Annotated in this window: 46 protein-coding genes (1 of these 46 running past the window's edge); 32 read left to right on the forward strand and 14 right to left on the reverse strand. The window is 46.3% G+C overall.

The features are described from left to right. The first annotated feature begins 485 nt into the window (after positions 1-485). The 9 genes from FPZ49_RS23070 to FPZ49_RS23110 all read left to right on the forward strand — a co-directional run bounded on the left by FPZ49_RS23070 (position 486) and on the right by FPZ49_RS23110 (position 9,555). Positions 486-1,259, forward strand: coding sequence for a helix-turn-helix domain-containing protein (locus FPZ49_RS23070; protein WP_186446024.1), 774 nt, complete (start codon positions 486-488; stop codon positions 1,257-1,259). A gap of 178 nt (positions 1,260-1,437) precedes the next feature. Then, entirely contained in the window at positions 1,438-2,271 is an 834-nt protein-coding gene (locus FPZ49_RS23075; RefSeq protein WP_144851492.1) for a phytanoyl-CoA dioxygenase family protein, read from the forward strand. A 15-nt stretch (positions 2,272-2,286) separates the two neighbouring features. After that, on the forward strand, positions 2,287-3,408 hold the full coding sequence (locus FPZ49_RS23080) for an amidohydrolase family protein (protein WP_144851494.1): 1,122 nt from the start codon (positions 2,287-2,289) through the stop codon (positions 3,406-3,408). Positions 3,409-3,440: 32 nt separating this feature from the next. After that, on the forward strand, positions 3,441-3,851 hold the full coding sequence (locus FPZ49_RS23085; RefSeq protein WP_144851496.1) for a Rieske (2Fe-2S) protein: 411 nt from the start codon (positions 3,441-3,443) through the stop codon (positions 3,849-3,851). Positions 3,852-3,903: 52 nt separating this feature from the next. Continuing rightward, the gene (locus FPZ49_RS23090) at positions 3,904-4,956 is read left to right on the forward strand and encodes an amidohydrolase family protein (protein ID WP_144851498.1); all 1,053 of its coding nucleotides are present in this window, start codon (positions 3,904-3,906) and stop codon (positions 4,954-4,956) included. A gap of 50 nt (positions 4,957-5,006) precedes the next feature. After that, on the forward strand, positions 5,007-6,041 hold the full coding sequence (locus FPZ49_RS23095; protein ID WP_144851500.1) for an Ldh family oxidoreductase: 1,035 nt from the start codon (positions 5,007-5,009) through the stop codon (positions 6,039-6,041). Positions 6,042-6,054: 13 nt separating this feature from the next. Then, positions 6,055-7,563, forward strand: a complete 1,509-nt coding sequence (locus FPZ49_RS23100; protein WP_186446025.1) for an extracellular solute-binding protein — start codon at positions 6,055-6,057, stop codon at positions 7,561-7,563. Between the two features lie 94 nt (positions 7,564-7,657). Next, a complete protein-coding gene (locus FPZ49_RS23105; protein WP_144851504.1) occupies positions 7,658-8,623 on the forward strand; it encodes an ABC transporter permease in 966 nt (321 codons plus the stop codon). A gap of 53 nt (positions 8,624-8,676) precedes the next feature. After that, positions 8,677-9,555, forward strand: a complete 879-nt coding sequence (locus tag FPZ49_RS23110) for a carbohydrate ABC transporter permease (protein WP_144851506.1) — start codon at positions 8,677-8,679, stop codon at positions 9,553-9,555. Positions 9,556-9,677: 122 nt separating this feature from the next. Here FPZ49_RS23110 and murQ read toward each other — a convergent pair whose 3' ends face one another. The 5 genes from murQ to FPZ49_RS23135 all read right to left on the reverse strand — a co-directional run bounded on the left by murQ (position 9,678) and on the right by FPZ49_RS23135 (position 14,565). Further along, positions 9,678-10,589 (reverse strand): N-acetylmuramic acid 6-phosphate etherase, encoded by a 912-nt coding sequence (gene murQ / locus FPZ49_RS23115; RefSeq protein ID WP_144851508.1) that lies wholly within the window; start codon positions 10,587-10,589, stop codon positions 9,678-9,680. A gap of 18 nt (positions 10,590-10,607) precedes the next feature. Further along, complete coding sequence (locus FPZ49_RS23120) at positions 10,608-11,378, reverse strand: HAD family hydrolase (protein WP_261381557.1); 771 nt, start codon at positions 11,376-11,378, stop codon at positions 10,608-10,610. Then, positions 11,378-12,199 (reverse strand): carbohydrate ABC transporter permease, encoded by an 822-nt coding sequence (locus FPZ49_RS23125; protein WP_144851512.1) that lies wholly within the window; start codon positions 12,197-12,199, stop codon positions 11,378-11,380. The genes FPZ49_RS23120 and FPZ49_RS23125 overlap by 1 nt, the downstream gene beginning before the upstream one ends. Before the next feature lie 41 nt (positions 12,200-12,240). Continuing rightward, positions 12,241-13,176: a carbohydrate ABC transporter permease gene (locus FPZ49_RS23130; protein ID WP_186446026.1), complete on the reverse strand. Its 936-nt coding sequence runs from the start codon at positions 13,174-13,176 to the stop codon at positions 12,241-12,243. Between the two features lie 81 nt (positions 13,177-13,257). After that, positions 13,258-14,565, reverse strand: a complete 1,308-nt coding sequence (locus FPZ49_RS23135; RefSeq protein ID WP_144851514.1) for an ABC transporter substrate-binding protein — start codon at positions 14,563-14,565, stop codon at positions 13,258-13,260. A 352-nt stretch (positions 14,566-14,917) separates the two neighbouring features. Here FPZ49_RS23135 and FPZ49_RS23140 point away from each other — a divergent pair, with 352 nt between their 5' ends. The 10 genes from FPZ49_RS23140 (at position 14,918) to FPZ49_RS23185 (ending at position 25,073) form a co-directional block, all read left to right on the forward strand. After that, complete coding sequence (locus FPZ49_RS23140) at positions 14,918-15,811, forward strand: carbohydrate ABC transporter permease (RefSeq protein ID WP_391563855.1); 894 nt, start codon at positions 14,918-14,920, stop codon at positions 15,809-15,811. Next, positions 15,808-16,632 (forward strand): carbohydrate ABC transporter permease, encoded by an 825-nt coding sequence (locus FPZ49_RS23145; RefSeq protein WP_144851517.1) that lies wholly within the window; start codon positions 15,808-15,810, stop codon positions 16,630-16,632. The genes FPZ49_RS23140 and FPZ49_RS23145 overlap by 4 nt, the downstream gene beginning before the upstream one ends. A 73-nt stretch (positions 16,633-16,705) precedes the next feature. Next, positions 16,706-18,082 carry an ABC transporter substrate-binding protein gene (locus FPZ49_RS23150; RefSeq protein WP_144851519.1) on the forward strand — a complete coding sequence of 459 codons (1,377 nt, stop codon included), beginning with the start codon at positions 16,706-16,708 and terminating at the stop codon, positions 18,080-18,082. Between the two features lie 243 nt (positions 18,083-18,325). Further along, entirely contained in the window at positions 18,326-19,054 is a 729-nt protein-coding gene (locus FPZ49_RS23155; protein WP_144851521.1) for an amino acid ABC transporter ATP-binding protein, read from the forward strand. A 38-nt stretch (positions 19,055-19,092) separates the two neighbouring features. Next, positions 19,093-19,947 carry a transporter substrate-binding domain-containing protein gene (locus tag FPZ49_RS23160; protein WP_144851523.1) on the forward strand — a complete coding sequence of 285 codons (855 nt, stop codon included), beginning with the start codon at positions 19,093-19,095 and terminating at the stop codon, positions 19,945-19,947. Between the two features lie 104 nt (positions 19,948-20,051). Further along, positions 20,052-20,705, forward strand: a complete 654-nt coding sequence (locus FPZ49_RS23165; RefSeq protein WP_144851525.1) for an amino acid ABC transporter permease — start codon at positions 20,052-20,054, stop codon at positions 20,703-20,705. Positions 20,706-20,752: 47 nt separating this feature from the next. Next, entirely contained in the window at positions 20,753-21,403 is a 651-nt protein-coding gene (locus FPZ49_RS23170) for an amino acid ABC transporter permease (RefSeq protein WP_144851527.1), read from the forward strand. 132 nt (positions 21,404-21,535) lie between these two features. Next, positions 21,536-22,855 (forward strand): sensor histidine kinase, encoded by a 1,320-nt coding sequence (locus FPZ49_RS23175; RefSeq protein ID WP_261381558.1) that lies wholly within the window; start codon positions 21,536-21,538, stop codon positions 22,853-22,855. Continuing rightward, positions 22,833-23,732 (forward strand): response regulator, encoded by a 900-nt coding sequence (locus FPZ49_RS23180; RefSeq protein ID WP_186446027.1) that lies wholly within the window; start codon positions 22,833-22,835, stop codon positions 23,730-23,732. The genes FPZ49_RS23175 and FPZ49_RS23180 overlap by 23 nt, the downstream gene beginning before the upstream one ends. A 105-nt stretch (positions 23,733-23,837) precedes the next feature. After that, complete coding sequence (locus tag FPZ49_RS23185; protein ID WP_144851532.1) at positions 23,838-25,073, forward strand: MFS transporter; 1,236 nt, start codon at positions 23,838-23,840, stop codon at positions 25,071-25,073. Between the two features lie 457 nt (positions 25,074-25,530). On the opposite strand, the gene FPZ49_RS23190 is transcribed toward FPZ49_RS23185, so the two are convergent. The 8 genes from FPZ49_RS23190 to FPZ49_RS23225 all read right to left on the reverse strand — a co-directional run bounded on the left by FPZ49_RS23190 (position 25,531) and on the right by FPZ49_RS23225 (position 37,010). Continuing rightward, a complete protein-coding gene (locus tag FPZ49_RS23190; RefSeq protein ID WP_144851533.1) occupies positions 25,531-28,185 on the reverse strand; it encodes a hypothetical protein in 2,655 nt (884 codons plus the stop codon). A 138-nt stretch (positions 28,186-28,323) separates the two neighbouring features. Beyond that, positions 28,324-29,310 carry a Gfo/Idh/MocA family protein gene (locus FPZ49_RS23195; protein ID WP_144851535.1) on the reverse strand — a complete coding sequence of 329 codons (987 nt, stop codon included), beginning with the start codon at positions 29,308-29,310 and terminating at the stop codon, positions 28,324-28,326. A 25-nt stretch (positions 29,311-29,335) separates the two neighbouring features. Beyond that, positions 29,336-30,424 (reverse strand): lactonase family protein, encoded by a 1,089-nt coding sequence (locus FPZ49_RS23200; protein WP_144851537.1) that lies wholly within the window; start codon positions 30,422-30,424, stop codon positions 29,336-29,338. Between the two features lie 13 nt (positions 30,425-30,437). Further along, positions 30,438-31,259, reverse strand: coding sequence for an SDR family NAD(P)-dependent oxidoreductase (locus tag FPZ49_RS23205; protein WP_144851539.1), 822 nt, complete (start codon positions 31,257-31,259; stop codon positions 30,438-30,440). Positions 31,260-31,282: 23 nt separating this feature from the next. After that, positions 31,283-32,836, reverse strand: coding sequence for an extracellular solute-binding protein (locus FPZ49_RS23210; protein ID WP_144851541.1), 1,554 nt, complete (start codon positions 32,834-32,836; stop codon positions 31,283-31,285). A gap of 52 nt (positions 32,837-32,888) precedes the next feature. Then, positions 32,889-33,770: a carbohydrate ABC transporter permease gene (locus FPZ49_RS23215; protein WP_144851617.1), complete on the reverse strand. Its 882-nt coding sequence runs from the start codon at positions 33,768-33,770 to the stop codon at positions 32,889-32,891. Then, a complete protein-coding gene (locus tag FPZ49_RS23220) occupies positions 33,770-34,672 on the reverse strand; it encodes an ABC transporter permease (RefSeq protein ID WP_144851618.1) in 903 nt (300 codons plus the stop codon). The genes FPZ49_RS23215 and FPZ49_RS23220 overlap by 1 nt, the downstream gene beginning before the upstream one ends. A gap of 319 nt (positions 34,673-34,991) precedes the next feature. Further along, entirely contained in the window at positions 34,992-37,010 is a 2,019-nt protein-coding gene (locus FPZ49_RS23225; protein WP_144851543.1) for an AraC family transcriptional regulator, read from the reverse strand. A gap of 196 nt (positions 37,011-37,206) precedes the next feature. Here FPZ49_RS23225 and FPZ49_RS23230 point away from each other — a divergent pair, with 196 nt between their 5' ends. From FPZ49_RS23230 to FPZ49_RS23255, 6 genes are all read left to right on the forward strand, one after another. Next, positions 37,207-39,405, forward strand: a complete 2,199-nt coding sequence (locus FPZ49_RS23230) for a helix-turn-helix domain-containing protein (protein ID WP_144851545.1) — start codon at positions 37,207-37,209, stop codon at positions 39,403-39,405. A 246-nt stretch (positions 39,406-39,651) separates the two neighbouring features. Next, the gene (locus FPZ49_RS23235; protein ID WP_261381561.1) at positions 39,652-40,602 is read left to right on the forward strand and encodes an ABC transporter permease; all 951 of its coding nucleotides are present in this window, start codon (positions 39,652-39,654) and stop codon (positions 40,600-40,602) included. A gap of 18 nt (positions 40,603-40,620) precedes the next feature. Further along, positions 40,621-41,520, forward strand: coding sequence for a carbohydrate ABC transporter permease (locus tag FPZ49_RS23240; RefSeq protein ID WP_144851549.1), 900 nt, complete (start codon positions 40,621-40,623; stop codon positions 41,518-41,520). 115 nt (positions 41,521-41,635) lie between these two features. After that, on the forward strand, positions 41,636-43,309 hold the full coding sequence (locus FPZ49_RS23245) for an ABC transporter substrate-binding protein (RefSeq protein WP_144851551.1): 1,674 nt from the start codon (positions 41,636-41,638) through the stop codon (positions 43,307-43,309). Positions 43,310-43,423: 114 nt separating this feature from the next. Continuing rightward, entirely contained in the window at positions 43,424-45,610 is a 2,187-nt protein-coding gene (locus FPZ49_RS23250; RefSeq protein WP_144851553.1) for a carbohydrate-binding family 6 protein, read from the forward strand. Between the two features lie 434 nt (positions 45,611-46,044). Next, complete coding sequence (locus FPZ49_RS23255; RefSeq protein WP_144851555.1) at positions 46,045-47,142, forward strand: response regulator transcription factor; 1,098 nt, start codon at positions 46,045-46,047, stop codon at positions 47,140-47,142. On the opposite strand, the gene FPZ49_RS23260 is transcribed toward FPZ49_RS23255, so the two are convergent. Continuing rightward, entirely contained in the window at positions 47,123-48,742 is a 1,620-nt protein-coding gene (locus tag FPZ49_RS23260) for a sensor histidine kinase (protein WP_222429953.1), read from the reverse strand. The genes FPZ49_RS23255 and FPZ49_RS23260 overlap by 20 nt on opposite strands. 411 nt (positions 48,743-49,153) lie before the next feature. Between FPZ49_RS23260 and FPZ49_RS23265 the strand changes: the two genes are divergently transcribed. The 7 genes from FPZ49_RS23265 to FPZ49_RS23295 all read left to right on the forward strand — a co-directional run. Beyond that, complete coding sequence (locus FPZ49_RS23265) at positions 49,154-50,752, forward strand: ABC transporter substrate-binding protein (protein ID WP_144851559.1); 1,599 nt, start codon at positions 49,154-49,156, stop codon at positions 50,750-50,752. A gap of 121 nt (positions 50,753-50,873) precedes the next feature. Beyond that, positions 50,874-51,854 carry an ABC transporter permease gene (locus FPZ49_RS23270; RefSeq protein WP_222429954.1) on the forward strand — a complete coding sequence of 327 codons (981 nt, stop codon included), beginning with the start codon at positions 50,874-50,876 and terminating at the stop codon, positions 51,852-51,854. A gap of 36 nt (positions 51,855-51,890) precedes the next feature. Next, a complete protein-coding gene (locus FPZ49_RS23275) occupies positions 51,891-52,793 on the forward strand; it encodes a carbohydrate ABC transporter permease (protein WP_144851561.1) in 903 nt (300 codons plus the stop codon). A gap of 36 nt (positions 52,794-52,829) precedes the next feature. Beyond that, positions 52,830-54,389, forward strand: coding sequence for a carboxylesterase/lipase family protein (locus tag FPZ49_RS23280; protein WP_144851563.1), 1,560 nt, complete (start codon positions 52,830-52,832; stop codon positions 54,387-54,389). Further along, entirely contained in the window at positions 54,370-56,577 is a 2,208-nt protein-coding gene (locus FPZ49_RS23285) for a hypothetical protein (RefSeq protein WP_144851566.1), read from the forward strand. The genes FPZ49_RS23280 and FPZ49_RS23285 overlap by 20 nt, the downstream gene beginning before the upstream one ends. 212 nt (positions 56,578-56,789) lie before the next feature. Next, a complete protein-coding gene (locus FPZ49_RS23290; protein WP_186446030.1) occupies positions 56,790-57,212 on the forward strand; it encodes a MarR family winged helix-turn-helix transcriptional regulator in 423 nt (140 codons plus the stop codon). A 52-nt stretch (positions 57,213-57,264) separates the two neighbouring features. After that, positions 57,265-57,671 carry the 5' portion of a pentapeptide repeat-containing protein gene (locus FPZ49_RS23295; protein WP_144851570.1) on the forward strand. It continues 199 nt past the right edge of the window, so the window shows 407 of its 606 coding nt (coding positions 1-407); the start codon lies at positions 57,265-57,267; its stop codon lies beyond the right edge, outside the window.

The raw sequence follows: 57,671 nt of genomic DNA on the forward strand, positions 1-57,671 counted from the left end.
CCACCAATTCATTGATTTGCCGCAACAAGTTATCCTTCGGCACGATGATGTTGTACAGCTCGGAGTATGGACTTAACATAATTGTCTGCTGTTTTTGAATCACTCGGCTCACCCTATTTCCCCATAATTCATCAGTATACAGGAAAAAAGGTACAGCCTCCTCGGTTTCCTTGAGGAACTATACCTTTTTAAGAGACTTTTTCAGTGGCCTCGTGGGAATCACGGGCTTTTTTTGCTTGTGCTAGTGTACAAAACATAGTAGATAGGCAGCATAAGAATAAGGATCATCAAATAGAATAGCCATGAGAGAGTAGATGATTCATCAGCTTTAGTTTCGGTTAAATGAGATGAAGGACAAGCTGAGCGTTTCCTGGGGGCTCCCTTGACGTCTCTATTCAGTTCATAGGTTTTGATTAAGCGCTTACCTGATCCTGTGAAATGTATCATAACAAGCTGAAAACAATATTTTCAAAGGGTGGATGGAGATGCTGGAGATTCAATCGTGCTATGTGAAAGATCTCGACAGGAATTGGACGTTGAATAATATTTCAAGTCCATACCATTTGCTTGTATTTTTTACTAGTGGTCGCTTAATTTACTGGATTGACAACGAACCGATCCCACTTCAGAAAGGTGAAGTCTTATTTGTTCCAGAAGGCTTGGTCCGCACCGGACGCGCTATTGAATATCATCAAAGATATGCTGCGTTCTTCAAGGTGCAGAATAGTGCACGCTCTATGCTACCCATATTAAATAAAAAGCAAGCCTTCAAATTGAAGGTTCAAAATTTCCCTTACTTTAAACAAAGGTTTTCCTTATTAAACCATCATTGGCTAATGAAGGGGGCCTATTACAATACCATTTGTAACGCAATTCTGCTGGAAATGCTCGGCGTGGTTAATTCTGACTTGGATGAAAAGGAATTTAGCTCGAAGAAAATAAAGCTGGTCATAGAACTCAAAAATTATATTTTAAAGCACTACAATGAGCCGATAAAGCTGAAGGATCTTTCCGAGTACGGCGGGAAAACACCTAATTACATTTCCTCTATTTTTAAGGAGGTAACGGGCTTTACGCCGATTGAATATCTTCATGACGTTAGAATTTCCATGGCCAAGGATATGATGCTGTCCAAAGGAATGTCCATTCGGGAAATCTCAGAGGAAACGGGATTTTGTGATCAAGCCTATTTTAATCGCGTGTTTCGTAAGCTGAGCGGGTGCTCTCCCACTGACTTTCTAAACGAAAAATCCAGCTGATCCGAAAGGCGAAACGGAAAAATGATTAAATATTGTAGGATTATACAAATAGACAGAGATCGTTAATGGTGCAGAGGGGAAAAAGAAATTATGCTAACGATGTAAGGATAAGCCCTTAGCTATTGGGTTCACGAGCCGATCGGGCCCGCAAACACTTTTCTATCGGAGGTATTATCAAATGGACCAAACTTGCCTGCAGTACTCTTTAACCGAGGAAGAACGTAAACAATTTGATGAAACCGGTTATTTGATCCTGGAGAATGCCTTGTCTCCGGAGCATGTTTCAGCGTTGACCAAGGAAGTGGACCGCATATTCGACGAGCACGTTAACGATGGACACGATACAACGAAAGCTTTATTTCATCCAAATTTTATTCCTGACCATCCATTGTTTCTCGATCTGGTTGATTATGAGAAGGTACTGCCTAAGGTATGGGGAATTCTTGGCTGGAATATTTACTTGTATCATGCCCATATGATTGTTACTCCACCTACTGGACAAGAGCCTAGTGACAAAACCTTCGGCTGGCATCAGGATAGCGGCCGTATGAATATCGAAATGGAAACCGATCCAAGACCCCGGATGTCGCTGAAGGTAGCGTATTTCCTGTCGGATTTATCTGAAGCTGGACGCGGTAACTTCTGGATCGTTCCGAACAGCCATCTGAAGAATACGGTGCAGCGTCCTGAGAGTGGGTTCGGGCAGCTGGAAGGAGCCATCCCGGTTTGCGTGAAGCCTGGCACGGCAGTCTTCTTCGATCGGCGTTTGTGGCATACTGCAAGTCCGAACTGGTCAGACATTACGCGCAAGGTCCTCTTCTACGGTTATGGCTACCGCTGGATTCGAACGAAGGACGATATGACGGTTCAGAGCTTATGGGACAAGTCCGATCCGATACGCAGGCAGCTTCTCGGGGCGGGTACGAATTGCAATGGATATTATACGCCTACTGATCAAGATGTTCCCCTTCGCGAATGGCTTAAGGAATATGCCCCAAGTCAGGTGAAATAGGAGGTAGGATCCGGTATGTCGATCAATGAAGACACGGTAATACAAGCTCCATCTATTTTTCAGCCAGGCCAGAAGCGGGTTAAACCGGGCATTATTGATTGTGATGTTCATCCCATTCCGAAGAGCTTGGATCAAATAAAACAATATATGCCGAAATTTTGGAGGGATCGCTTCCGTGGAGGCGGAAGGGGGCTGTTTTACGGCAATCCGTTTCATGGCATGCGTCAGGATGCGAATCCGCCTAATGGCGGTCCGGCAGGCTCCGATCCGGATTTTATCAGGAAGCAGCTGATTGAAGAAAACAACATTAAGACAGCTATTCTGATACCGCGGGAAAACAGCTGCCAATTTCCTGATTTAGATTACGGCAACGCCATTGCCTCCGCTTACAATGAGTGGATTGCGGATACATGGATTGGACCGGATAATCCGGACGGAGTATTCAAGTCCTCCATTGTGATCAATCACAGCGACCCCGTTCACGCAGCAAAGGAAATCGACCGTTGGGCTGATCATAAACATATCGTTCAAGTAACAACCGATTCCGGCGCGAGATTTCTAATGGGCCATCGAAACTTCCATCCGATCTTCGAGGCGTGCTGTCGACACAACCTGCCGCTGGCGATTCACCCGGGCTTGGACGGGATCGGCATTAATATTCTTCCGTCCCCGGGGAATCCAAGCCATTACATTGAATGGCATACCTGTATGTCTCTCAGCTTTATGGCCCACCTGGTCAGTCTTCTGACCGAAGGTACCTTTGAACGTTACCCTGATCTTCGCATTGTGCTGGTTGAGGGCAGCTCAACATGGCTTGTTCCTTTAATGTGGCGTCTTGATATGGAATACAAAGCGCTGCGCGTGGAAATTCCATGGGTAAAAAAGCGTCCTAGCGAGTATCTGCGCGACCATGTGCGATTAACCTCCCAGCCGCTTGAGCGGCCGGATAACGATGAAGATTTGCTGCACATGCTGAGAATGATGGATGCGGAGCATTTACTAATGTTCTCAAGCGATTACCCTCATTGGGATTTCGATAACCCCAAGCTGGCATTCCCCAAGCTTCCTGAAAAGCTGTATAACCGAATCTTTTTTGAGAATGCGGAAGAATTCTATGGCTCAAAGTTAAGTTCATAAAGTACGAATCGGAAAGGAGAGGAGGAGGAGGCATGGCAAAGCATATCATTGCGAGTACAAACGAAATTTTGCCCGGTCAAAAGAAGATTGTATCGTTAGAGGGAATTTCCATCGGAGTTTTTAATGTTAATGGTGCTTATTTCGCAATCAAAAACAGCTGCCCTCACCAGCAAGCTCCGCTATGTGTAGGGAAAGTGTCCGGCACGACGCTACCATCCAAACCAGGCGAATTTCTGTATGGGCGGGAGGGAGAGGTTATACGCTGTCCTTGGCATGGCTGGGAGTTTGACCTTACAAACGGCCATTCCCTCTTCGACCCTAATCGGTGTTGGGTAAAGACTTACGAGGTCGAAGTGGGACAAGTGGAAGAAGAGATACCCAAGCTGGAAACGTATCCGGTTGATGTGGAGGAAGAACGAGTCATTGTCACCATCAACAGATAGCTTGCATTAGAGATTGGGATCGACCGAGCTTATTGTTTAGGAGGTAAACACGTTGGCCAAAACCAAGCGGGGCATAATCGATTGCGATGTGCACCCCTACCCGAAAAACAGGGAAGAAATCAAAGCCTTCTTAAGCCAGCCATGGAAAGACCGCTACAATAGCAGCGGTAGAGGCTTCTTTGGAAATCCGGTGCATGGAGAAAGATTGGATTCAAGGCCGCCAAGTGGCGGTCCTGGGGGCTCCGACCCAGATTTTCTTCGCGGACAGCACATTAACCACTATGGAATCGACCATTGTATTTTGTTACCTAGAGCATTTTGCAATTTACACCCAGACCCGGATTTTGCTACAGCGATTGCAGCTGCTTATAATGAATGGCTTGCAGCCACCTGGTTAAGCGAGTACAACAGCGATGGTGTATTCAAGGGCTCGATTACCATTGCCCACCAAGATCCGCAGGCCGCAGCAGCTGAGATTAAACGCTGGGCGGATCATCCTCATTTTGTTCAGGTCATGACGGATTCGGGCGCACGGGCACCGTTCGGGCAGCGGCAGTATTATCCCATCTATGAGGCATGCGAAAAGTATGGACTCCCGCTCGCCATTCATCCCGGCACGGACGGAATGGGGATCAATATTCAGCCTACACCGGGCTATCCCACCCACTACATAGAATGGCATACTTGTCTGTCGCTAGGCTTTCAAGCGCATCTGGTCAGCTTTTTAACCGAAGGTGTGTTTGAACGGTTTCCAGGGCTGAAGATCGTGCTGGTTGAGGGTGGAGTAGCCTGGCTGCCCGCATTGATGTGGCGGCTTGACGCCGAATATAAAGCTTTGCGATTTGAAGTGCCTTGGTTGAAGAAACGTCCAAGCGAATATCTTCGCGAGCACGTTCGGCTCACCTCCCAGCCATTGGAGCGCCCGGATCAGGATAAATATTTGCTCCAGACCTTAGAGATGATGGATGCCGAGCATATACTAATGTTTTCCAGTGATTACCCCCATTGGGATTTCGATTCACCTCAATTAGCATTTCCTAATTTGCCGAAAGAGCTGCACCAGCGCATATTTTCGGATAATGCGAGAGCTTTGTACCGACTGTGATATCAGAGATGAATGAAGCAGAGATACAGATTTATTGAGGAGGGTTATGTTTGACTGGTGTAGATATATCGCTGATGGAATTGGAACGATTGACGCTTCATTTGCTTCAAGCCATAGGATTAAATGAAGAGAATGCAGCAACGGTTACTGAAGTCTTCCTGAGGGCTACTTATCGGGGAGTAGGCCATCATGATGTGTATGAGCTTCCCGGAAGGTTAGCCGGACTTGAAGCAGGCAAGGTGAAGGCCAATCCGTCCATTACAAGGATTAACAAGTACCACGCGTTGGAAAATTATGAGGGGGATAACGGACTAGGAGAGCTTTGCGGCATGTTCATCATGAGAAGAGCGGAGCAGCTGGCCGACGAGTATGGAATTGGGCTTTGCGCGATACGTAACACCCATCATTTATTAGCATCAACGCCTTATGTAGAGGCTGCTGCGGATAACGGTTATATCAGCTATATCGTTACAAGGGGAACCCCAACCATGGGAGCCCCGGGCAGAATTGAAAAGGTCATAGGCACTAGTCCCATGGGATACGCGATTCCAACAGAGAGTGGTAATCATATCATGTTCGACGCCTGCCTTGCTTATGCCTCCAATGGTGTGCTGGCCGAAAAAGCAGCGGCAGGAGTAAGTGTACCATCCTACTGGGGGCTTGATTCTGAAGGAAGAGCAACAGAAGATCCTGCTGCTATAGCCAAAGGAACTAGACAGCCGATTGGTGCTCATAAAGGCTTCGGGCTGACCATTTTAGGTGAAATCCTCACTGGCATTCTTTCAGAGGGCCAAATTATTGATGAGCAGCAGCCCGGTACCGGACTTGTAGGCATGCCCTCTCACACTGCGATCTGCATCAAGGCAGATGGACTTTTAGGACAGCGCCAGCTCACACAGCGGACGACTGAAATGGCGAACCGAATGGAGGCCAGAGCAGCCGGTCTTCAGCTTCCTGGACAGCGTTCTGCAAGAAGCAGGAAACAGATCATCAGCAAAGGCACAATTGAACTGCGTCCCGATCTGGTTAAGAAGCTCAATGAGTGGGCTATCAAGCTTGGTGTTGTGCCGATCATTTTATCTTAAGGGGATGAATGGGATGCAAAGACGTGGTTTCAGAGCAATAGCTCCATGGCTTTCTGTAGCTTTGATTTCATCTGTACTTTCGGCATGTACTGGCTCGCAGTCGGCTAGCGATGGGAAGGGCAGCACAGACAATGCTCCGACGGCCAGCAATAAGCCTTTTAAATACAGCACGATGGTATCTACGTTCGCTGAAGTGCCGGATATGAAAAACCAGTTTTGGACACGCTTTCAAAAGGAAAATAATCTGGAGATGGATGTTCAGTGGATACCCGATCCTGAGTTTCAAACGAAACTAAATTTAGCGATTGCCTCCGGACAACTGCCGGACGTAGTTTCAGCTCAAAATCCTAATGATGTGAATACGATGAATGCCGTTGATAAAGGTGTATTTTGGGATTTGGGGCCTTTTCTGGGCGATTTGAGCAAATATCCGAATTTGAAAAAAAATATACCTGAAGCGGCTTGGAAATATTCTAAGTACAAAGGGACTTATTATTTTATCCCAAGAGCAAGGGCGCAAATTAATACAGGCTATTTGATCCGCAAGGATTTATTGGATGAAGTAGGTTTGCCGGTGCCGCAGACTACCGATGACCTGTATAACGCTCTGAAACAAATCAAGGCCAAGGATACAAGCGGCAAACTGATCGGGACGCTTTTCTTCGAAAATATGGCCTCTGCGTTCGGCTCCTTCAATCCGCAATATAATGCTGAAGGAGGACTTTACAGGAATGTGCTGACGGACGGCTATACCAAAATGGTGGAATGGTACCATAAATTATACCAAGAGGGTCTGATGACTCCTGAATTCTCAGCGGTCAAAGGGGCGGAGCCGGATAATTTCTTCGCTGCAGGCAAAACGGTGTTCCATACGAAGAACTTCTGGCATCAATACCGAATGGAGCAAGAAAATAAAAAGCTGAAGCCAACGGCTAAGGTGGAAATCGTTCCCTTTATCAAAGGACCTGGCGGTGCTGCTGCCTACTTGGAGCCAGGCTACACCGGCGGACTTTTCATTCCGAAAAGCGTCCCCGAGGACAAGGTGAAAAAGCTTCTTGACGTCTTCAATCTTGCAGCCGGTGACGAAAATTCGAAAGCTTTATTCTATGGATATGAAGGAACACATCATAAAGTGGAAAACGGGAAATACATCATGTCGGATATCGGGTTGAAAGAAATTCAAAGCTTTACTCCCGATCCGTTTTCAATAAAAAGAAATGAATGGGATAAAGTAGACAGCCCTCTTGCACCGATTGAAGTCGATTTGGCCAACCGTGAAAAAGTGAAGGTCTTGTATAATACGTTAACGGTCGACCCGTTCAAAATCATCAGTTCGCCAACTTGGACGGCGGAATGGCCGAAATACTCGGATGAATTCGAAAAGAAACGAACAGAAGCCATCATGGGGAAAATCAGTATGGACGATTATAAAAAATTTATCGACGGATTAAGAAATAATGCTGCTCTGAAGAAAGCTTTCTTGGAACAAGCCCAAAGCTATAAGGAATATTTCGGCAAATAACTTGGAGAGTAGAGGCATCCAGTCAACCCGTACGGAGCGTTGTTAAGCCGTATGGGTTGACCATCGCTATTTTTATATGGAAGGAGTTTGGGGAATGAAAACTCAAGAGGCCGTTTTGAATAACCGTACGGAAAAAGAACGACTACGCATAAACTCACGTTCACTCTGGTCGAATTATGTTAAATATCGCTATATGTATCTGCTTGTGATTCCGGGCTTCCTTTTTTTCGTTATCTTTAAGCTAGTGCCGATGTGGGGATTATTAATCGCCTTTAAGGATTATAATCCAATTGTCGGTTTTCTTAATAGCCCGTGGGTGGGCTTAAAGTTTTTTAGCGAGATGTTCGCCGATGAGCATTTTTACATTATGCTGCGGAATACGCTGCTAATCAATATATTCGGTCTTGTTTTTTTCTTCCCGGTGCCTATCCTATTGGCTATTATGCTGAACGAAGTGAGGCATGAAGTTTTTAAACGTATCAATCAGTCTTTAGTCTATATGCCGCATTTTTTATCTTGGGTGGTTATAGCCAGCCTTACCTTCTTTATTTTGTCAGTCGATGTAGGCTTGATCAACAAGCTAATTCGATTATTAGGCATGAAGCCGTACTCCTTCTTGAATGACGTAAATTTATTCTGGGGCTTGCTGACGGCTCAAAGTATTTGGAAGGATGCGGGCTGGGGAACTATCATCTTTTTGGCCGCCATTGCCGGTGTGAATACGGAGAGGTACGAGGCAGCAGTAGTGGATGGAGCGAGCCGATTCAGACAAATCTGGCATGTAACCTTGCCGGCTATACGCCCGACCATCGTCATCCTGCTAATTCTCCGTTTAGGGCACATGACGGATGTTAATTTCGAGCAAGTGCTGTTGATGATGAATCCGCTGGTGAGAGATGTGGGAGACGTATTTGACACTTATGTATATAACAACGGAATATTACGCGGGATGTACAGTGTAGGCGTTGCCGTCGGATTTTTCAAGGGGCTTGTCGGATTGGCTCTTGTAATGGCTTCAAACTACGTTGTTAAAAAGATGGGACATGAAGGTATTTACTGAGATGCTTACCTACTAAGCTTTAATAAAGCAAAGTTCTAGTAAGGAGGAAAAAGATGAGCTTTGTTCATCAGAAAAAAGTTACCCTATTCGACGTAATTAACTATACGCTGCTGGCCATCATCTCAGCCATGAGTTTGTTTCCATTTCTTTATGTACTGAGCGTGTCCTTGACTCATAGGTCCGTTTATATTCCTTATGCATTGCGGTTATTTCCCGAGAAATGGTCACTGGGGGCGTACGCTTACATTCTGTCTTCCAATAGCTTTGAGAACGCACTGCAGAGTACCGTATTTATTACAGCTGTGGGTGCTTTATTAAATATTGCCTTTACTTTCACCATGGCTTATGGGCTGACGGAGCGGAAATTGCCTCACCGCAGATGGATTTATGGACTTGTTGTGTTCTCGCTTGTATTCAGCGCCGGAATTATTCCCAGCTTCCTGCTTGTTAAGGAATTAGGCTTAATGAACTCTTATTGGGCTTTAATTATTCCTGTGTTAACCAATTCCTGGAGCTTGATTGTTGTAAAAAGCTTTATGAATAGCTTGCCTGTGGAAGTCATTGAATCGGCCAAAATCGACGGTTGCAACGAGCTCGGAACCTTTTTCCGAATCATTCTGCCTTTATCTAAGCCTGCCCTTGCAGCCTTCGTGCTGTTCTTTGCCGTATCTCACTGGAATACTTACTTTAACGCACTGCTCTATTTGACTGATGCTAAAAAGTGGACGCTGCAGGTGTTAGTTAAATCCATGGTCCTTGACAACAGTGCCAAAACCATCGGTATGGAAGCTTCTATTGGCGATGCATCTCCACCGTCAGAAACAGTCCGCTCGGCTTCAATTGTCCTTTCCATATTACCTATTCTTGTCGTCTATCCATTTTTGCAGAAGCATTTCGTCAAGGGGGTTATGATCGGCTCTGTCAAAGGCTAGGATTTGGCAGCGCTCTCACAAGAGCGGTATAGTTATAATGTTAGGAAGTATTCCATACGGAAAAGGAGGAGCAGACCTGCCGAGGTGGCAGGCTTTTTCCCTTTGTCCCTTTACCTAATCCGTTAGTTTGAAGCTAGCAAACGCATGGTGTTGCCAAAGTGATCATTCGTCCTGGCCAGCGCTGAGGCTGCTTCTTCCGCCGTTATGCCGTATTTCAGCATCAGAATGGCGATCCGTGCATCTCCATTGGCTTGACTGCAAATGGCGGCTGCGGTTTCTTCCGCTGCACCGGTCGCATCCGTAATAATTTTAATGACGCGTTTGCGCAGTTTAGCATTCGTTGCTTGTACATTGACCATCAGATTGCCATACACTTTGCCAAGCATGATCATGGTCGTGGTGGTAATCATGTTCAATACCATTTTAGTGGCCGTACCCGCCTTTAAACGCGTGGAGCCGGTAACAATCTCCGGGCCGACCGGTACTTCAATGGCATACTGTGCTGCAGTGCTAACCTTTGTATTCGTATTGCAGCTAAAGCCGATGGTCACTGCACCGATGCGCCGGGCCTCCTCCAAAGCGCCGATCACATAAGGGGTTGTACCGCTGGATGCGATTCCAACGACCACATCACTAGGCGTGATTTGGGCGCCGATATCTCTTTTGCCCGCTTCATGATCATCTTCGGCATTTTCCACGGATCTCGTAATCGCTCCCGGACCACCGGCGATGATGCCGACCACGAGACTTGGATCGACACCGAACGTTGGCGGGCATTCAGAGGCGTCCAGGATACCGAGCCGGCCGCTCGTTCCCGCGCCGATATAATAGAGGGTGCCGCCGGCCTTTAAGGTTCGGGCGATCGCTTCAATGGCCGTCGTGATTTGTGGTAGTGCTGCTTCTACAGCCACCGCTACCTTCTTGTCCTCTTGATTCATCAATTCAACAATTTCATTCACACTCATAGAATCGAGATGCTGCGAGTGCTCGTTCCTTTGCTCTGTAACCGTCAATTCGGAGTTCGAAGGCGTCATGATGGTTCCTCCCAATCGTTATCTTAAGATACTAGGCAGTTCTGCTAAGGTATAGATCACGTGAGACGGAGTATAGGATTCCGGAAAGGGGGTCGAACTCAAATAAGCCGACTCCTTCTTCAATTTTTCCTCGCTTATTTGCAAAAAAGACTCCGTACGAGGCCGCTCATGAGGAGCCAGTGGTCGTAAACAATCTGGTAGGTTGTGATAGATTAATATCGAATAAACGTTCTTATGATTTGCCAAAAATACATCGTGATCAAGCCGGTCCCCCACATGAGCGACAATGGTTCCCGATTCCAGCAGCGCGCGGAAAATACCTTCATTCGGCTTGCCGCAACCCGCGATTTCGGGCGTAATAATCTCGTCGAAGCATTCACTGAGCCCAAGTGCTTTCATCACGGGGAATTGATATTTGTAAAATCCGTTGGTTACGGTCGCCAGACTGTAGCCTTGCTGCTTCAAGCTTTTTAAAGTGGGGATAATGGTTTCCTCCAGTAAATAAATCTTGGGAGCCACCGAATGCTTGATGACCAGCTGCTCTATATCGATCTCCAGCTCCAGCTGAAGCTCCTTTAGCAGCTGACGGAGCATATCATCCCAATCATAGGCTTCGACCGACCGATTTTGCGACATTCTTAGCTCATGCTCCCGCACAAGTGATTCCGTTGAATTGTATGTTGTATTCAATTGCTGTTCAATCAACTGCTTGACTTCAGGAAATACCCATTTGCCAAACGGATTTTGCATTAACGTTCCATCCAGGTCAAACGTGATCCATCGTTTCATTATTTCACTGCTCCTGTCGTCATGCCTTCAATAAACTGCTTAGAGGCAAATAAAAATGCAATAATCATCGGAAGGGAGGACAGCGTCAACCCACAAAACAGCAAGTTCCATTCCGTGTCATTCTCACCGAACAAGGTCAGCATCCCCAGCGGGATCGTGCCAAGCTTGGTGCTTTTGATAAAAATCAGAGGATAAAAGAAGTCATTCCAGACCTTAATCAAATCGACAATACATATGGTTGCGATCGCCGGTCTCATCAAGGGCAGCACAATTTTGTAGTACACCTGAAAATCGTTGCAGCCGTCGATTTTGGCACTTTGATCCAGGTCCTTGGGCAAGGTTCGGAAAAATCCGAAAAATACGAACACGGCAAAAGAAATATGTCCAGCTACATAAACGACAATCAGCGCAGTCAGGGTATTAATCAGCTTTAGCTTTAACATCATCATGTACAACGGCGAAATTGCAAGCTTCATCGGCAGCATTAAGCCAAGCATGAAGAAAAAAAGCAGGATGCCGTTCCAACGGAAGGGGTATCTAGCGAGATAAAAGGCCGTCATCGAGGAAACCACGACGATCAGAGCGACGGAAACCAAGCTGACATATAAGCTGTTTAGGAAGTAATCGGCAAAATGGACCTTCTTCCAAACGGAGACATAATTCGTAAACGAAAAGCTGGTCGGCAGCGAGAGCGGTGAAGCCATAATTTCCAGCTTTGATTTAAAGGAGGACGCGATCATCAAAAACACGGGATAGATCGATAAAAACGCGAATAACGATAAAATCGCATATTTGACCGTTTGCTGCAGCCGCAGTACCATGATGGACCTCCATTATCATTTTTTGCGTAGCATGTCTGTCATTAATGCTCAACTTCCTTGCGTTTGAAGAAGTACATCGAAATCGCGGTGGCAGCGGAAATCAGAACTAACAAAACGACGGCAAGTGCAGAGCCGATCCCGATGGAATCTCCGCCGCTCACGGAACCAAAGGCTAGGCGATAAAAATAAAGCCCCAACACATCGGTCGAATAGTAAGGTCCCCCGGATGATCCCTGCATCGCAAATATGAGCTCAAACGTTTCAAATGAACTAATGAACGTTAATATCGTCATAATCATAATAGATGGCATGGCCAGCGGAATGGTGATTTTCGTGACCATTTTCGTGCCTGAAGCACCGTCAATGCGGGCTGCTTCATAAACCTCAGCGGATATGGCCTGTAGTCCGACAAGAAAGATCAGCACAGCGAAGCCAAACCCGTACCAGCTGTTGACGAGAATAATCGAATACAGTGCGGTATGTGGGTCTCCAAGCCAAGGCTTTGCCAATTCGCCTAATCCGATAAAGCTTAAAAACGTGTTTAAAGCACCATAGGTAGGATTTAAGATAAGACTGAACAAAAAGCCGACAACAATGACGGAGAGCAGCTTGGGAATAAAGAAAACCGTTTTGAAAAATTCCTTGCCTTTCATTTTGCTGTTGATCAGCATCGCCAGCAGAAAAGCGACGACCATCTCGAAAATGATCATGCCGGCAAAATAGATGACATTATGGCTTAGCGCCCTGGTGAACATTTCATTAAAGGGGGATTCAGTAAACAGCCTGATGAAGTTTTGAAGTCCGATAAATTTGTCTCTGACTAAGCCCTTCCAGGAGAACAAGCTGTTTAGCAGTGCTTGAACGATCGGATAAATCATAAAGCCGACATAAAAAATAAGGGCAGGCAGCAAAAAAAGATGCACCATGTGCTTGGCTAAATTTCTTTTTTTTATAACGGCCGGTTTCATCGCATTCATAGTCTGCTCCTTTGCTTTGGTAAAAAAAGTGTGGGAGGGGCCGAGCCCCAGCCCACCTTTTTTTGCTCCGTCTATACGGATTTATTTCGCAGGCTTGAACCATTTTTCCAAGGAGGCTTGCGTATCCTCCGCTACCTTCTCCGGTGTCAGCTTACCAATGAACATGCCCTGCAGCGAATCTTCGAACGTCGTCTTGGTCGTCGGAGTGCCTTGGCTGAAATTGGTTAGCAATAGGTAAGGGGTACTGCTCTTCGCACTGAGAGCTGCCATTCGTTTCAGCAGCGGATGCTTCGGCTCGACCCCTTTTACCGGGCTTAACCTAGCCAGATCGTCGCTGAATTGCTGCGCGAATTTACTGGAAGCTATGAATTCGAGAAACCTCTTGGCTTCCTCCTGATGCTTCGAGCTCTTTGCAATCGCGTACGAGCCGTCGACCCAAGAGGTAATTTGAACCGGATCGCCTTTCTTGGCGGCAAAGCCCGGAATAAAGTCAACCGGGAACGGAAGCTTGTTGGCTTCGAACGTTTCCAGCCGGTAGCTGCCGTTAATATACATAGCCGCTTTTCCTGTATAGAACAGCCCTTGAGCATCTTTATCTTCAATCGCTACGAAATCTTTAGGGAAATACGGTTCAAGCTGCTTCATCCGTTTGATGGAATCCACGAACTTGGCGTCTTTGAAGCTGGTTGATCCTTTTACAACCGCTTGAACGTAGTCGTTCCCGCCGTACGCGCTCGGCCCGATCACCGTATGGGTTAGGGAGAGCAAATAAGCTGCCTTGCCGGACTGCGCAATCGGTATGATGTTCTTCGCCTTCAGCGTATCACAAACTTTGATAAATTCTTCCCACGTTTCGGGGGGCTGTATACCGTTATCATCAAACAGCTTTTTATTAAAGAAAATCACGGCGTTATTCAGCATGAACGGAACACCGTACACCTTGTTGTCGTTACCTCGTGCCGCATCTAAATAGGCGCTGGATATGTTTTCGAGCCCTTTGATGCCATCGATTGGAGTTAAATAATTGGCGTCAGCCAGCGCTTTAGCACCGTCATATGGACGAAGTTGCAAAATATCGACATCGGTTCCGGACTGAAGAGCATTGCTAAGAATGGTGTTGTATTCAGTGGATTTAAGCGGTTTAAAATCAATGGTGATATTAGGGTTATCCTTCTGAAATACATCAATCAGCTTCGTGTAGCCATCTTTGTCCTCCGGTCTCCAGCTGTACATGGTGAGCTTCACCGGTTCCTTCGGCTTCGTTACCTCGCTGGCGGTGGTTGGCTTGGATTCGGCAGGAGTCGGTGTGACTCCGCCACTGCATGCGCTTACAATTGCGCTTAGTAAAACAAGCATGGATCCGAAATACAGCTTTCCGTGTTTCTTCATGTGCACGTCCCCCTAAGGAAATATTTACAATATCTTAACAAATTATATAAAATAATTCTTCAATTTGTAAATGACTTTGTGAAATAATATTACTTGGAATGACTCATAAACCAGTGATATTTACGAATACAATGGATTATAATGTTATCCAAACCAATTGTTGACAAGTATGCGTTGTGGATGTACTATGATGTCAACTCAATAGTTGTGATGTGTTGGAGACCTGGAGATACACATAAAAACTGGCTAATTAGAACATTGGCTTAGTATTTTATGTGTCTTTTTATTTTTTTGCAGAGAGGGGAGTACTAGCTTGCAAACCAATGAAAGCGTTTTAAATCGCGGGACAAATATTAAAGTTGCGGTTAAGAAGAGGAAGTTAGGGGAAAACATCCTGGCCTATTTATTTTTGGCACCTTCTTTGATTTTGTTTATTACTTTCCTTTTTTATCCAATGATCAGGTCGGTTTACTTAAGCATGACACTTACAGACCCGCGAGGCCGTGTTGTGGAATTCGTAGGGCTGGATAATTTCGCGGATATTCTGAGCTCCGGGCAATTTTATTCGAATTTGAAAGTAAGCTTGCTGTTCATTTTGCTTACGGTTCCCTCTTCGATTATTTGGGCCCTGTTTCTGGCGGCGATCACTCATAACAAATTACGTACTATGAAAATATTTCAGTTCATCTTTTCCATTCCGCTCGTTATTTCGGTAGGTACCGGATCGATTATTTGGTTTTTGTTGTTCCATCCGACAGCGGGTATGTTGAATTATTTCCTCAGTTTTGTTCATATCAGTCCTGTTCCTTGGTTAACGAGCCCGTCGTGGGCGCTAGTATCCATTTCCTTAATGACAATATGGATGAACATGGGATTTCTTTTCATTGTACTATCCAGCGGTCTTCAGGGGATCTCGGAGGAGATATATGAAAGCGCTAAAATCGATGGCTCCGGTCCGCTGCGGACCTTTATTCAAATTGTGTTGCCCCTTCTGACGCCTACGATTTTCTTTGCTCTGATTGTGTCTGTCATTGGCGCGTTCCAGGCTTTTGGACAGATTCACATTTTAACAAGAGGCGGTCCAATGAATACAACCAATGTCATCGTTTATTCCATCTACCAGGATGCCTTCGTCAATTTCCGTTTTGGGGTGGGGAGCGCGCAAGCCTTGATCCTCTTCGTCATCATATTGGCTCTGACTTTGTTTCAGTTTAAAGTTTTGGAAAAGAAGGTGCATTATCAATGATCGCGAGAACGCTCACTAGGATCGCGCACTATTTACTGCTAACGATGTTGGCTTTGCTAGTGTTGTACCCACTTTTATTTTCACTTTTCTCTTCGTTTATGACGGAAAAAGAAGTGGCCAATTTCCCTCCGCCATTGTTTCCTTCCCAATTGTATTTAGGCAATTTCGCACAGGCTATCTCGGCCTTTCCAATCGTCCGTTTTATTCTTAACAGCTTTATTGTATCGACGGCGATCATGGTTAGTCAGGTTATTACGTCAAGTCTGGCGGCATATGCGTTTTCATTCATGAATTTTAAAGGGAAGAATGGGTTATTTGTTCTTTTTCTGGCCACGATGATGATTCCATGGGAAGTTACGATCATCCCGAATTATTTAACTATTAAAAGCTGGGGCTGGATGGATAGCTATCAGGGGCTCATCGTTCCCTTCATGGCGGGTGCCTTCGGGGTATTCTTGCTTCGGCAGTTTTTTTTGCAGCTGCCCCACGAGCTGTTCGATGCATCAAAAATCGATGGATGCGGGCACCTTCGAAACTTTTTCTCGATTGTTCTTCCGCTGTCTAGACCAGCACTGTCCACCTTAGGGATTTACGTTTTCTTAACGCATTGGAACCATTATTTGTGGCCTCTTTTGATTACGAATCGTCCTTCCATGAGAACGGTGCAAATCGGAGTCGCTATGCTGCAGCATGCGGAAGTCATGTCATGGAATTTAATTTTGGCGGGTGTGACTACCGTACTGCTGCCTTCCTTCCTCATGCTCGCACTGGGCATAAAACAACTGGTACGCGGAATTACCTCTGGCGCTGTAAAAGGATAATCGCGTTATGGCTAGTCTGCTATTGCAGGCTATCATATATATTCATCAAGTTTAACGAGGAGAGGGATAAGCAATGGGGAAAAAGAAAGTTTCGGCACTTGTTTTGGCAACCACGATGGTTTTGCTTTCCGCCTGTAACGTGAATATGGGCGGAGGCGACACGGCTTCAAAACCGGCGGATGCCGCATCCAAGCCTGCGGGGAGTTCGTCTTCAGCTCCTCAAAAGGTCGTCTTTTGGCATGCGATGGGCGGATCGAACACCAAAGTGGTAGATCAAATGGTATCTGACTTCAACGCTTCTCAGAACAAAATCCAAGTAGAAGCCGTCTATCAGGGGTCATATGACGATCTGCTCAGTAAACTGAAAACTTCGATGGGGTCAAGCGACGGTCCTTCCATCGTCCAAATGTACGAAATTGGCAGCCGCTTCATGATCGACTCGAAAACCATCACTCCTATGCAGAATTTTATTGATTCGGAGAAATGGGATGTATCGCAGCTCGAACCGAATATAGCCGGTTACTATACGTTCGGAGGCAAGCTATATTCCATGCCTTTTAACACCTCCAACCCCATCCTATATTACAATAAAGATTTATTTAAAGCGGCGGGTCTAGATCCTGCAAAGCCTCCAAAGACATATGAGGAACTAAAAGCAGCGGCTGATGCGATTACCAAAACTGGCAAAGCCACAGGCGCCAACTTTGCGATTTATGGATGGTTTATTGAGCAGTTTTTCGCCAACCAAGGCTCGGACTACGTCAATAACGGAAATGGCCGTACTTCGCAGGCCACCGAGTCGTTAGTGAATAATGAAGCTGGAGTCAAGACGCTGGCTTGGTGGAAGGATCTTATCGATACCAAGGCTGCTAACAATCTTGGACGCAAAACCGATGATTCCAAAAAAGCATTTTCTGCCGGTCAAGTGGGCATGATTCTCGAATCCACAGCTTCACTGAAAGGGCTTGTTGATAGCGCAGCAGGGAAGTTTGAGGTTGGTACTGGGTTTCTTCCGAAGCCGGCGGACGCGAAAGAGGGCGGCGTTGTCGTTGGCGGAGCCAGCCTGTGGATGATGAATAACAAACCGAATGAGGAGCAAAAAGCGGCTTGGGAGTTTATTAAATTTCTTACTTCACCGAAGGAGCAGGCGTATTGGCATATCAATACCGGATACTTCCCTATCACCAAAAAGGCATATGATGAGGATAGTGTAAAGGATAATCTGAAAAAGTTCCCTCAGTTCCAGACGGCCATCGACCAGCTCCATCAAACCAAGCTGAACACGGCAACCCAAGGCGCCGTCATGGGTGTGTTCCCAGAAGCAAGACAAATCGTCGAAGGGGCTATCGAAGAGGTACTCAATAACAAAAAATCGCCGAAGGATGCCTTGGATGCGGCGGCAAAAGAGATCACCACGAAGATTCAACAATACAATAAAACCGTAAAGTGAAAAGAAATAAGCTTTCAGGTACTCTGTACAAACAGGGTACTTTTTTATTTATTGTCCGGATGACTGACATCCTTAATATGAATGGCGAGAGATGAGAGGGCTGACCAATGCTCCGTACTGAAAAAAATTCAGCTTAAGCGTGTAGGATTTTATAGGATTCGGTAGGTAGCGTTTACAATTTACACTAAGCGTTAGGAACACTCACACTTAAGAACCGCATAGCAGAGGAAGGGGGGAGGTTCCGTGATCTCGTTTCAGCAAGTGGATAAGCATTACGGGGATTTTCATGTATTGAAGCAGATTGATCTTCAAATAAACCCGGGTGAAGTGGTCGTTATTATCGGTCCTTCCGGATCGGGCAAAAGCACGCTTCTGCGCTGTATTAACCGTCTGGAGACGATCTCCGGCGGAGAGCTGACCGTTAACGAAGTGGCGGTAAACGACAAGAAGACTGATATCAACAAGCTTCGGCGCAATATCGGTATGGTATTCCAGCATTTTAACCTATACCCTCATAAGAAGGTCATCGACAACATTACACTCGCTCCGATGAAGGTTTTAGGCATCTCTAAGCAGGAAGCCGAGCAAACGGCGAATTATTACTTGGAGAAGGTGGGAATCGCCGATAAAGCGGAAAGCTATCCCTCTCATCTGTCCGGCGGACAGCAGCAGCGGGTAGCGATTGCCAGAGGGCTTGCGATGAAGCCTCAAATCATGCTGTTCGATGAACCGACATCGGCTCTGGATCCGGAAATGGTCGGCGAAGTGCTGGATGTCATGAAGGCACTGGCTCATGAAGGGATGACCATGGTGGTCGTAACCCACGAGATGGGCTTCGCCCGGGAAGTGGCGGACCGTGTTGTTTTTATGGATAAAGGTCAGATTCTTGAGGTTGCTACTCCGGAGGAGTTCTTCTCGAGTCCCAGGGAAGAGAGAGCGCGGCTGTTCCTTCATCGGGTACTAAACCATTAAAAAAAATAAGCTCATAAGCGAAAGGGGATCAATTCAACATGAAAATGAAAAAATGGATGACTTACGTTGCTGTGCCTTTCTTATTATCTACAGTAGTACTCGCGGGCTGTGGAACGAAAAATAATGACGGCGGTGCTCAATCGGCCGGAGGCGGAAGCAAGCCTGCTGCATCGGCTTCGGTGCTTGACGACATCAAGAAACGCGGCAAGCTGGTAGTCGGCGTAAAATACGATACGAAGCTTTTCGGTCTGAAGGATCCGGCCAGCGGCAAGGTGGAGGGCTTTGACGTCGATATCGCCAAGGCGCTTGCAAAGCAAATCGTCGGCGATGAGAATAAGATCGAGCTGAAGGAGGTCACTTCCAAGACGCGGATTCCTATGCTCGACAACAAAGAGATCGATATGATTATCGCTACGATGACGGTCAACGAAGAGCGTAAGAAGCAGGTAGACTTCTCCGACATTTACTTTAAGGCCGGGCAATCGCTGCTGGTGAAGAAGGGAAGCCCGATCAAGAGCATTAACGATGTGAAAAAGGGCACGAAGGTGCTTGCGGTCAAAGGCTCGACTTCGGTGGATAACATCAAGAAGAAGGCGCCGGATGCGACGGTGCTGGAGTTCGATAACTACCAGGACGCCTTCAGCGCGCTGAAAGCTGGTCAAGGCGACACGCTGACGACGGACAACGCCATCCTCTACGGAATGGCTGTTCAAGATCCGAACTATGAGGTTGTAAACGAGGCGCCCTTCACGGATGAGCCCTACGGTATTGCCATCAAGAAAGGCGAAACCGCACTCCTCACTGCGGTCAACGACGGCCTGAAGCAGCTGCAATCAAGCGGCGAATACAACAAGATCTATGAAAAGTGGATTGGCAAAGCGCCAACCAAGTAATGAAGAAAAGCGTATATCGAAATCTTTTAGACTTTCTGTAACGTTCAAGTGATGGGTGGCCTCCGCCACCCATCTTCTGTATCTAAGCTATAAGGGGGATCAGGATGCCGGACATTACGATTTTTACCGACAATTTCGACACGTATATGAAAGGCTTCGGCAATACGATATTATCCAGCGCCATTGCCCTCATCGGAAGCTTCGTTCTCGGTACATTGATTGCTGTCTTGCGCATTACGAAGGTTAAAGCGCTCCAATGGATCGGAACCGCTTATGTAGAATTTTTACGGAACATTCCCATTTTGCTGGTTGTATTCGTTTTCTTCTACGGACTTCCGTCCATCGGGGTGACCTGGAGCGGATTCGTATGCGGTACGATCGGTTTGACGGTATATACCGCCTCATTCGTAGCTGAGGCCATCCGGGCGGGAATTATGGCTGTGCCGAAGGGCCAGACGGAGGCAGCTAGAGCTTCAGGTTTAAACTACATGCAGACCATGTGGCATGTCATTCTTCCGCAGGCGATCAAAATCGTCATTCCGCCTTTAAGCAACCAGTTCATCAATTTGGTGAAAAATTCGTCCGTCCTCGGGGTATTTGCCGGGTTTGATTTAATGTACTACGGCGATGCGGTAGCCAGCAAAACCTATGCTACGTTCGATACTTACATTTTCGTAGCCTTGCTTTATTTGGTGCTGACCCTCCCGCTCAGCTTTATGTCGTTCCGATTGGAGCGCAGGCTGGCGAAAAACGGATAAGCACGCGGACGAGGCATGTTTGCTGAGTCTTACTTCAAGGAGGAGCCATGGATATTACGAATGCATTATCGCCTCATAACCTAAGCTTTATTTTGGAAGGCTTCGGGGTTACATTGAGGGTTGCTTTCTTTGCCATCATTTTCAGTTTTTTCATCGGTTGTTTAGTAGGGACGCTTCGGTATACGAAAATACCGGTTGTGTCGCCCGCTCTCGGTATCCTTGTCGAGCTGATCCGCAACCTGCCGCTGCTGCTGCTCATTTTTTTCACGCGCTTTGCGCTACCGGAGGTGGGCATCAAGCTGGGGGTGGAGTATTCGGCCATCGTGGCTTTAACGGTATTCGAGGGGGCCATGATTTCGGAGATCGTCCGCAGCGGGCTGAACTCGATCCACAAGGGGCAGATTGAAGCCGCACGGTCATCCGGCCTGAGCTATGTTCAAACCTTATGGCACATCGTGCTCCCGCAAGGGCTGCGACGGATGGTGCCGCCGATGGTCAGCCAGTTCATCTCCTTGCTGAAAGATACCTCTCTCGCCATTGTGATCTCCCTCCCGGAGCTGATGCATCAAGCAAAGATCGTCATCGGTCAAAGCTACAGCTTCGTTGTTCCGGTGCTTGCCGTAACGGCGATTCTATACTTTGCGATCAATTATGCCCTTTCCCTTGTGGCTCGCCGATTGGAGAATAAGTGGGTGTGAGAGCAGCGGACGCTGAAGCACCTCATCAAGTTGCTGGCCTTGGATTACTGCGGGGCCGGCTTCTTTTGTTGTATAATAGGCTTCTAAACTCGAAATTCGTTTGCGTAAGCTTGTAGTAGGATGGTGGCTCGTATGGAATGGCTTCACAATCGGTTCAAAAGCGATGAATTGCAGATCGTTCTGGTGGCGCTGGCAGTGGCGATTGCCGGGGAATTCAAAATCACTCCGTTTAGCGGGCAAATGTTTCGCGTAGGTCTGGGCAGCAGCGCTTTTTTATTGTTTATCTTATTCATGCGCCGGCAGCTGATTATGAAGATGGGCATTGTGGTTGGGGTGACGGTGCTGCTTTTTCGGATTACGGGAGATATGATTGCGGGGAGTGATCCTACCTTCTTGGAAAGCCTCCGTACACACTTTTCGGCCATGCTGTATTACATCGTGTTTGCTATCGGTATGCGCTTGATCCAGCATCGGCTGGATGACATGCATCCGCTTATCGTCGGTCTATGTGTCACGGCAACCGATTTCGCGTCGAATGCGACAGAGCTGCTCGTTCGCAGTATGATTTTCCACTGGGGGTCCATCCCGTCCGATCAGTGGCTCTTGATTGCTATCGTTGCCGTGGTGCGCAGCTTTTTCACGGTTGGGCTGTACAGCAGCATGATGGTTCGGCAGATGAGAATTCTCCATGCGGAGCAGCAGAAGCGGATGGAGCAGATGCTGAATGTCGGCAGCGGACTGTATGGTGAAGTGTTCTATTTGCGAAAATCGATGAATGCGATCGAGCAAATCACAGCGAGCAGCTACGAGCTGTATGGACGGTTGCAGCAGGCTGGCGATAAGCAAATTAGCCGGTCCATGCTGGAGATTACGCAGCAGATCCATGAGGTGAAGAAAGATTCGCAGCGGATTTTGGCGGGGCTTCTGAAGCTGTCGAACCGGGAAACCTCTCCGGAGATGGCGCTAGGTGAGATTATCGATTTTGTCGTGAAATCTAATCAGGAATATGCGGCCATGCTGAACAAGAACGTGGGGTTCACGCTCGAGAAGGCGGCCGGATATTCGACGACACAATCGATTCCTTTGCTGACGGTATTGAACAATCTCGTATCCAATGCCGTTGAAGCGGTCCAGTCGAGGGGCCGAATTACGATCCGTGTCTGGGAGCGTCAGGCGAATACGCTATTCTCCGTATCGGATAATGGAGCAGGGATTCAGGAGCAGGATCGGGAGCTTGTATTTAAGCCGGGGTTTACAACGAAATTCAACCAGGACGGGATCGCGGCAACGGGGATCGGACTGTCCCACGTAAGCGATATTGTCCAATCCTTTGGCGGCAGCATATGCCTAGATCTGGAGGAGCTGGCGACGGAAACGACTTTTGTCGTAACTATCCCTACTGCGGCGTTGAAGAAAGGGGAGATGACTTGTGCTGACTTACTGTATAGTTGACGATGATGCGGTAAGTCGCCGCATGCTCCAGTCGATTATCGAGCAAAGCGAGCTGGGCGAGGTGGTCGGCATGGCCGGAGGCGGAGTGGAGGGAAAGGAACGCATACTCGAGCTATCACCGGATGTGGTGCTGGTCGATCTGCTGATGCCAGACCAGGATGGCATCGAAACCATTCTCCAGCTGAAGCAGGAGGGCTTCCAGGGGAAGTTTGTGATGATTTCGCAGATTGAAAATAAAGAAATGATCGGCAAGGCTTACCGGGCCGGCATTGAATTTTACATCCACAAGCCGATTAACCGAATCGAGGTGGAAGCGGTCCTTGGCAAGGTGGTCGAGCAGTGGAAAATCACCCGCTACTTATCCGAAATCAAGCAGTCGCTTGCCAAGCTGGATTCGCTTCATCCGGAGCCTGTTGCTAGCCGCAGGAAGGAAGGCGCTCGCGAAATTATGCAGCACATCTTGATGGACATGGGAGTTATTAGTGAGAGTGGAAGCCGGGATATGACCGAAATTATCGAATTTTTAATCCACCATCATAAATCGGAGACGCTCCCGCCGCTCAAGGAGCTGTATGAAGTGGCGGCCAAAGCGCATAAGCCCGTGGGAAGCGATATGGACAAAGAAGGAAAGGCCGTGGAGCAGCGGATTCGAAGGACGGTCTACGCCGCCTTGACGAATCTAGCCAATATCGGTCTTACGGATTATAGCAATCCAAAGTTCGAGCACTACGCTCCGCTCTATTTTGACTTTCAAGATGTCCGACTGGCGATGAGGGACATGGATGATGAACGTACGCTGGAAAAAAGAAAGGTCAACATTAAAAAGTTCCTGCAAGTTTTTTATTTGGAAACGTTGAATAAGTTGAGAGAAGCATAATCAAGGCCGCTTTTGATCAAGCGGTTTTTTTTGTACGAAATTGGGGTGCACCTTCACCAAATGCAACATGGCCATCTAAATTTTTGAAAGGAGCCTTTCCCGCTCATGGATCCTAAACGTAGACTGGTCATTATTATGGCTCTAATTACAGCCGTATCGTTATTTGGCGATTCTATGCTTTATGTTGCCCTGCCTACCCATTGGAGCGAGGCAGGTCTAAGCTCATTTGTGCAAGTAGGGGTGTTATTATCCATTAATCGATTCGTCCGGCTGCCGTTAAACCCCATTATCGGATGGGCTTACCGGAAAATCAGTTCCCGTACGGGTGTTTTTTTAGCAGTGTTCATTGCCGGCTCAACTACATTTTTGTACGGACATGTAACAAATTTTTACGAATGGTGCCTAATTCGCGGCTTATGGGGGGTGGCCTGGTCGCTGCTTCGGTTAGGCTCTTATTTTATGATCTTAGATTTATCTACGGACGAAAACAGAGGATATTATTTAGGAACGTACAACGGACTATACCGGATAGGGAGCCTTGTCGGAATGCTATCCGGCGGTTTTTTTGTCGACCTTTACGGGCTAAGAGGTGTAACGGCGGTTTTCGGCATCTTGGCGTTTTTAGCTGCGCCACTAGTGCTGAGGTTTGTTCCTCATACCAGGCATGACATAATCATAGAGAAGAAAAGGGCGGACAAAGGAACATTTTTGGGAAATCCTTATTTGCTATGGGTGCTGAGTTCAGTATTTTTAGTGGCTATGAGCCTTGAAGGTATTTTGACTTCAACCTTAAGCCGGCTAATAGAGATGCGCATGCCCAGGTCCATTGATTTGCTGGGTATCACTTTAGGCGCCGCAACACTTGCAGGCGTTTTGCAGGCGACAAGATGGGCGATTGGCCCAGCACTATCGCCTTTCGTTGGGAAGCTTTCGGATGGACGATCCGGCCGGTATCCGTTATTAGCTTTAGGGCTCATCCTTATTTCCATATCTATGGGCCTCACCCAATTATCAATATTTCCTTTCACTGCTTGGCTCTGTGTTTTGCTAGTGATTTTATTTATCTCGACCGCATTAACTACCCTTATGGACGCTTTAGCCTCTGACTTAGCTGCCGGAAAAGTAAGAGTAGCCGTCGCCACCGTATACGTAATCGTAGGTGACGTAGGTGCTGCTTGCGGCCCCATCTTAGCGTATGCGGGTGAAAGCATATTTGGAATAAAGCTAACCTATTGGATATCATCTATTATTCTTTTGATTTTAGGCATTGTTTGGTCTGTTATGGCCTATTTGAAATGGAAGAAGGAAAAACAGGTCGTTCAGACAAATCGGATTATCTAAAGATTATCTAAGCACTTCAAGGCTTTAATCAAAGGTAGGGAAATGGGTTGTAAGGGCAAACTTATATAGATAAATTTGACTTTTGGCATTATATTGGTTCATTTCGTGAATATACAATTAATTGTGTTTGTTAGTTAGTATTCGAATAAAGGCCAACCCCAAAATGAAGCGCCCCCCGCCAAGTAGACAGTGGAATAAATTAAATTGATTAAGCTGCATTAGCTCGAGCTTCCATCGGGCTAAGGCTGCTTAATTTCTTCTGCAACCGTTCGTAGTTGTTGTGGAGGGCTCGGGGGGACTCCCCAAGCCTTTTTATATTTGAAGACAGGAGTTCCTGTGGATGTTGTAAAACAATTGCGCTCGAACAACAAATATCAGGATGTGTTTAAAAGTAGAGCCAAAGGCTTCCATACGGTACTGCTTTTTCTTCCCATCTTTAATCCATACTCTAAACTGCCTATTTGACAGAAATCGTATAATACGGCTGATTCGATACTTGCTCGTTAAGGCCGGGCACATTCCAGGCATCCCCTTCATTATCCCGAAGCTCGAAGAAATAGCACAGATCAAATGGTGAATCGGTATAGTCTCCGGGAACGTTGGCGGAGAACACATAGTTATCCTCCGTCATTTCTACAATGACGTAACGCTTGCTTTGGTCGGCATGGCGATAGTGCAGGCGAACGGTTAAGCCTTGGAGAGTGTCCGGTACGGAAATACGCAGATCCAGCGCCTGGCCTTTTACCATGCGCGCAGGCGTGTCATGACTGAAAGCCAATTGGCGATTCGCCGAATTCGTTTGCAGGAATTTGGACGCAGCGTCCCTCTTTTCCGTAAGTACTGGCCTCACATTAGCTTCTTTACGCGCCTCGCGTGCTACCTGTTGAAGTAATCGGAAATCTTCCTCGATCGCCGGCAGACGGTCGGCCCAATGACCTCGGATGACACGAGTGAAGCCGAACGCGATATCCTCTTTATACACGTCCTTCGACACCTCGACAACATGCCTCCATTGACCGATTGCAGAGCGGTACAGCTCAACAGCCTGATCCAGCAGAGACGTGTCGCTCGTCCGCTCGTAGAGTGCATAGGCTAGGCCTGCGCGAAGCTTGTCAGCGTAGAAGCGACCCATGTCAATAAGCATCGTCACATCGATCGAGAATTGGCGGAAAGCTGTCGTTTCCTTATCGTCTACTGCTTCGATCGCCTCGTTCAAATACCGCTCCGCATTACCGGCGAACTGCTCAAGACGCTCAGCGACCTCGATTGGTGAATATTTGCCTTGGCGAAAGCCTTGCACTATATCGTCGGCAAAGTCGTCGATACGGTAAAATAATGCGGTATCCAGCGGACTCACCGCCCCAAATGTCCCCGGCTCCGGCGTATCGAAGTCAAACGGCGTCGGTGCGGCTTTCACAATCGGCATGTTGGTGGACATTTCTGCCCAGTATACCGCATTGGCTGCGGATGGAAGATGTGCGGCAGTGAAGTACGGCAAAATCCGGCTTGCGTGGGCAAGAGCCTGTTCATATGCTGAGGCAGCATTGCCAAACTCTGTCCGCAAATAACGCTGCCAGGAGGCAGATTCGGCATCTGGGTTATACAGCAGCCGGCCCCATAGACGGTACGCATATCTATGCTTGAACCAATCGCGGTTCGGCAGCTGCAGCGACTCATCCAGGTATGGCTCGCGCCCTCCGACGGAGCCGGAGCTCTTGCGGCCCTTGAACGTCATCGGCTCGCACCAATCCACGCCCTGTGTATTGCTAAAGTGGGAGTAACGGCCGTAGCCAGCGGCGATCGCAGGATCGCCCCACAGTAGCAGTTTTTGCGTTCCCGGCCAAATGCGGAAAATTATGCCGATTTCACGATCATCCTGCAAATAATCGGCATAGCCGTAACGCGTAAATCTGCGGGAATGCGCAGTAATCGACTGCATTGACATCGTTTTGTTCTGCGTTGGCGCATACTCTTGCTCGCGGATTGCCGCCTGGTGGTAGGGAGGACCCATATGCTCAGCCCAATATTTGGGGGATATATATATAGGCTGGCCGGTAGCTAACGCAGCCTTCATCAGCTCGTCATTAAGGCCTTTGGCATGCATATCAATTTCGACAGTACGGCCGATATTTGAGGTACCTCCCAAAACAACACTCCAAAACTTGTGATTCGGCTCAGGGATCCCGCCCTCATAATGCATGCGGAAGGTAAGTCCGTCGATGAGCGGAAATTCCTTCAACAAGAACGCAACCGCATCACGGCAGTATGCAGTATGATTGCTGGCATCGATTCCTTCGATATTGTAGTTCATATTCGGGCTTTCGGTATATGCATAAGCATGGTTCCATAGTCCCAGCTGGAAGTGAAGCCCTCTGCGCTTGGATTCTGCAGCAATATATTGAAGCATGTCGTAGTTCCGCTGTCTCTCCTCTTCAGGGAGCTCAGTAACTTTCACTTCATAGCCCGGCACATGGAACAGGAACGGATAGCTAAAGCAGAAATAGTTGTCGCGCACGTTCAAATCGTGGCCGTAATCATATCCCATACCAAGCGCTAGCGAAAATCGGTTGAACCGCTGGGAGATGAGCTCAGTCAAATATTCATCCCAGAACCCTTTGTCGTAATACCAATCCTTGTCCTCTGGCTCACAGGAGAAGGTACGTGTCACGCTACGGATTTGATTGGCCGGCTGGTCGGCGAACGAGGTCGTAGCGAGCAGCTCGGCGATAATGTCGGAGCCGTGCTGCACACGGTCGGCCAGCTCCAGCACAGCGTAGACCATACCGCGCTCGTCAGAAGCCGTTAGCACCAGACGGTTGCCTGCTGCTGCGATAACAAACGATTCGGCGGCTTCAGGCACGCTAAGCCCTGCGGCGTTCAGCGCAGAAGAGGCAAGCATTGAGCTTGCTGCGCAGATCACGATTTGAACGGCTGCACCGCAGGGCTCGACGGGCCGCTCCAATTGGGCTGCGGAAATACCGTGCTTCTGCAGCGTCTCTACCAACCTTTGCTGCGCCCAAAGGACAGCCTGGGAGGAGGCAAATGCGTCGTGTGGGTCAAGCGCCAAAATAACCTGCGGCGTTACAGATGAATGAGAAGCTTCAGTTGACAAGTGAATCTCTCCTTTAGCATGAATTGACATGTAGACTTGAAGGCATGGATTAGCCCGTAAATGGCGTGTCCCGTTTGGGAAGAAAGGGCAGAGATGGTCTCTGCCCTTTACTCAGGTGCGGCATGACTTATCTTGGCACTAGCTGGAGAGTGATTGGATGCTCTCAAGCAGCTCAATTGTGTGGATACTATCCTGCATATTAGGCTCGGGGGCGAGCCGCTGCAATATACGGTCGATAAAATGGTGCAGCTGCGCTTCAAACCCGTAGTAGGTGTAGTTTGTTAAATTTCCGTGATTCGGATTCCATACCAGCGTATCTCCGCCTTCCGTCAACGGTGCCACCTCAAATCCGTCACGCTTAGGAGCTGGCCGGTTGTACTCCAGGCCCCGGATATTATCAATAATTACGTTTCTGCCTACCCCGGTAATCTCCACTCTTTCCATCGGGTATTCGATCTTTTGCAGAGAGCCGGATTGAATAACGCCGATCGCACCGGAAGCGGCAACGAAGGAAATATTGAAGCCGAGCAGCTGATCACTGAGTTTAATTTTTTCCACATGAAGCGACTTGATTTCACCTAATAAATAACGGGCTAAATCAATATGATGGCTGACATGGTTAAACAGAAAGGATTGCTCCGAAGCGCACTCGGCCCCTTGGAATTTGGACATAAACATCGTAATCGGGCCAAATTCATCTCTGCGGATAATTTCTCTGGCCATCACATACGACGTGGTGAATCTTTTGTTGAAGCGGGTCATGACATATTTGCCAGTAAGGCGCTGCAACTCCAGCAAGTCATGGGCCTGCTCGACGGATAAGCAGGGGGGACGTTCCATGAATACGTGAACGCCCGACAGCAGGCAGTCTCTTGCGATCGAATAGTGGGTGTGGGTATCGGAAGGGAAACAAATGACCGCATCTACTTTTTCAAGTTGCAGCAACTTCTTATAGTCGTGGTAGATTTGGGGGACATAGTATCGGTCAGTAAACTTTTGCAGCTCATTCTCATCGGTATGGCTGACGGCGGTAAGTCTGGCCGGTATATTTTTCATACAGTCATAAATAAATTGGTACATCAGGCTTCCGCAGCCGATCATCGCGATATTCAGTGATCTGTCCATCAGCTTCACTCCCAAATCGGTGGTTCTAATTTGAAATCGCAACCATCTTCACGCAGACAGGCACCGGAATATGGATTTGATGCCCGGTTGGATGCAGCAAGCCGGTTTCACGATCGATGTTAAAAACGACCACATTATCTGTATCCTGGTGCGCAACGAGCAAGTACTGCCCGGTTGGATCAATGGTGAAGCTTCGCGGGGCTTTCCCAAGCGTCGGCTCATGACCGATGCATTTCAGCGTGCCGGATTCTTGATCGACAGCATAGATGACTATGCTGTTGTGCCCGCGGTTTGAGCCGTAAACAAACCGGCCGGAAGGATCAACCTGTACATCGGCGCAGTGGCTGCGGTCTGTAAAGCCGGTGGGAAGTGTAGTGTGTGTTTCCTTAAGCGTGATTGTCCCGTCCGCAGCGTTATAATCATAGCTCATTAACGTATTGCTTAGCTCATTGATGACGTAGCCCCATTTTCCACTCGGGTGGAAGGCGAAGTGACGGGGACCCGAGCCAGGTACGACGGCTATCGTTGGCACCTTGGAGGGGATCAACTCTCCGTTCGAAGGCTCGAGCCTGTAGCATTTTAATTGATCCGCTCCGTATTCAGCGGCAACCGCGAATCGGCCTGCTGGATCCAGCGTGACGGAATGCACGCGGGGTCCCGTCTGACGAACCGGGTGAATGCTAAAGCCGTGATGCTGTATGAAGGAGGTCATTTCGCCCAACGCTCCATCACCGCCGATCGGCAGCACGCACACGCTCCCGTTTCCGAAATTGCCAGCCAGCACGTACCGGCTTAGCGGGTCGACCACAAGATGAACCGGCTTGGAGCCACCAGACGGTTTTTGGTTCAAATACGTCAGCAGGCCGGTGTGGGGATTGATGGAAAACGCGCTGACCGTTCCGTCGCCTTCGATGGTATTGACGGAGTATAAATAACGGTGCTCTGGCTCGATCGCCAGGTATGTTGGGTTGAACACGTCCACAGCGACACCGGCATACTCCAGCTCCCCAGTAGAGGGGGAGAAGCGGTAAATATAAATCCCCTCGCTTCTCCCTTCGTCAGTATATGTACCAATATAAGCATAAATAGTTGAATTCGGCTTCATCTGATTCATGGCATACTCCCGTCTATTCCGTTCTGAACAAGCCCAAACCCTCTTCCAAAGGCTCAGCAACGCTATCGGGAAGCTGGGCGGTTAGGCCTCCATCGACAACCAGAGCATGGCCCGTCACAAACGAAGCATCCTCAGAAGCAAGGAATAGTGCAGCCGATGCCGCTTCGCGCATTGTGCCCGGACGGCGCAAAGGGTAAACTGCCTGCTGACGACGGACTTCTTCAGGGTACTTCTTCAAAAATTCAATCTTGCCCTCCGTCACAATTCGTCCAGGACAGATTGAGTTGACCCGAATGCCGTACTTGCCGTAATCGACCGCCATTTGACGGGTCAAATTCACAATCGCTGCTTTGGCAGAGGCATATGCGGAGTGCCGCAATCCCCCGAGCAGCCCATGAATCGACGCGGTATTAATAATCGATCCGGCTCCTGCTTTGATCATGGCCGGCAGAGCGTATTTGCAGCCTAGGAAAGCGGCCTTCACGCTGGAGTTGAACACCATGTCCCAGTCCGCTTCCTCTTGCTCTAGAACGGAGGTCGCATGACCTTTATAGGCATTGTTCATTAATATATCCAGTCTACCGTAAGTCTCAGTGGCATATTCGATCAGCTTGCGCAAATCCTCGCTTTGGAACACGTCGGCACGGAAAAAGCTTGCCGAGCCTCCGCTTGCCTTAATATGCTCGACCACTTCCTCGCCAAGCCCTTTACGACTGCCATCGTCATTGACGATAACGTGAGCGCCTTCTTCTGCGAACAGCTCAGCGCAACCTCGGCCGATCCCGGAAGTGGAACCTGTAATGATAGCAACTTTATTTTGTAATCTAGTACCCATCGTTCAATTCCTCCTTTGGTTGGTTACTTCTTTGTTCTTTCCTTATAAAGCTCGTTAAGCTCTTTCAAATGTTTTTGATATATCGGGTCATCCTTGAAGCTCTTGACGAACTTATCCCAATCGTCCATGCTGTTTTTACCGATAATGACATTCACCATCATATCGTTGATTTTTTTGTTCCATTCCGCACTTTTTTCCAGAGCGGTAGGGGTGACAAGACCGAGTCCATAATTTGGAACCGACTGGGTCATGATCGAATCCACCAGCTTATGATTATATTCCTTTGTTTCTGGCGTCATGCCCGGAAGATCGGCCTTTACATATTTGTCGAAGTAACTGGAAACCCATTGTGCGGACGTATCGAAGGCATATCCCTTCTTCTTTCCCTCATCCGTCTGCGTAATATCGCCGTTAGGAGCTTCTTTATAGTCAAGGTCCTTGATGCCGTATGCGACCAGGTTGTAAACCTCGCGGGTCGCCGTGTAGTTATACACGTCTAAAATTTTCTTCAGCTTGTCTTCGCTGACTTTCTTATTAATAAGGAACACGCCGAACGAACCCGGTGCTTGCTCGTAGTAGCGTTTGCCGTCTGGTGCGGCAGGGAATTCGTAAGCAACGATGACCGCTTTCGGGTTAACCTTCTTGATGTCATCAGTGTACAAGTGTCCGTCGTACACGTTGCTGAAGCCCATGCCCGCTTTGTCCTGGGTCATAAAGTCGCGGATCTGGCTTGTTTGCAGGAGTGGCAAATCCGGAACCATCACGCCCGCCTTGTTGACCTTGTTCCAGAAGGTCAATGCATCCTTCATTTTGGGGTTGAAAAAGCTTGGCTGGATTTGACCGCTCTCATCAATGTAGTGCGTAAAGCCGTTGCCGAACATCGAGATAAAATAGTTTTGCAGTGTAGGCGAGCCTTGGCCGACAAAGCCGTAGGTATCGTTCTTTCCGTTACCGTCCGGATCCTGCTTTGTAAAGGCTTCCATGACGTTGAAAAATTCGTCCATCGTCTTAGGGGCCTTCAAGCCGAGCTTATCCAGCCAATCCTGGCGGATCAGCAGTGATTCGTGACCATCTGTAGGCCGTACGCGCGGGATGCCCATCGTCTTGCCCTTAAAGGCGACATTCGTGTAAATTTGCTGCGGGTAGGCGGCTAGATTAGGGTAATTTTTAATATACGGAGTCAAATCCCAAAAAGCCCCCTGGTTAATCGCATTGGCGAAGGTTTGGGTGTTAATATCCCATACCATTGTCACGTCCGGCAAATCACCTGCCGCCAGCATGACGTTCAGTTTATCCGTGTAGTTGTTGGCGGGAACGTAGGTGACGTTGATTTTGACGTTAAATTTCTCGTTGATCTGCTTCAAACTGTCCAAGTCATTGCCGGGTGCAGAGTTGTAGGTTGTCGTCAAGATATTGATTTCCGTAGGTGCGCCGGCTCCTTTACTTGTGGCATTTTCGGAAACGCTTGGAGAACCAGATGCCCCGGGGGGAGGCGATGCGCTGCTGCAGCCTGCAAGCAGCACTATACCAGCGAATGCGCCGAGTGTTGCACTTTGTATTGATTTTTTTCTTAACATTGGTTAAACCTCCTCTTAATGAATGTATTGATTATATCGAAGGGTCCATGCTCTAGCCCTTCACCGAGCCGACCATCATCCCTTTGACAAAATAACGCTGCAAAAACGGATACACGATAATAATCGGAAGCGATGCGACGACGACGGCAGACATCTTGATAGTCTCTTTAGGCAGCATTTGGTCGCTTTGCAGCATTTGTGCCACGGCCGGATCTCCTACCTGGGTAGATGCCTGAATCAGAAGCACCTGCAGCACGACCTGCATAGGTCGGAGCACATCCTTGTTTATGTACAGCACGGCACTGAAGTAGGTGTTCCAGTACGCGACTGCAAAAAATAAGCTGAAGGCGGCGATGGCCGAAAGTGACACGGGAAGCATCACCCGGAAAAAGACGCCAATATCGGTGCAACCGTCAATTTTGGCCGATTCCTCGAGCTCATCGGGGATTTCCTGATAGAAGCTTTTCATTAAAATAACGTACCACGCGCTCGTAAGCACAGGTAAAATGAGCGCCCACACCGTATTGATCAGCCCCATTTGCTTGATGAGCAGGTAGTTGGGGATCATTCCCGGGTTAAACAGCATCGTAAACAAGATAGCCATCAAAACTTGCCTTTTAAGCCGGAATTTTTTGCGGGACAGAGCATACGATAATCCACTTGTAATCAGCAGGCTGCAGGCGGTCCCGATAATGGCCAGAAATGCGCTGATGCTGAGCGAATTGAGAAACGTAGGCGTCGATAAAATAAACTGATAGGAGGCGAGGCTCCATTTATACGGAAACAGGACGAACGGCCTGGTAGCGTACTCAGTGGGGTCGGTAAACGAAACAATGATAACGTAAAGAAAGGGAAGCAAGGTCGATAGCGAGACAAAGGCAAGGAACAAGTAGTTGAACGTATCAAATACCCGCGAGCCTAACGTGGATTTGATCAATAGACTCCCTCCTCTCCGAATTTTTTAGCCAGCCGGTTGGCTCCGACGACGAGGATCAGGCCGACGATGGATTTGAAAATACCGACAGCTGTGGCAAAGCTGAACCGCCCACTTTGAATGCCGACCCGATAAACGTAGGTATCGAAGACGTCGGCTACCTCGGTTACAGCCGAACTGGACATTAAGTAAATATGCTCGAAGCCGGTATCCAGCACTTGCCCGAGCCGTAAAATGAGCAGAATAACGATGGTCGTCTTGATTCCGGGTAAGGTGACGTGTATGGTCTGCCTCCAGCGATTTGCTCCATCCATTCTGGCCGCCTCGTACAATTCCGGGTTAATACCCGCCAATGCCGCAAGGAATACGATCGTGCCCCAGCCGGATTCCTTCCAGATCGTTTGCAGAGTTAGCATGCCCCAAAAATAGTCGGCGTTGGTGAGAAACGGAATCGCCTTGCCTCCGGCATCCACGATCAGCTTGTTGATAATGCCGCTCCCACTGATAGTCAAGAAGCAGATGCCGACAATGACGACCCACGACAGGAAATGGGGTAGATAAATCGCCGTTTGAACCCATTTCTTATATGCCGTACTGCGCACCTCGTTTAGCAGAAGCGCTAATATAATCGGCATCGGGAAAAAGAAGATGATGTTTAGAAAGCTGATGGCCAGCGTGTTGCGCAGAAGCATCCAAAAGTCGGGATTGGAGAAAAAGCTTTCAAAATGCTTGAGCCCGACCCACTGGCTTTTCAGTAGACCTACGTAGGGGGAATACTCGGTGAATGCGAGCGATAACCCCCATAGAGGAACATATTTGAATAAAATGAAGAACAAGAGTCCCGGTAGTGCTAAGACATATAAATATTTCTCGTTCTGGTATGTCCGTTTCCAACTCTTCATCCACAGCAGCAGACGTGGGGGAGGGGCGGTTTTCTTAGACAGCCCGGCTACATCGCTTGGGGGTAAAGCGACTCTTTGGCGGTTCGGCAATGTGCTCATCCTTTCCATGCAGGAGATGATTGAAAGTACTTGCTGCTATTTCCCAGCTGACAAATTGTATTGTATGCGAGTCTTTCATGCAGGACAATGAGCCGATTGTGAATGCTCATATTGTGCCGGATGATCCCTAAGCACAGATTGAGCATTGCCGGCAGATATTAAAAAAACCTTGATATGGCAGGATTTACGCCTGCAATATCAAGGGCTGTCAGTTGATGGGCTATTGATGATCTTCCCGGAATTGTCCGGGAGTCACTCCGACGACCTTCTTAAATACGCGAATAAAGTTCTGCGTATGGAGGTATCCTACCTTCTCGGAAATTTCTGTCACCGGTGTGTCCGTTTCCCGCAGCATTTCCTTTGCCTTCTCCATACGGACCTGGGTGACGTAGTCGCTGAACGAGATTCGCTTAAATTTTTTAAACAGCTTGCTTAGGTGAGTTCGACTGATACCGAAGTCCCGGGCGCATTGATCCTGGGAGAGGTCAACATCGTAATGATCGTGGATATAGGCAATGACTCTGTCAATGGTTTGCTCGTGTTGCTCCAGTTCCACTTTAAACGGGCCGCTTGTTTCTACAAAGGGGTTGTCCGAGCCCGTCAGCCGTTCGGTTTTAGCCGTCATTGAGGAGTATAGAGCGGATACGGCTTGGCGATAAACCTGTGAAAGTTCGCTGATTTGAAGAGTAGGGCTTCCCAAACCGGCTGTCACCGGAAGCCGCAAATATTCGGAGAGGAAGATGCTGGCCTGATCTACGAATTCTTTTATCGATGCATTCCATGCTGCTGGGTCGATTGTCTTCGTACTGGCTTCCGCGTCAATTCGATCCCATAGAAGTACGGCCAGCCGGTCATTCAGCATGTTTACTGAAATGCCTTGGAAGTAGCGTTCATTGACATGAACCAGATCGTCAATAATATTTTTCATTGCAAAAATGATGAGATCCCTGTCCTGATCGGAAAATTTCCCTTCAGCGGACAGACTCCAATCGTAACCTACAATAAAAATGGTAAAAAGCGCCTCCTGCGGGAGACCGTACCGCTGAAACAGACTCTCCAGCTCGCTTTGCGTATAATGCATGTATTGCCCCTGAAGCGTCTGCATCACGAACGATTCCTGAATCATCGGGAGCTGCCGGAAAATTTGATGCTGAAGCTTCTTCGTTTCATCCTCCAGTGCCAGCCAGCGTTGTTTGACATATCCGAATTCATCTTCGTCCGCAGCATGAATCTCAGAGTCTCTTCGAATAAAAGACATCAGATTGGCAACCGGCCGGTAAACCCAGCGTGTTCCTACGAAAGTAAAGACAAGGGCGAATAGCAGCACAATTGCCAGCACGACAACTGTAATGACACCGATGCCTATGGATTTGGAATTCAATTCCCTTGAAGGGATCATATCGATATATTGCCAGCCGGTATAAGCCGAGGTCAGACTTGTTACCAAATATTGTTTGCCGTTCCACATGTAGTTCAGCTTGTGGGTGTCTCCGTTATTAGCCTTGGTCAGCTCAAGCAGCTCCTTAGGAAATTCGGATACGGAAGAATAGGCCACTGACTTCCCATCTTGATCAATGATTGCAGTCATCTGTCCCGGGTAAACGGTAGAACGCTTGAGCGCATTTTGAAACAGTTTCTCATCGATGCGGACCAGGATCAATCCGATCGGGTTAAGCGCTTGCAAGGGCGCCTTGCAAATAAACGTGATTCCTTTCGCCGTATCGTTCTCGCGGACATGGTAAACCGTGTTTTGCCATTCAAAGGCTTTGTCGAGCCCGATTGAAGTGTTCAGCTTGTTGCGATCGTAGATGGGAGTTATTTTAAATAACCCGGAGGAGGAGGACAACAAATAGTTGTCTTTCACATACAATGAGACGTCCATGATGAGGTTATGATTGGATTGAAAGGTGGAGAAAAACTGGTAAACCTGCATGTTGAATTCGAGCTCTTTATCTTTGACATGCTGTAGTGCCTCGTTGCTGAAGAGGGGGTGGAACAGCATCTGCAAGGTACTCTCCTGAATATTTTGCAGCTCACGATCAATATTGGAAGAAGTGTTCTCCAACAGCTGCATATGAGCGCGGTTAACTTCATCCTGTAGGGTGGACGCGGAGAACAAGTAACTGCTGATACCTACGGCGAGTGTTGGTACGGCAGCGACAACCAGGGTAAGAAGCATCATTCGGCTGCGCAGATTCAGGCTTGTTCCGATCAGCTTTTTAATGTTTAAGCCTCGCAACACCCACTCCCCCTAATTAAAAGGTATACGTACAAATACAATTCAATCAATTTTATCATATAATTCCATTGTTTTCTATTAGTTAGTTTACTATACAAACTAAGTTTTTCTTGTTACGATAAATGTGAAAAATAGTTACCAATATACGGAAATGTTCTGCTTTCGATACTTATTTCCTAGACAAAGGATGATGTGAATGAAAAAAAACACTTGGCTTCTTCACATGATGTTGTCTTATATTCCCGTCTTTCTTATCCTTTTTATCGTTGTATTCCTGGTTTTCTTCCAAAATCTTATTGTCCTGAAAAAACAAGATGCGGTTAGAGCAAATGAAATCTATGCAAAGCAAATCATGCAATCTATTGATCTTTCTTTAAAAAGCATCGACCATATGATCATTAACGAAATGCTTCACGGTAAATTGATCAATGAATTTTTTGATGAAAGCGATTACCGAAATATTTATTTGAATTACCAGGTTTCCAACCGGCTGCAGGAAATAAAACATGAATTTCCAAGCATCGATTCCATTAACCTCGTTCGATTTAAAGATAAAGTCGTATTTAATGGCAATATAACTTCCTTTCCCGATTTCGCCGATTATCCGTTCATTTCACAAGAAAACGAAACCGCTTATTTTACAAAATGGACTAGTGTGAGGCGATACAAGGAATTTGCAAATCAAGAAACGAAACCGGTTATAAGTTTGATCTGCAAGGTTCCGGCTTATGCCGAAGAGAGAGGAAATATTATAGTTAACGTCAAGATTTCAGCCATTCAAGAGCTGCTTATGGATCTAAGAGGTTCCGAAATGACGGATATTAAATTGTTGGATCAAAATGGTGGAGTGATCTATGGTAAGAATGCCCCGTCCCAAAACGGGGAAGTATTGGCCTCTGTTACTTCCGAATATACAAATTGGAAAATCAAAACCATTCTGGCCTCGGGTATTTTCACTTACGCCTCAGTGTTTAATTATTGGACGATATTCGGTTTCATGATGTTTCTTTTAGCTATTGCTTACCTAATCTATATAACAAAGGAAAATTATAAACCGATTAAAAATATTGTTTCCAAAATAGATGATTATTCCTCTCAAGAACTAAAATCAATAGAAAAGGCGGCGTCGGATGAATTTAATTTTATCGAATCCGTCATAGACCAATTTATCGGACAATACAAAGATTTTGAAAAACAATCGGAGAAGAATCTGTATATAAGAAAGAGGGATTTTTTCAACAGAGTGGTTTTTGGTGATCACCCGATGAATATCGACGAGTGCACGGCTGAAATGCGCCAATTAAATATTCCAAACGATTTGCATGAGCGCTCGGTAGTGATTCTTGAAATAGACAAGGTTGGAGAAATATTCGAAACTTATTCGCAGCGCGATCAAGGCTTATTTAGATTTATTTTAGCCAACGTCGTGTCTGAAATTATGACCAATCATTCTGTATGGAGCTGGACAGAGTGGACCGGCAGATATCAATTAAGCGCCATTATCCAGTACCAGGATCCGACTTTAAATATCGTAGAAATTTGTAAAATTATTAATGCTTGGGTTGAATCCAATTTGAAGTTTACGATGACCATCGGCGTCGGCGACTCGGTTGATCAAATCACGAACATTTCCGATTCTTACAGAAAAGCGCTCCAATCTTTAAAGTATAAACCTGCGCTAGGAAACAATAACGTCATACCATACACCGATATTCAAAACTATTCCCTTAAAAACAGTTCCGAATATCTTAAATTGATCAATGAGCTGATTGACTTGTTCCGAATTAACTCTCCGAACTGGGAGAAGGTTTACGACGAATTATTTCAGAAAATCAAACGCGATTATTTATCCAAAGACGAGATTTCTATCCTGTTGAATTACTTCATTTATTATTTGGACCTTAAGATTTCGGAGCTTCCCAAGGAATATTATCAGGTGCTTACCGGCGATATTTTACCCGAAATGAGATCGGCGATAAATCATTGTGAAACAACGGAGGAGTATCGTGATGAAATCATTGATCTGTTAAACAGCTACATCAATCACATCAATCCGCTACGTGAAAGTAAAAGCAACCATAAATTGATGAAAAGAGTTAAAGAATATATTGAAGAGCAATATGCGAATCCCAATTTATCGCTGGATTTATTGGAAGAACAATTTAACGTAAATGCCAAATATATAAGCTTGCTTTTCAAACAGGAGTTTGGCGGAAACTTTCTTGATTTCTTGAACAACATCAGGGTGGAGCAGGCAAAAATAATGCTGAAATCTCCGAATGAACCGATCAATGAGATTGGACAAAGAATTGGTTTTAATAGCCCAGTTACGTTCAGAAGAACTTTTAAAAGGTTAACGGGAATGACACCTTCGGAGTATCGAAATGCCCTTTAAATAAGCCGTGTGCGGATGAAGCCATTTCACTGCGCGCGGTTTTTTCGTTTGACGGCAGGGTCTGATGAATTTTGTTCGGTTTAGAAAATTGAATCATTAAATACATTGGCAATATTTTTTGGACTTCATTGCAGTCAGGAAATGTGATCGTTGCTTGATTCGATTGCTTTATATATGATTTGAATCAGCTTTAGGGAACGCGAACGCGACTATACTTTGAAAGGAGAATTAAGTTCAATGTCAACCATGCCGCTTAGCAAAGAAGGCGCAAAAATTAATTCGCAGCCCTATTCCGGAAACTACTCCCAAAAAATAAAAAGGCATTGGAGAATGTATATTCTCATCTTATTACCGCTGGCATATCTGATTATTTTCAAGTACATCCCGATGTATGGCGCGCAGATCGCCTTCCGGGATTACAACGTCATGCAGGGCTTTTCGGGCAGTGAATGGGTAGGGATGAAACATTTTAACGATTTTATCAGCTCGCCCAACTTTTGGATGTTGTTAAAAAACACTTTGCTCCTCAGCATATTTCAATTATTTGTCGGCTTTCCTGCTCCAATCATCTTGGCCTTGGCATTAAATGAGATTAGGGCCGGCTTTTTTAAGAAATTTACGCAATTGGTTACCTTTGCTCCTTACTTTATTTCTACAGTTGTGATGGTATCGATGATTATGCTGTTTTTGACTCCTCGACTTGGTTTCGTCGACTTGATTGTAAAAGGATTAGGGCTCGAATCGATTAATTTTCTGGGGATCCCGGAATATTTCAAAAGCATTTATGTATTTTCCGATGTTTGGCAGCATGTTGGCTACGGTGCGGTTATCTATCTCGCGGCGCTCGCAGGGATAAACCCCGATTTGTATGAGGCGGCCAGAGTGGATGGAGCCTCCAGATTCCAAAAATTGCTTCACATTGATATTCCGGGATTGCTTCCTGCGGCTATCATCATGCTGATTCTTAATGTAGGACAAATCATGAATGTAGGTTTTGAGAAAATATTTTTGATGCAAAACGCTTTGAATTTAAGCGCTTCCGAGGTGATTTCCACTTATGTTTACAAAGTGGGATTGATCGAGGCCAACTTTAGCTTCTCCGCTGCTGTCGGTTTGTTTAACTCGATTATTAATCTTATTTTGCTGCTAATCGTAAATTTTATTGCGCGCCGCATTTCGGATACGAGTTTATTGTAAGAATAGGAGAGGAATTTCATGAGCAGAGCGGGAGTCATCAAGGAATCTTTTAACGACCGGATATTTATGTTTATCATCTATGGTTTTTTAACCTTGCTGCTTATTACCGAAATATATCCTTTAATTTATATCCTGAGTTCATCATTCAGTTCCTCTCAAGCGGTAGTCGAGGGAAGAGTGTGGTTGTTTCCCGTCCAGCCCAGTCTGGAAGGCTATAAAGCAATTTTCGCCAATCCTAACATTGTGTTGGGCTATAGGAACTCATTATTGTATACGTTTTCAGGTGTTTTGATCAGCGTAAGTTTAACGATCATGATTGCCTACCCGCTTTCACTAAAAACTTTTGTTGGCCGCAGGCTCATTACAATGCTGCTGGTCTTTACCATGCTGTTTAGCGGCGGGCTCATTCCCTTTTATTTAACCGTTAAAGCTGTTGGTATTCTGGATACCCCGTGGGCGATGCTGCTGCCGAATGCTTTCGCTGTCTGGCAGGTCATTATTGCCAGGACATTTTTTCAAATGAACATTCCGGCTGAGCTTTCGGAAGCAGCCGAACTGGATGGCTGCACGGATTTGGGCTTTTTAATCCGAGTTGTTATTCCTTTATCGAAGCCCATTATCGCCGTATTGGTTTTGATGTATGCGGTATCTTATTGGAACGCATATTTTGACGCATTGATCTTCTTAAAGTCCGCAAACCTCTTTCCTTTGCAAATTGTGTTAAGGAATATTCTGATCATGAATTCGATCGATGCATCCATGATGATGGACGCCAATGAACTTGCGGCAAGGCAAGGGCTAAAGGATCTATTGAAATATTCATTGATTGTTATAGCGACTCTTCCTGTGCTTTCTATTTACCCTTTTGTGCAGAAGCATTTTGTCCAGGGCATTATGATCGGTTCGCTTAAAGGGTAGTGTTTATAAGAAAGTGTCACCCGAAAGGAGATGGTGTTGTCGAACTGCTCTAGCTTGGAGAAACCGAAGGTGTTGGACCTGGAAAATTTATTTATTTACTAAGGAGGCGTCGTCCATGTCGCAATTCAAAAAAATAGCAACGGGTACAGTAGGTATGACTTTAGCTGCTTCCATGCTTTTATCGGCTTGCACTAGCAATAAATCGAATTCGCCCTCAGACAAACAATACGATCAGAAGGGCACAGCGAGCGGTCCGGTCACCCTCTCTATGTTTATGGTGCCGAGCGCTAAAATTGAAGATTTGTCTACCAACGGATTTACAAAGCTGCTTGAGGAGAAGCTTAACGTTAAATTCAAATTCGAAGTCACTCCGGAAGCCGGTGCTAATGACAGAAAGCAATTATTGTTGGCTAGCGGCGATTATCCGGCAGTCCTGTTTCCTTCCACTTATGGCTCTTTAACACCAGTGGAGCAATTTAAATATGGCAAACAGGGCGTCTTAATTCCGCTGAACGATTTGATTGATAAATACGGAGATAACATTAAGAAAGCCATGCAGGTCAGACCTTCCCTGAAGCAAGAAATTACGACGCCGGACGGAAAAATTTACGCGCTTCCTTCCGTTAACGAATGTTTTCACTGTATGTATCCCGAAAAATTATGGATTAATGCTGAATGGCTGAAAAAATTAAACTTAAAAATGCCGACTACCACGGATGAGCTTTACACTGTCCTAAAAGCGTTTAAGACCCAGGACCCTAACGGTAACGGCAAGCAAGATGAAGTTCCGCTTAGCGGGGCGGGCGGGGCAGGCACCGAAATGTACAAATACGACGTTACCGGCTTCCTTATGAACGCATTCATCTATAATAACAATATTGATTATTTCTATATGAAAAATGGCAAGGTAGGATTATCCGCCGCTCAGCCTGAGTGGAGAAAAGGCTTGGAATATATGAATAAGCTGTACAAAGAAGGCTTGATTGATCCGGCCAGCTTTACCCAAAATCAGGATGCCTTATCGCAATTAGGAAACAAAGCCGGGGATAACATTTTGGGAAGTGTAACCACCCTTCACATCGGTGTTGCGGTCAGCAATAAGCCTGGCCAAACCAGACATAAAGAGTATGACACGGTTCCGCCAATCACGGGACCAGACGGGTATAAATCGGCAGGTTATTACGATTCCGTAGGTAACGGACAGTTCGCGATTACTAATAAGGCAACGGAAGAGCAAAAAATCGCGGCCATTAAACTGGCGAATTATCTGTATTCGGAAGAGGGATCCGTTGGCTCTGAATATGGACCGGAAGGAACCTGGTGGAGAAAAGGCGAGCAGGGTGAAGTCGATGAGAAAGGCAGACCTGCGAGACGGTTCCTGAAACCCGAAGCTTTAGGTTATCAGACTCAAAACGTCACCTGGGGGCAAATAGGACCTTTATTCCGCCCGCGCGATTTGCGCGAATCCTGGGCGGTTCCGCAAGATCCCAAAGCGGATAACGGGTATGAACATCGCTTGTATTTAGAGACTAAAAAATACGAAGGAAACGAACCGAAGGAAAATTTCCCGTTAAATCTGTTTTATGATGATAAAGATTCCAGCGAAATTGCACAGCTGAAGCCGCAAATCGTCAATTATGTCAGGACCAATATGGTTCAATTTATCTCAGGCAGCAAAAAACTCGACGATGCCGAATGGAACGCCTATATCAAAGGTTTCGAGGGTCTAAAATTAAACCGCTATCTGGAGATCAACCAAAAAGCTTACGATTCGACCTACAAAAAATAATAAATGTCCGTTTGCCTTAAAAAAGAGAAGGGGAACTTCATGCCGAAATAAGCATGAATCGTTAGCGAGTAATCATGAGTCCGCTCTTCGCGGACAAACAAGGGGATGAATGAAATGAATCAGGCTGTCATTGTATTCGACGAAGCTTTACCAACCATTTCCTTTGCTGCCGCCAAGCTACGGGAAGCATTGGCGAACAGAGGTATCGCAGCTGTATATGCACCCCTCACCTCATTACCCGCGGCAACCGAACCGATTCGCATCGTGTTGACATCGATGCAAGACGGTCAGGCCGATATAGGCATGCTATCCGAGCCGTCTCTTTCCCCGGAAGGTTATGCAATCATACTGGAGCGGGGAGGCGATTTTACGTTATGCCGCGTGACTGGAGCCGACCCCGTTGGAGCGATGTACGGTGGACTGGACGTGGCGGACGCGGTTAATGCCGGAACGGAAATCGAAAATATCGGGATCAAGACTTCCAATCCGTATATATCTGGGCGGGGGATCAAATTCAACATTCCGCTCGACGCCCGCACGCCGAGCTACTCCGATAACGGCGATTCCGCGCAGCACAACATCGCGGAAATGTGGAGTATGGACTTTTGGCGACAGTTTTTGGACGACATGGCATTGTATCGCTACAATACGTTGTCGCTGTGGAACCTGCATCCGTTCCCGTCAATGGTACAGGTTCCCGAGTATCCGGATATCGCACTTAAGGACGTGAAGAAAACTACCGCCCCGATTCGCGCGAGTCTGAGGGGAACCGACATGTCAACCACGTCGACGCTTGCCAATTTGGAAACCGTCCGGGAAATGACGATTACAGAGAAAATATCCTTTTGGCGAGAGGTGATGTCGTATGCCAAGAATCGCGGCATTGATGTGTACATCATAACATGGAATATTTTCACGTATGGTACCGAAGGTAATCGTTATGGTATTACTTGCGATCAGGATAATGATGTAACCATCGACTATTTCCGGGCAAGTGTCCGCTGTCTGCTCGAAACGTACCCTCTGCTTGCCGGTATCGGAGTGACAGCCGGCGAAAACATGCTGCATAATCAACCGCAGCTCAATGAAGAATGGTTGTGGCGGGCGTATGGGGAAGGGGTTATGGATGTTAAATGGAAATACCCGGAGCGCAAAATCAGGTTCATTCACCGGGCGCATGAGTCTGCGTTATCAACCATTTACGAGGCGTTTGCGGCTTATCCCGATACGTTTGACGTCAGCTACAAATATTCGTTGGCACATATGTATTCCTCGGTTCATCCCCCATTCATTTATCGGACGCAGGGATACAAGGAATTACAGGCTGGCTTTTTGAACGGACTGCCCACGGGAAGGAAAACGTGGCTCACCGTTCGGGACGACGATTATTATTATTTCCGCTGGGGGGATCCTGAATTTGTCCGCCAGTACATTTTAAACATGCCGCCGTCCGAGCAGCTGGCCGGATTCTACATGGGGCCGGACGGAATTGTGTGGGGGCGGGAATTCGTCAGCACGGAACCAGATTCGCCGCGCCAGCCGATGATCAAGAAGCGATGGTACGGCTTTATGCTTTGGGGCCGATTGGCGTACGACCCGACCGTTCCGGACCGACATTTCGAGCGGCAGCTTGCGTTTCGTTTTCCAGAGGCTCCCAGCCGTACGTTGTTTGAGGCTTGGTCGAGTGCGTCGAAAATTTTGCCGCTTGTAACCCGATTTCACTGGGAGGAGAATCATCTCGATTTTCAATGGTATCCCGAGGCGTGTTACAGCAATCCGGAGAGAGCCAAAGGATTTCATACGGTGCAGCATTTTATCAATGATACGCCAATGCCTGAAAGCGGTCTGATGAGCATTCCGGATTTTTGCGAACATTTGATCGGGAATGGCTCCATTACGGGAATGACACCGGTACAGGTCAGTCAGGAGCTGAACGATTACGCGAATCGTACGCTACTGCTCGTCGCGGAGATGAGTATGGTGACTGACAAGGAGCTGCGCTTGACGATCGGTGACTTGAGAGCGATGTCTTATTTGGGGAGATATTACGCCTCTAAAATATTGGGCGCGGTGCATCTGTATCTGTATCAACAAATGGACGATACTTCCCATCAAAAGGCAGCCGTCGAGCATTTGCAAACGGCGTCCGGGCATTGGCGAGAATATGCGGCCCAAACCGCGAGCCAATATGTGCCGCAGCAATTGACGCGCCAAGGATACGGCAAAGTGGATGTGACGGCCCTTCAAGCTCAAGTGGATCACGATATTACGATAGCGCAGACAATCAACGTAAAACAATAAAAGGAGCCACTTTTCTACGATTGCCTCTGAAAGACATGCTGAATTGGTAACCAGCCTTCGGCAGCATGTCCATGCTAGACGTGAGACGTGTACTGGAATTCCTGATCGTTATGAACGGTCATGCCGGTCACGTCTCTCGCTTTTGTATCAGAGCTGAGGCATTTTTATTAAAAGAGGGTCAAAACAAAATTCCCATGCAAAGTCATTCTTGATTTTACCGGCTTTCATGGTACAATTTACCATAAAAGATGCTCTTCTCTTTGGTTGATGTGTTATGGACAAAACACAATATCTACCAAAGAATAAGAGCATTTTTTCATAAGTTAAAAGAACGTTACGCTCGAAAAACGGAATAATAAAATCAGTTTTATGAAAGGAAGTTTCAAAATGAATGATATCTAAGGAATTTCGTTTCGGTAAAGGGAGGGTTTTCATTGCTTAGAGTTATCTTTGTAGACGACGAACCCTGGGCTCTGACAGGAATTAAAAATATTATCGATTGGAACAAAGAGGGTTTTGAAATCATCGGGGCCTTTTTAGATCCGCGGAAGGCACTTGAGAGCATCATGAGTAATCAACCGGATATAGTCTTTACCGATATACGTATGCCGGGAATGACCGGACTTAATCTGGTAAGGGAATCCAGAGAAAAAGGAATCAATTCTGAGTTTGTCATCATAAGCGCTTTTAGTGATTTCGAGGTAGCCCGCAGAGCCTTGCAATATGATGTGTTTCACTATATTCTTAAACCTCTCGAACGGGATGAAGTGAGGACGGTTGTGGATAGACTCAGAAAAAAACTTACTCCTGCCAATCACCCTATTCTAATGGGTGTCTTTCAAACCGACAAACTCATGAATGAAAGACAGCGGGAGGTGCTTGTATCCTCTGCTGTCCATCCTCATTGTTACGTTGCAGTCGCCGATGCAAAAGAGTATAACCTTCCCCAAAAAAAAGATATGTATGTTGGACGCTTTCTACTCAGTGATGGAACAAGCCTATATCTGCTTTCGTCAAAGCAGAAGCTAGAGCCCTTTTTCAACCAATGGAGATTGTCGGCTGCTGCACGTGGGGTAACTTTAGGTATCAGTGTACAACGTCCCGGTTTTGAAGATTTCGATAATATGCTTTCTGAAGCGGTCAGTTCTGCACAAATGGAAATTGATTATTCTGCAAACCCTATAGTAGCGGAGATCCAGGTGTACCTTAGCAAAAATTTCGAAAATGAACTTTCGCTTAGTGAAATCTCCGAAAGATTTTATCTGTCCGAAACATACTTATGTGAGCTTTTCAAGAAACAAACGGGGATTACGTTAACAGGTTTTTTAATTGCGATCAGGATGAAGCGAGCGGCACGTCTGCTTTTGGAAAACGAAGCACCTGTTCAGCAAGTAGCCGACATGGTTGGTTATTCAGATTATGGTTATTTTGGAAGATTATTTAAACGTTTCTTTGGGCTTACTCCCAGTCAGTACCGAAAAAATCAACAAGCTGCAATCAGCAATAACAATTTCAGCATGCCGGAGGAGTAAACTGAGGGCTTAATATTGTAAGCGCTTTAGGTATACAGATGACGACTTTTGTGTAGTGACCCTTAACAGAGCGGATCTCAAAGCGATATTGGTCACCAAAGCTGTTCTTTAGACGCTGCTGGATATTATAAAGGCCAATATTTGTTTTTCCATGAGAAGTATGATCGCTTGTGGGTGGGTTAACGTGATTTATTTTTTTGATCTCTTCATCGGATATGCCGGCACCGTTATCGGCAATGTTTAGTAACAGGGATCCATCTTGTTGAAGCTGGCCTGATATCCTTATGATACAGGGCGGCATTTTTTCTGCAAAACCATGTATGATGGAGTTTTCAACGATAGGCTGGAGAAACATGGCATGTATAGGATGGTTCATTGCCTCAGGCTGTACATCCAGCTTTATTGTGTACTTGCCCGGAAAACGCTGGCTCATTACCTTCAGGTAGTCACAGGTATGTTTGATCTCGTCTTGAAGGGTAACGATGGTTCCAGAGCTTACCGAATAACGGAACATGCTAGCCATGGATGTGCAGATCTCTTCTATACATGTAACACCATAAGTTTGGGCCATGCTTCGCACACACTCCAAGGTATTAAAAAGAAAGTGCGGATTGATTTGGCTTCTGTATGAGAGCAATTCGGCCTTTTGCTGGGCAATCATGGATTGGTAGAGATTCCACTGGGATTTTCTGATCTCCTTTTGGGAAATTTCAATTCGCTCCAGCATATCATTGATATCCTCGGCAAGTCTGGCAAGTTCGGTAATTTTCGGTATACTCACCCTGACACCATCTTTCCGCAAGGTAAGATTTCTCATATCACGGATGATCTGATCTATAGGATTAGTCACGGAGCGCAGCACAAGCTGCATCTGGAAAAAAAGTAGAAAACCGGCAGCAAGTATAATAAAAATCCCGATGCTTCTTATTGGAAAAAGATCGCCAATCAGGGAATGTCTGCTGGTCAGTGAAACAATACGCCATCCGAATTCGGGGATCGATACGGAGCTGGTTAGAAATTTTTCGCCATTGATGTTCGCCTTGCCCCGGCCCTCTTTTGCGCCCAGCAATATAGACTGCTCAACTACATTCAACTCCCGACTGGAATTTATAATGGTGTCTTCAAATATGAGTGCAGTGATACTATCACTGGATATCCCGGTGCTAAGCTCGCCTGTAAAAGATTTTAAATCGACTACGACAGAACATAATGCTATGTTTGTTTTCTCGCTATGTCCATCTAATATGGACCGGACAGGGAGAAAGTACAAAAAGTAGGGCCCGTTAGTGCCGCTGCTATGGAAGAATACATTACTGACAACCGGTTTGCGGAGTGTGATGTCTCGAGCCAGTCCGCTTTCCGCCATTGCCTTTTCCCGAATCTCTTGGAAAGGATCACTAATGTAAAAGTTATTCATGTTTCGGGATGTAAGGACAATGCTTTTTATAGTTTTGCTGCTGTAAATAGAGTCATATAGAACTTCGGTAGCTGATGCCCTCAATTTGAAATATTCAGAGGGATTATCCGTTAACAGGAACTGCTGAACGGTAGTAGAATAAGACACCCGTTTGGCGGCCCTGTCGATTTCATTGATTGCCATGGCTAGTCTCCGGTCCATCTCATTGGACAGAAGCTCAAAGGCTTGATAAGCTCTGCGCTCGATGATCGATTCGAACCCCATATTGTATATGGATATTAGAACACCCATGGAGAAAAGAAATAGAAGTGTACTCCCAATAAAACGGCCTCGAATAGAATTGAATTTACCAAACCTCATATTAGATAATCTCCCTATCCAATAGATTGATGAACTAGCCCATTTTGTTACCATTATATATAAGATTTGTGAATATTCGCAATATTCCTAATTTAATCCTATTTCAACCTAATTTAACGCATATCGTTGTTTACCTGCACCTGATAAAATTCAAGTGTGGAAGCGCTTTTAAAAAAAATCATGTTTATGAAAGCGTTTCATTGACGGATCTTATAAATAAAGGGAGGACGAAGTATGACAAAGTTGAGGAAATGGGTAACCCTTGGAGCTGCTCTATCCATGTCGTTTAGTATAGCAGCATGCAGCAGTGACTCCGGGGAAAAGTCGGTTCAAAAAAGTACGGATAATTCCAAGCGTGTAAAACTAACCATGGCGTCCGTACAGGGGATTGAAGGATTTAATTACACCAATGGCGATGCCGTTGCCAAGTATTATTCCGACAAGTTCAACTATGACTTAGATATGACGGCGCTGAACTGGGACAACTGGAATGAAAGACTCCGGATCTGGATCAACTCAGGCGACATGCCGGATATTGCTGTATATAACTATATTCATGCGGATGCGGCCTCTTTTGTCGAGCAGGGACTTATCAAGAAGCTTCCTGACGACTGGAAAACCCGTTGGCCTAATGTCGCCAAAGTGTTTAGTAAAACATCACTCGGGCCCCAGATGGAAAAAGCCTTCGGTGGAACCTATTTCCTTCCAAGAGCACGTTTTATGAATAACTTGCCCGGAGATCCATTGCCGAATCATCCAGCCGTATATATACGTAAGGATTGGGCTCAAGCTGTGGGTTTCCCTATCAAGTCCGCCTATACGACCTCTGAAATTATTCAGTATGGTAAGTTGATAAAGGAAAAAGATCCCGGAAAAGTAGGCGACAAATTAATTCCGCTTGCTGAGAATACGAATCATGCCGTTGAATTGTTTGTTGCAAGAAACAGTACTCATTACAATAATTTTTATAAAGACAAAGATGGTAAGTATAAATGGGGTGGAGCTTCTGAAGATACTCTGAAAGGGCTTAAGTTGTTCTCTGAAGCGTACCGGTCCGGTGTCCTTAGTAAGGACTTCTTCACTGTGAAGAATGAGGAGCATGGTTCTTATTTTAATGTAAAAGGCAATGCAGGCGCTACCTACAACCAGGCACCGACATCAAATCTTCAGACTTTTTTTAGCGATTTTCAGTCGAATACCAAACTTGATCCCTATCAAAATATGCATATGGCTATCGTGCTGGGGGATGACGGTAATTATCATCAGGAAGACCTCATTAATTTCTGGGGCACAATCATCTTTAACCCAAAAATATCCAATGAAAAATTTGAACGCTATATGAGTGTGCTCGATTATAACTCTACTCAAGAGGGCAATATCATAACCAATATGGGGTTAAAAGATGTAGATTGGACTCTTGACAGCAATGGTAAAGTAAAATCACTCTTCGACCAAGCCAAAGAAGGCAAGCCATTTGGCGGCGCAAACGGAAAATATCCATCCAATGGCTATCTGTTAGGTAGCACGATTTTGTTTGACGATTTCGCATTCGACAATCCCAATTACGACCAAAGAATAAGGGATCTATCAAAGCAGCTTTATGCTGAAAAACCGAAAAAAGGTACTCCTGACACATTCACAAAAGTTGACTGGAATTTATACGCCTACGATTCGCCAAGCAAGAGAAAGGCCCAAATCGATTACAGCACAGAGTACGCTAATCTTGTTACTATGCAGGGAGATATAGAAGCAAACTGGAAGAAGTGGGTTGATTCGAAGATGCCAATAATAAAGCCGGTTCTTGATGAACTGAACTCAAAATTGGCTAAATAGTCAGCTAATATCTTTCGATTAAATTACATTAAGTAGCTGTGGTGGATCCAATGATTTGCCCGGCTACTTGTTTTTATAACATCAGAATTTCTTATTTCAACTCTGGCAGAGGGGGGTTCATATGGAGAATATAATGGCGGAAAAGAAGAATGCATCCTTGGAAAAAAATCATGCCACCTTGATGAGTCGGGTATTGAAATCCAGGGAAATTTACCTCCTGCTATTACCGGGAGTCATATGGTATGTCATTTTCGCCTACATTCCAATGTATGGGCTATCATTGGCGTTTAAAACGTATAAAGCTAATCTCGGAATTTTTGGCAGTCCGTGGATTGGGCTTGACAATTATATCTATGTTTTTAGAGATCCCGCATTTATTGAATCGATCTGGAGGACGCTATGGATTAACGCAGGACGTATCCTGTTTCAGTTCCCCGTTCCGATTATTTTAGCTTTAATGCTGAATGAAGTGCGTGTGAACAGGTATAAAAAGGCAATACAAACGGTTTATACATTCCCCCATTTTTTGTCATGGATTATTGTTGCCAGCATTATGATTAATAGTTTAAATACTCAAGGTATGGTAAACGGTATCATCAAAATGCTGGGTGGGGATGCAGTCAATTTTCTTGGCTCCACGGATATCTTCCGGCCCTTATTGTATATCACTGAAAACTGGAAATCGGCGGGGTGGGTCATGATCATCTATCTGGCCGCTATTGCAGGAATTGATACGGAGCAGTATGAATCTGCTCAGCTCGACGGTGCGAGCCGTTTGCAGACGATGTGGTATATCACCCTTCCAGGTATACAAAATACAATTGTTGTTATGTTGATTTTATCTGTTGGAAATCTAATGAATGCAGGATTTGATCAGATTTTCAATATCAGTAATGCGGCAACTGCCAAAGCCGGTGAGATCCTGGATATGTATATTTATCGAATTACATTTCAGTCAGCTGCCGACTTCTCTTTCTCAAGTGCAGTAAGTTTGTTCCGATCTGTAATCAACTTTGCTCTCTTGCTATTCGCTGACCGTGTCTGTAAATGGCTTGGTGCGGAAGGACTGTTTCCCTCTAGGAAGAAGACGGTTCGGGAATAAATCGTATGAGAATATCCATGGGAAAGGAAAGTGAATATGGCGGGGGTTAGACCAGTACCGAAAAAAGCTTACCATCATAACCAAATACAAACATTGGATATTGTCCTGTTGATTATTCTCACACTTTTTGGAGTCGCTATCATTTTACCGTTTATCAACGTTGCTGCAATATCTTTTTCAACACAGCAGGAATATCTGAAATCAACGGTGTTATTGATACCAACGGAAATTACACTTGAAAACTTCAAGGCATTGTTTGAAGACGGACGCATATGGGTCGGCTATCGTACAACGTTGCTGCTCCTTTTAATAGGATTGCCGCTCAACATGTTTCTGACTACCAGTATGGCTTATGGGCTTAGCCGCCCCGATTTTCCGTTTAAGAGATTTTTCATTTATTTTGTTGTCGTTACTCTGTTGTTTCATGGCGGTATTGTCCCCATGTACCTGTTAATGAAGCAGCTGCAATTAATTAATACCATTTGGTCTGTTGTGCTTGCCTATGGAGTTAACTCGTTTTATTTAATCATCATGATGAACTATTTTATGTCGCTACCAATATCGCTTATGGAGTCGGCTAAGCTTGACGGAGCAGGTGAATGGCGGATCCTCTTTAGTATCATATTGCCTTTATCCATGCCTATCATTGCGACAATCATATTGTTCTATGCCGTGGACCGTTGGAATGAATGGTTTAATGCCATGATATTCATAAGGAAGGGCAGCTTGGTTGTCTTGCAGCTTGCTTTAAGGTCTATTGTTATCGATTCCCAGATCAGTCAGCAGATGAATATTTCGAATGTACAAACCGATGTAAAGTTTTCGGAAGGTATGAAAATGGCTGCAGTCATTGTAACGATGATCCCTATCATGTGTGTATTTCCTTTTTTACAAAAGCACTTTGTCAAGGGGATGCTGGTCGGTGCAATTAAGGCTTAAGTAGGTGAAATGGTGAAAGAAAGGGAGGCATCAAGTATGCTTAGAGTAGTGAATGTTGAAAACGGCATAGTTCAGGGGCTGCCGGCGGCCGACCCCCGTATAACAAGTTTTAAAGGCATTCCATTTGCTGCGCCGCCCTTAGGTGAGAACCGCTGGCGAGCCCCACAACCCGCAAAGGATTGGGATGGTGTGTTGAAAGCATACGATTTCGCGCCGGTTTCGATGCAAGTAAGGCAAAAGATCGATGTAAATAACATCTATACCAGGGAATGGGCAGTGGATCCGGATATCCCCATGGACGAGGACTGCTTATACCTGAATGTATGGACTCCGGCAAACAGTCCCGATGAGAAGTTACCGGTTTTTGTATGGTACTTCGGCGGCGGGCTGCAGGTCGGTCATACGGCAGAGATGGAGTTTGATGGTGAACGAATCGCTCGAAGGGGCATCGTGGTGGTCACGATTAACTACCGTCTGAATGTGTTCGGATTTTTATGCCATCCTGAAATCACGGTGGAAGCTCCGGAAGCTCCCGCAAACTTCGGCCACCTTGATCAGCAGTTCGCTACGCAATGGGTCAAGCGCAATATCGCAGCTTTTGGCGGTGATCCCGACAACATCACGATTGGCGGACAATCTGCCGGCGGCGGAAGCGTCATGAGCCAACTCACTTCGCCTCAAAACGAGGGCCTCTTCCAGAGGGCAATTATTCAGAGCGGTGCCTCAGCGCCGCTTTACCCGGGAGGCCGCATGCCCAGGGTCAGGCGCAATCTGGCGGAAGCCGAACAAGAGGGCGTGAAATTCTTTGAGTTTCTTGGAGTTTCCTCCCTTGCAGAAGCCCGTAAGCTTGATGCGGAATATGTCCGCGACAAGATGCTGGAATATAATAAGGGGTTCGGATTCTGGGGTACCGTTATTGATCATGTGTTCAGCGTAGGCAGCACATTTGATCTATTCCTCGAAAACAAGCGCTGGATGGTACCGATGCTGTGGGGTCACACTTCTTCAGAGTTTTTCAGTGTTCCGAATGTCAAGACCCTTGAGGAATTCCGGCAAATGGCTGTGGAAATGTTTGGCGATGATGCCGATGAGTTTCTTGCGCTTTGTCAGGCTCAGTCGGACAACATAGATGAAGTTGTGAAAAATGCTTCCGTGAGCGGTTTCGAATATGCAATCCGAATTGCTGCACAGGCTAATTCGGATACCGGCGCCAATATCCCGCTGTACTATTACAATTTTGATGCGGAAATACCGGGTTGGGATAACCCCGGAACATTCCACTCGGTGGATCTCTGGTTTTTCTTTGAAACCCTCGCCAAATGCTGGAGGCCGTTTGTCGGGAAACATTATGATCTTGCCCGCCAGATGTGCAACTACTGGGCTAATTTCATCCGTTCCGGAGATCCGAATGGAAAAGATTCCACAGGAGAGGATTTGCCGCAGTGGGAGCAATACACTCCCGAGGCGCCGTACGGAATGGTCTTCAAAGATAAGCCCGAGTTTGTCAGGGAGCAACCGAGCGATTTAATGCTGTTCCTTGTTAAACAATATTTCAAGAAAAAAGGAGGACTTATCCATGAAGCTAGTAAACGGTGACTATACCCTGGTCTTTAAGGATGGCGGCGCCCAGGTTCAAAAAGACGGCAAACTTCTTTATTTCAACAAACGCCCAATGTTTGTCACGGTAAAGACCGTTGTTGCCCTAAGCGAGTTCTACGATAAAGCTTACAGCGAGATAGCCGTTTCTGGTGATACAATTATCGCCAAAGGTACGTTAACTGTGCCCTCCGGCTCTGAATTTTCCTTTGCAGATACTTATGAAGCAGCCGGCGCCGGGTTCAAGGTAAGCCGGAATGTCAAGGTGTTGAAGGCGGGGGATGATCTTGGTTTTTCCACCAAACTCTCCTTTGTAATGACCGAATCGGACGATCAGCGTGCCTATAACTGTTTCACGCCCGGTGTATGGTATAAGCAAAACGAATTTGCACGTGAGAACTCCTTTGGTAAAGACTTGGATTGCGAGTATTTCTGGAAACTGGAGACCGGTTGTGCCCTGCCTTTGTTTGCCATGCAAAACATCGCATCGGGCGAAATGGCGGCAATATCGCGTTGGACGTCAGATGTGACTATGCGGTCTCTGGATATTTTACAGGCTGCAAATCATGTGGATCCCAAATTTACCATTGGAGCCGTTGGCATGAGCAAGCCGGAAAGCAGATCCATGAATTATCTGTATTATGGTTTTGCCGTGCGCAAGGAATTCGAGACGAAAGTAGACGGCTTGTCCATTGATTACGTATACCCAGGCTGCGATGGTCAGATGCCTTCAACAAGAAGGTATGCGGGACTTGACTTTAAAGATCAATTCAAATCCTTCCAGCGTGTCAGCCACCCGGTAGAGGTTGGTTTTGAGCAAAACTACGCTGTAGCTGTAAATTTCGGACACTATAGCAGCTTCCAGCTGATGATGAGAGACATCTGGAGAGTGACCTATGACCGGATGCGTGACAAATTATTTGATGTAGATAATGAACTCCATTTCCACAACTGCATGAAGATGCTCACCCAATATACGCAGCAGTACGGAGATTCGTACGGGTTGCCCTTTTCCTGCCAACTGCCCTACATGGATGTATCCAGTGTTTCCTTCCAGTTCGGCTTTGTCGGACAGCAGCCCGGAATCGGCTATCAGCTGCTGCGTTACGGCGATAAGGAAAACATGCCCGAAGCCTTCGAAAAAGGCGTGAACATCATTGATTTCTGGGTGCGGACAGCAATGACCGAATCCGGCTTGCCGCACATGTGCTACCATCCCGGCATCAAGGAGTTCGAGCCGTATCCCCATTATATCCGGATGCTTGCCGACGGGATTGAGGCCATTCTGGATGCTTACCTCTATATGCACAAGATAGGTGACGAACGGCCGGCATGGCTGGAATTCTGCAGAAAAACTGCCGATTGGATTGTGAACATTCAGAATGCAGACGGCAGTTTTTACCGCGCATACAATACCGACAGCTCCATCCGCATGGACTCCAAAGCCAACACGCCCAGTGTGATTCGTTACTTGGTGCAGTTTTATCTGATGTCGGGTGATGAAAGATATAAAGCAGCTGCGATCAAAGCGGGGGATTGGTCTTACGAATATGCTTATTTGAACATGGAATACCGGGGCGGCACCTGTGACAACATGGACATCATGGATAAAGAGGCCGGGATCTATGCCTTGTTCGGCTTCCTTGCCCTGTATGATCTGACCGGTGAGGACAAGTGGCTGGAAGGCGCGATTGGCGCCGCCGATTATACCGAAACCTGGACCTATGCGTGGACATTCCCTGTGACCACCCCTTGGCCGAGGCATCCATTCAACAAGTATTCCATCAGCGGACAGAGCATTATCACCATCGGCGGGGGAGCCGATGTGTATATGGCCGCCTGTTCATATACCTATTACAGGCTATATGTGATTACAGGTGATGAACATTATCTTAATTTTGCGGAGTTCATAGATAAGAACACCCGACAGTCCAATGACGTGGATGGCAGTATCGGATACGTCATGCCTGGCTTGGGGCATGAAAGCGGCAATTTTACCAGTCAAGTCCTGCAGAGCCACTACCACTGGCTGCCTTGGTGTACTTTTGTAGAAATCGACCCCTCATCGAGGCTGTATGATACTTTTGGCGGCTATGAGATTGCAGATGCCCAAAGACTCAGTCCGGAGGAGAAGGCTAAGAGAAACCGTATCTATGATACATTTGCTGAAATTCAGGTAGGAAAATAGGGAGTTCGGAAACGGTTGCTCAAAACTTTAAATTAGCAAAAAGATAATACAGTCCCGGAGGTGCTTCCTCTTGGGGCTTTTTGCCCTGTTTGAGGTAATTTTGCCAAAGGTATCATCGCAAGCGATTGGATTGGCTTTAAAAATTTTCAATAGACGCAATAGTTGATTCATCAACTATTGTGGTATATTCTTTCATGGGGAGTGATTACAAAATGGATTTACTCGATAATATTGCCGTCTTAATTCATGATGTCAAATTAGATATAGCAATGCGCATGACTAAAAGTTTAGCTCCGTATGATATTACGCCTGAACAAGCTTTTATAATTATTTTGCTCAATGAACGGGATGGGTTGTCTCAGGGTGAGATTGCATTCGCTTTAAGAAAAGATAAATCAAGCATCGCTCGGATGATCATGAGCCTTGAAAATAAAGGTGTAATGAACAGAATTACTAGTAGTTATGACCGTCGTTACTTTAAAGTATCATTAACAGATCAAGGTAAGAGCTTAGCTGAAAATGTCATTCCTTGTATTTCAGGAACTATTGATGTACTTGAAACAGGTTTTTCACTTGAAGAAATGAATGAATTGCGCAGGCTTTTAATGAAGATGCGCGATAATATTAAAAAATGATTTGCGCACGCTCGATAGTTGATAAATCAACTATTGGATAAGGAGGAGTTTCATGTTTGAGCATATCAATCAAAATTATGAAGAAGTAGATTTTCGCAATCAAGATTTGAGGTATGGCGAGCTAATAAGCTGCACTTTTCATCGTTGCACATTTGCTAACGGATCGTTAGAGGAAATTACAACGAGGAACTGCCGTTTCGTTGAATGTAATTTTCGGGGAGCCTCGTTAAATAGCTCCGTTCATAAGGAATCCGCGTTTGAGAATTGTAACTTTACCGAAGCCAATTTATTTGTCTCGAAGTTTGAAAAATGCAAAATGACTGGTTCAGATTTTTCCAGCGCCAACATGGATGGAATCACCATATTCCAAGGGGATTGGTCGTATACGAATTTGAGAAGTGCCAGATTGGTTAAGCAAGACTTACGTGGAATTAAATTTTTTGAATCCGATTTAACCGA

Origin of the sequence: Paenibacillus cremeus (assembly GCF_007786445.1) — a bacterium.
In the GTDB taxonomy this organism is placed as follows: Bacteria; Bacillota; Bacilli; order Paenibacillales; family NBRC-103111; genus Paenibacillus_G; species Paenibacillus_G cremeus.

Coding starts and splice junctions, on each gene's coding strand:
- FPZ49_RS23070 (WP_186446024.1), top strand. CDS start 486: ATGCTGGAGATTCAATCGTGCTATGTGAAAGATCTCGACAGGAATTGG.
- FPZ49_RS23075 (WP_144851492.1), top strand. CDS start 1,438: ATGGACCAAACTTGCCTGCAGTACTCTTTAACCGAGGAAGAACGTAAA.
- FPZ49_RS23080 (WP_144851494.1), top strand. CDS start 2,287: ATGTCGATCAATGAAGACACGGTAATACAAGCTCCATCTATTTTTCAG.
- FPZ49_RS23085 (WP_144851496.1), top strand. CDS start 3,441: ATGGCAAAGCATATCATTGCGAGTACAAACGAAATTTTGCCCGGTCAA.
- FPZ49_RS23100 (WP_186446025.1), top strand. CDS start 6,055: ATGCAAAGACGTGGTTTCAGAGCAATAGCTCCATGGCTTTCTGTAGCT.
- FPZ49_RS23105 (WP_144851504.1), top strand. CDS start 7,658: ATGAAAACTCAAGAGGCCGTTTTGAATAACCGTACGGAAAAAGAACGA.
- FPZ49_RS23110 (WP_144851506.1), top strand. CDS start 8,677: ATGAGCTTTGTTCATCAGAAAAAAGTTACCCTATTCGACGTAATTAAC.
- murQ (WP_144851508.1), bottom strand. CDS start 10,589: ATGACGCCTTCGAACTCCGAATTGACGGTTACAGAGCAAAGGAACGAG.
- FPZ49_RS23120 (WP_261381557.1), bottom strand. CDS start 11,378: ATGAAACGATGGATCACGTTTGACCTGGATGGAACGTTAATGCAAAAT.
- FPZ49_RS23125 (WP_144851512.1), bottom strand. CDS start 12,199: ATGGTACTGCGGCTGCAGCAAACGGTCAAATATGCGATTTTATCGTTA.
- FPZ49_RS23130 (WP_186446026.1), bottom strand. CDS start 13,176: ATGAATGCGATGAAACCGGCCGTTATAAAAAAAAGAAATTTAGCCAAG.
- FPZ49_RS23135 (WP_144851514.1), bottom strand. CDS start 14,565: ATGAAGAAACACGGAAAGCTGTATTTCGGATCCATGCTTGTTTTACTA.
- FPZ49_RS23145 (WP_144851517.1), top strand. CDS start 15,808: ATGATCGCGAGAACGCTCACTAGGATCGCGCACTATTTACTGCTAACG.
- FPZ49_RS23150 (WP_144851519.1), top strand. CDS start 16,706: ATGGGGAAAAAGAAAGTTTCGGCACTTGTTTTGGCAACCACGATGGTT.
- FPZ49_RS23160 (WP_144851523.1), top strand. CDS start 19,093: ATGAAAATGAAAAAATGGATGACTTACGTTGCTGTGCCTTTCTTATTA.
- FPZ49_RS23165 (WP_144851525.1), top strand. CDS start 20,052: ATGCCGGACATTACGATTTTTACCGACAATTTCGACACGTATATGAAA.
- FPZ49_RS23170 (WP_144851527.1), top strand. CDS start 20,753: ATGGATATTACGAATGCATTATCGCCTCATAACCTAAGCTTTATTTTG.
- FPZ49_RS23175 (WP_261381558.1), top strand. CDS start 21,536: ATGGAATGGCTTCACAATCGGTTCAAAAGCGATGAATTGCAGATCGTT.
- FPZ49_RS23185 (WP_144851532.1), top strand. CDS start 23,838: ATGGATCCTAAACGTAGACTGGTCATTATTATGGCTCTAATTACAGCC.
- FPZ49_RS23195 (WP_144851535.1), bottom strand. CDS start 29,310: ATGGACAGATCACTGAATATCGCGATGATCGGCTGCGGAAGCCTGATG.
- FPZ49_RS23200 (WP_144851537.1), bottom strand. CDS start 30,424: ATGAATCAGATGAAGCCGAATTCAACTATTTATGCTTATATTGGTACA.
- FPZ49_RS23205 (WP_144851539.1), bottom strand. CDS start 31,259: ATGGGTACTAGATTACAAAATAAAGTTGCTATCATTACAGGTTCCACT.
- FPZ49_RS23210 (WP_144851541.1), bottom strand. CDS start 32,836: ATGTTAAGAAAAAAATCAATACAAAGTGCAACACTCGGCGCATTCGCT.
- FPZ49_RS23220 (WP_144851618.1), bottom strand. CDS start 34,672: ATGAAGAGTTGGAAACGGACATACCAGAACGAGAAATATTTATATGTC.
- FPZ49_RS23230 (WP_144851545.1), top strand. CDS start 37,207: ATGAAAAAAAACACTTGGCTTCTTCACATGATGTTGTCTTATATTCCC.
- FPZ49_RS23235 (WP_261381561.1), top strand. CDS start 39,652: ATGCCGCTTAGCAAAGAAGGCGCAAAAATTAATTCGCAGCCCTATTCC.
- FPZ49_RS23240 (WP_144851549.1), top strand. CDS start 40,621: ATGAGCAGAGCGGGAGTCATCAAGGAATCTTTTAACGACCGGATATTT.
- FPZ49_RS23245 (WP_144851551.1), top strand. CDS start 41,636: ATGTCGCAATTCAAAAAAATAGCAACGGGTACAGTAGGTATGACTTTA.
- FPZ49_RS23250 (WP_144851553.1), top strand. CDS start 43,424: ATGAATCAGGCTGTCATTGTATTCGACGAAGCTTTACCAACCATTTCC.
- FPZ49_RS23260 (WP_222429953.1), bottom strand. CDS start 48,742: ATGGCAATCAATGAAATCGACAGGGCCGCCAAACGGGTGTCTTATTCT.
- FPZ49_RS23265 (WP_144851559.1), top strand. CDS start 49,154: ATGACAAAGTTGAGGAAATGGGTAACCCTTGGAGCTGCTCTATCCATG.
- FPZ49_RS23270 (WP_222429954.1), top strand. CDS start 50,874: ATGGAGAATATAATGGCGGAAAAGAAGAATGCATCCTTGGAAAAAAAT.
- FPZ49_RS23275 (WP_144851561.1), top strand. CDS start 51,891: ATGGCGGGGGTTAGACCAGTACCGAAAAAAGCTTACCATCATAACCAA.
- FPZ49_RS23280 (WP_144851563.1), top strand. CDS start 52,830: ATGCTTAGAGTAGTGAATGTTGAAAACGGCATAGTTCAGGGGCTGCCG.
- FPZ49_RS23285 (WP_144851566.1), top strand. CDS start 54,370: ATGAAGCTAGTAAACGGTGACTATACCCTGGTCTTTAAGGATGGCGGC.
- FPZ49_RS23290 (WP_186446030.1), top strand. CDS start 56,790: ATGGATTTACTCGATAATATTGCCGTCTTAATTCATGATGTCAAATTA.